General features: G+C 68.5%; 50 protein-coding genes and 2 tRNA genes (1 of these 52 cut by a window edge). 26 read left to right on the top strand and 26 right to left on the bottom strand.

The window, feature by feature from the left end; translation table 11 throughout:
- A protein-coding gene (rpsA, locus tag RT91_RS06535) for a 30S ribosomal protein S1 (protein WP_007423283.1) crosses the window boundary here: on the top strand, positions 1–1,438 show its 3' portion. Its footprint begins 290 nt before the window's first position; 1,438 of the gene's 1,728 nt are visible here — the last part of the coding sequence; its start codon lies beyond the left edge, outside the window; it ends in the stop codon at positions 1,436–1,438.
- 157 nt (positions 1,439–1,595) lie between these two features.
- Here rpsA and RT91_RS06530 read toward each other — a convergent pair whose 3' ends face one another.
- Positions 1,596–1,949: a hypothetical protein gene (locus tag RT91_RS06530; RefSeq protein WP_013639802.1), complete on the bottom strand. Its 354-nt coding sequence runs from the start codon at positions 1,947–1,949 to the stop codon at positions 1,596–1,598.
- 148 nt (positions 1,950–2,097) lie between these two features.
- On the opposite strand from RT91_RS06530, the gene RT91_RS06525 reads away from it, so the two are divergent.
- Genes RT91_RS06525 through der form a run of 3 tightly spaced genes read left to right on the top strand, consistent with a single transcriptional unit; the run spans position 2,098 to position 5,476 of the window.
- Positions 2,098–2,766 carry a tetratricopeptide repeat protein gene (locus tag RT91_RS06525; protein WP_035186307.1) on the top strand — a complete coding sequence of 223 codons (669 nt, stop codon included), beginning with the start codon at positions 2,098–2,100 and terminating at the stop codon, positions 2,764–2,766.
- An 11-nt stretch (positions 2,767–2,777) separates the two neighbouring features.
- Entirely contained in the window at positions 2,778–4,124 is a 1,347-nt protein-coding gene (locus RT91_RS06520) for a PQQ-like beta-propeller repeat protein (RefSeq protein WP_231295361.1), read from the top strand.
- Positions 4,121–5,476: a ribosome biogenesis GTPase Der gene (gene der / locus RT91_RS06515; protein ID WP_035186305.1), complete on the top strand. Its 1,356-nt coding sequence runs from the start codon at positions 4,121–4,123 to the stop codon at positions 5,474–5,476. Before RT91_RS06520 ends, der begins: the two co-directional genes overlap by 4 nt.
- A gap of 105 nt (positions 5,477–5,581) precedes the next feature.
- Here der and RT91_RS21380 read toward each other — a convergent pair whose 3' ends face one another.
- The 4 genes from RT91_RS21380 to RT91_RS06495 form a co-directional block, all read right to left on the bottom strand.
- Positions 5,582–6,109 carry a YMGG-like glycine zipper-containing protein gene (locus RT91_RS21380; protein ID WP_035186316.1) on the bottom strand — a complete coding sequence of 176 codons (528 nt, stop codon included), beginning with the start codon at positions 6,107–6,109 and terminating at the stop codon, positions 5,582–5,584.
- A 74-nt stretch (positions 6,110–6,183) separates the two neighbouring features.
- Positions 6,184–6,573 (bottom strand): energy transducer TonB, encoded by a 390-nt coding sequence (locus tag RT91_RS06505; RefSeq protein WP_007423030.1) that lies wholly within the window; start codon positions 6,571–6,573, stop codon positions 6,184–6,186.
- Positions 6,574–6,585: 12 nt separating this feature from the next.
- The gene (locus RT91_RS06500; RefSeq protein ID WP_007423029.1) at positions 6,586–7,815 is read right to left on the bottom strand and encodes an argininosuccinate synthase; all 1,230 of its coding nucleotides are present in this window, start codon (positions 7,813–7,815) and stop codon (positions 6,586–6,588) included.
- 75 nt (positions 7,816–7,890) lie between these two features.
- Positions 7,891–8,493, bottom strand: a complete 603-nt coding sequence (locus RT91_RS06495) for a TlpA disulfide reductase family protein (RefSeq protein WP_035186303.1) — start codon at positions 8,491–8,493, stop codon at positions 7,891–7,893.
- Between the two features lie 28 nt (positions 8,494–8,521).
- On the opposite strand from RT91_RS06495, the gene argH reads away from it, so the two are divergent.
- From argH to RT91_RS06480, 4 genes are read left to right on the top strand one after another with little or no spacing between them, the layout of a single operon-like run.
- Positions 8,522–9,937, top strand: a complete 1,416-nt coding sequence (gene argH, locus RT91_RS06490) for an argininosuccinate lyase (protein WP_011941745.1) — start codon at positions 8,522–8,524, stop codon at positions 9,935–9,937.
- Positions 9,934–10,062 (top strand): hypothetical protein, encoded by a 129-nt coding sequence (locus RT91_RS22800; RefSeq protein ID WP_256363794.1) that lies wholly within the window; start codon positions 9,934–9,936, stop codon positions 10,060–10,062. Before argH ends, RT91_RS22800 begins: the two co-directional genes overlap by 4 nt.
- The gene (gene lysA / locus RT91_RS06485; protein ID WP_035186300.1) at positions 10,059–11,375 is read left to right on the top strand and encodes a diaminopimelate decarboxylase; all 1,317 of its coding nucleotides are present in this window, start codon (positions 10,059–10,061) and stop codon (positions 11,373–11,375) included. The genes RT91_RS22800 and lysA overlap by 4 nt, the downstream gene beginning before the upstream one ends.
- Entirely contained in the window at positions 11,375–13,678 is a 2,304-nt protein-coding gene (locus RT91_RS06480) for a DUF4175 family protein (protein ID WP_035186298.1), read from the top strand. Before lysA ends, RT91_RS06480 begins: the two co-directional genes overlap by 1 nt.
- 57 nt (positions 13,679–13,735) lie before the next feature.
- Here the strand turns inward: RT91_RS06480 and RT91_RS06475 are convergent, their stop codons facing one another.
- The 3 genes from RT91_RS06475 to RT91_RS06465 form a co-directional block, all read right to left on the bottom strand.
- A complete protein-coding gene (locus tag RT91_RS06475; RefSeq protein WP_007424308.1) occupies positions 13,736–14,545 on the bottom strand; it encodes an ABC transporter ATP-binding protein in 810 nt (269 codons plus the stop codon).
- Positions 14,546–14,548: 3 nt separating this feature from the next.
- Complete coding sequence (locus RT91_RS06470) at positions 14,549–15,430, bottom strand: ABC transporter permease (protein WP_007424309.1); 882 nt, start codon at positions 15,428–15,430, stop codon at positions 14,549–14,551.
- Between the two features lie 181 nt (positions 15,431–15,611).
- Positions 15,612–15,686, bottom strand: a tRNA-Gln gene (locus RT91_RS06465).
- A gap of 141 nt (positions 15,687–15,827) precedes the next feature.
- On the opposite strand from RT91_RS06465, the gene RT91_RS06460 reads away from it, so the two are divergent.
- The 3 genes from RT91_RS06460 to RT91_RS06450 all read left to right on the top strand — a co-directional run bounded on the left by RT91_RS06460 (position 15,828) and on the right by RT91_RS06450 (position 20,254).
- The gene (locus tag RT91_RS06460; RefSeq protein ID WP_013639808.1) at positions 15,828–17,030 is read left to right on the top strand and encodes a pyridoxal phosphate-dependent aminotransferase; all 1,203 of its coding nucleotides are present in this window, start codon (positions 15,828–15,830) and stop codon (positions 17,028–17,030) included.
- 278 nt (positions 17,031–17,308) lie between these two features.
- Positions 17,309–19,195 (top strand): ribonucleoside-diphosphate reductase subunit alpha, encoded by a 1,887-nt coding sequence (locus RT91_RS06455; RefSeq protein ID WP_011941740.1) that lies wholly within the window; start codon positions 17,309–17,311, stop codon positions 19,193–19,195.
- 42 nt (positions 19,196–19,237) lie between these two features.
- On the top strand, positions 19,238–20,254 hold the full coding sequence (locus RT91_RS06450; RefSeq protein ID WP_011941739.1) for a ribonucleotide-diphosphate reductase subunit beta: 1,017 nt from the start codon (positions 19,238–19,240) through the stop codon (positions 20,252–20,254).
- A 271-nt stretch (positions 20,255–20,525) separates the two neighbouring features.
- On the opposite strand, the gene RT91_RS06445 is transcribed toward RT91_RS06450, so the two are convergent.
- A tRNA-Thr gene (locus RT91_RS06445) sits at positions 20,526–20,600 on the bottom strand.
- A 235-nt stretch (positions 20,601–20,835) separates the two neighbouring features.
- Here RT91_RS06445 and RT91_RS06440 point away from each other — a divergent pair.
- On the top strand, positions 20,836–22,044 hold the full coding sequence (locus tag RT91_RS06440; protein ID WP_240314219.1) for a DNA methyltransferase: 1,209 nt from the start codon (positions 20,836–20,838) through the stop codon (positions 22,042–22,044).
- 10 nt (positions 22,045–22,054) lie between these two features.
- On the opposite strand, the gene RT91_RS06435 is transcribed toward RT91_RS06440, so the two are convergent.
- Positions 22,055–22,855 (bottom strand): carbon-nitrogen hydrolase family protein, encoded by an 801-nt coding sequence (locus tag RT91_RS06435; protein ID WP_035186293.1) that lies wholly within the window; start codon positions 22,853–22,855, stop codon positions 22,055–22,057.
- 80 nt (positions 22,856–22,935) lie between these two features.
- A complete protein-coding gene (locus RT91_RS06430; RefSeq protein WP_007424315.1) occupies positions 22,936–23,166 on the bottom strand; it encodes a hypothetical protein in 231 nt (76 codons plus the stop codon).
- A gap of 253 nt (positions 23,167–23,419) precedes the next feature.
- Between RT91_RS06430 and RT91_RS06425 the strand changes: the two genes are divergently transcribed.
- The 6 genes from RT91_RS06425 to topA are packed head-to-tail and all read left to right on the top strand — an operon-like array spanning position 23,420 to position 30,738.
- A complete protein-coding gene (locus RT91_RS06425; protein WP_013639812.1) occupies positions 23,420–24,091 on the top strand; it encodes a helix-turn-helix transcriptional regulator in 672 nt (223 codons plus the stop codon).
- Positions 24,092–24,136: 45 nt separating this feature from the next.
- Entirely contained in the window at positions 24,137–25,072 is a 936-nt protein-coding gene (locus RT91_RS06420) for an aspartate carbamoyltransferase catalytic subunit (protein WP_011941735.1), read from the top strand.
- A complete protein-coding gene (locus RT91_RS06415) occupies positions 25,065–26,351 on the top strand; it encodes a dihydroorotase family protein (protein WP_007424318.1) in 1,287 nt (428 codons plus the stop codon). The genes RT91_RS06420 and RT91_RS06415 overlap by 8 nt, the downstream gene beginning before the upstream one ends.
- Positions 26,348–26,926 (top strand): glycerol-3-phosphate 1-O-acyltransferase PlsY, encoded by a 579-nt coding sequence (plsY, locus tag RT91_RS06410; protein ID WP_007424319.1) that lies wholly within the window; start codon positions 26,348–26,350, stop codon positions 26,924–26,926. The genes RT91_RS06415 and plsY overlap by 4 nt, the downstream gene beginning before the upstream one ends.
- On the top strand, positions 26,923–28,044 hold the full coding sequence (gene dprA, locus RT91_RS06405) for a DNA-processing protein DprA (protein ID WP_035186292.1): 1,122 nt from the start codon (positions 26,923–26,925) through the stop codon (positions 28,042–28,044). Before plsY ends, dprA begins: the two co-directional genes overlap by 4 nt.
- A gap of 18 nt (positions 28,045–28,062) precedes the next feature.
- Positions 28,063–30,738: a type I DNA topoisomerase gene (gene topA / locus RT91_RS06400; protein ID WP_035186290.1), complete on the top strand. Its 2,676-nt coding sequence runs from the start codon at positions 28,063–28,065 to the stop codon at positions 30,736–30,738.
- A 12-nt stretch (positions 30,739–30,750) separates the two neighbouring features.
- Here the strand turns inward: topA and RT91_RS06395 are convergent, their stop codons facing one another.
- Entirely contained in the window at positions 30,751–31,827 is a 1,077-nt protein-coding gene (locus RT91_RS06395; RefSeq protein ID WP_013639816.1) for an anhydro-N-acetylmuramic acid kinase, read from the bottom strand.
- Between the two features lie 98 nt (positions 31,828–31,925).
- Here RT91_RS06395 and RT91_RS06390 point away from each other — a divergent pair, with 98 nt between their 5' ends.
- Genes RT91_RS06390 through RT91_RS06380 form a run of 3 tightly spaced genes read left to right on the top strand, consistent with a single transcriptional unit; the run spans position 31,926 to position 34,898 of the window.
- A complete protein-coding gene (locus tag RT91_RS06390; protein WP_240314218.1) occupies positions 31,926–33,167 on the top strand; it encodes a glycosyltransferase family 87 protein in 1,242 nt (413 codons plus the stop codon).
- Positions 33,168–33,210: 43 nt separating this feature from the next.
- The gene (gene tyrS, locus RT91_RS06385) at positions 33,211–34,464 is read left to right on the top strand and encodes a tyrosine--tRNA ligase (RefSeq protein ID WP_035186287.1); all 1,254 of its coding nucleotides are present in this window, start codon (positions 33,211–33,213) and stop codon (positions 34,462–34,464) included.
- Positions 34,461–34,898, top strand: coding sequence for a SufE family protein (locus RT91_RS06380; RefSeq protein ID WP_007422545.1), 438 nt, complete (start codon positions 34,461–34,463; stop codon positions 34,896–34,898). The genes tyrS and RT91_RS06380 overlap by 4 nt, the downstream gene beginning before the upstream one ends.
- Here RT91_RS06380 and RT91_RS06375 read toward each other — a convergent pair.
- Positions 34,893–35,936, bottom strand: coding sequence for a glycosyltransferase family 2 protein (locus RT91_RS06375; protein WP_013639818.1), 1,044 nt, complete (start codon positions 35,934–35,936; stop codon positions 34,893–34,895). The two genes, RT91_RS06380 and RT91_RS06375, sit on opposite strands and share 6 nt — an antisense overlap.
- A gap of 276 nt (positions 35,937–36,212) precedes the next feature.
- Here RT91_RS06375 and RT91_RS06370 point away from each other — a divergent pair, with 276 nt between their 5' ends.
- From RT91_RS06370 to RT91_RS06360, 3 genes are read left to right on the top strand one after another with little or no spacing between them, the layout of a single operon-like run.
- Positions 36,213–37,061, top strand: coding sequence for an undecaprenyl-diphosphate phosphatase (locus tag RT91_RS06370; protein WP_035186285.1), 849 nt, complete (start codon positions 36,213–36,215; stop codon positions 37,059–37,061).
- On the top strand, positions 37,061–38,236 hold the full coding sequence (locus tag RT91_RS06365) for an MFS transporter (RefSeq protein WP_035186284.1): 1,176 nt from the start codon (positions 37,061–37,063) through the stop codon (positions 38,234–38,236). Before RT91_RS06370 ends, RT91_RS06365 begins: the two co-directional genes overlap by 1 nt.
- The gene (locus tag RT91_RS06360; protein ID WP_007422549.1) at positions 38,233–38,982 is read left to right on the top strand and encodes a platelet-activating factor acetylhydrolase IB subunit; all 750 of its coding nucleotides are present in this window, start codon (positions 38,233–38,235) and stop codon (positions 38,980–38,982) included. Before RT91_RS06365 ends, RT91_RS06360 begins: the two co-directional genes overlap by 4 nt.
- A gap of 9 nt (positions 38,983–38,991) precedes the next feature.
- Here RT91_RS06360 and RT91_RS06355 read toward each other — a convergent pair whose 3' ends face one another.
- From RT91_RS06355 to RT91_RS06335, 5 genes are all read right to left on the bottom strand, one after another.
- Complete coding sequence (locus RT91_RS06355) at positions 38,992–40,812, bottom strand: TRAP transporter large permease subunit (protein WP_240314217.1); 1,821 nt, start codon at positions 40,810–40,812, stop codon at positions 38,992–38,994.
- 142 nt (positions 40,813–40,954) lie between these two features.
- Positions 40,955–41,971 (bottom strand): TRAP transporter substrate-binding protein, encoded by a 1,017-nt coding sequence (locus tag RT91_RS06350; protein ID WP_035186281.1) that lies wholly within the window; start codon positions 41,969–41,971, stop codon positions 40,955–40,957.
- 51 nt (positions 41,972–42,022) lie between these two features.
- Positions 42,023–43,027, bottom strand: a complete 1,005-nt coding sequence (locus RT91_RS06345) for a transketolase family protein (protein ID WP_035186279.1) — start codon at positions 43,025–43,027, stop codon at positions 42,023–42,025.
- Positions 43,027–43,923 carry a transketolase gene (locus tag RT91_RS06340; RefSeq protein WP_035186277.1) on the bottom strand — a complete coding sequence of 299 codons (897 nt, stop codon included), beginning with the start codon at positions 43,921–43,923 and terminating at the stop codon, positions 43,027–43,029. Before RT91_RS06340 ends, RT91_RS06345 begins: the two co-directional genes overlap by 1 nt.
- 29 nt (positions 43,924–43,952) lie before the next feature.
- Positions 43,953–44,702: an SDR family NAD(P)-dependent oxidoreductase gene (locus RT91_RS06335; protein WP_011941720.1), complete on the bottom strand. Its 750-nt coding sequence runs from the start codon at positions 44,700–44,702 to the stop codon at positions 43,953–43,955.
- Positions 44,703–44,778: 76 nt separating this feature from the next.
- On the opposite strand from RT91_RS06335, the gene RT91_RS06330 reads away from it, so the two are divergent.
- On the top strand, positions 44,779–45,711 hold the full coding sequence (locus RT91_RS06330) for a LysR substrate-binding domain-containing protein (protein ID WP_231844492.1): 933 nt from the start codon (positions 44,779–44,781) through the stop codon (positions 45,709–45,711).
- Here RT91_RS06330 and RT91_RS06325 read toward each other — a convergent pair.
- A complete protein-coding gene (locus RT91_RS06325; RefSeq protein WP_013639825.1) occupies positions 45,696–46,391 on the bottom strand; it encodes a response regulator in 696 nt (231 codons plus the stop codon). The two genes, RT91_RS06330 and RT91_RS06325, sit on opposite strands and share 16 nt — an antisense overlap.
- Positions 46,388–48,991 (bottom strand): sensor histidine kinase KdpD, encoded by a 2,604-nt coding sequence (locus RT91_RS06320; RefSeq protein WP_035186272.1) that lies wholly within the window; start codon positions 48,989–48,991, stop codon positions 46,388–46,390. Before RT91_RS06320 ends, RT91_RS06325 begins: the two co-directional genes overlap by 4 nt.
- A gap of 480 nt (positions 48,992–49,471) precedes the next feature.
- Between RT91_RS06320 and RT91_RS22310 the strand changes: the two genes are divergently transcribed.
- Positions 49,472–49,786, top strand: coding sequence for a hypothetical protein (locus RT91_RS22310; protein WP_205408954.1), 315 nt, complete (start codon positions 49,472–49,474; stop codon positions 49,784–49,786).
- A gap of 321 nt (positions 49,787–50,107) precedes the next feature.
- Here RT91_RS22310 and kdpC read toward each other — a convergent pair whose 3' ends face one another.
- The 6 genes from kdpC to RT91_RS06300 form a co-directional block, all read right to left on the bottom strand.
- Positions 50,108–50,707 (bottom strand): potassium-transporting ATPase subunit KdpC, encoded by a 600-nt coding sequence (gene kdpC, locus RT91_RS06315; protein ID WP_007425088.1) that lies wholly within the window; start codon positions 50,705–50,707, stop codon positions 50,108–50,110.
- Between the two features lie 15 nt (positions 50,708–50,722).
- Complete coding sequence (kdpB, locus tag RT91_RS06310; RefSeq protein WP_011930763.1) at positions 50,723–52,759, bottom strand: potassium-transporting ATPase subunit KdpB; 2,037 nt, start codon at positions 52,757–52,759, stop codon at positions 50,723–50,725.
- Positions 52,760–52,770: 11 nt separating this feature from the next.
- A complete protein-coding gene (gene kdpA, locus RT91_RS06305) occupies positions 52,771–54,468 on the bottom strand; it encodes a potassium-transporting ATPase subunit KdpA (RefSeq protein WP_011941712.1) in 1,698 nt (565 codons plus the stop codon).
- A gap of 21 nt (positions 54,469–54,489) precedes the next feature.
- Positions 54,490–54,630 carry a hypothetical protein gene (locus RT91_RS21950; protein WP_154653532.1) on the bottom strand — a complete coding sequence of 47 codons (141 nt, stop codon included), beginning with the start codon at positions 54,628–54,630 and terminating at the stop codon, positions 54,490–54,492.
- A 5-nt stretch (positions 54,631–54,635) separates the two neighbouring features.
- A complete protein-coding gene (locus RT91_RS22305) occupies positions 54,636–54,830 on the bottom strand; it encodes a potassium-transporting ATPase subunit F (RefSeq protein ID WP_013639830.1) in 195 nt (64 codons plus the stop codon).
- 152 nt (positions 54,831–54,982) lie between these two features.
- Entirely contained in the window at positions 54,983–56,542 is a 1,560-nt protein-coding gene (locus RT91_RS06300) for a lysine--tRNA ligase (RefSeq protein ID WP_035186269.1), read from the bottom strand.
- Positions 56,543–56,680: the final 138 nt, after the last annotated feature.

Raw genomic sequence — 56,680 nt, 5'->3', positions numbered from 1 at the left:
GTCGCGCGAGAAGGCGCGGCGCGAAGAGGCCTGGACGGCGCTGGAGCGCGCCTATGAGCAGCAGGCGCGGGTCAACGGCGTGATCCACGGCCGCGTCAAGGGCGGCTTCACCGTCGATCTCGGCGGCGCCACCGCGTTCCTGCCGGGCAGCCAGGTCGATATCCGCCCGGTGCGCGACGTCACCCCGCTGATGGGCGTGCAGCAGCCGTTCCAGATCCTCAAGATGGACCGCGCGCGCGGCAACATCGTGGTCTCGCGCCGCGCGGTGCTCGAGGAAACCCGGGCGGAACAGCGCAGCGAGCTGATCCAGGGCCTCAAGGAAGGCCAGATCCTCGACGGTGTGGTCAAGAACATCACCGATTACGGCGCGTTCGTCGATCTCGGCGGCGTCGATGGCCTGCTGCATGTGACCGACATCGCCTGGCGCCGCATCAACCACCCGGCCGAGGCGCTGACCATCGGCCAGCCGGTGCGCGTGCAGGTGATCCGCTTCAACCCCGACACCCAGCGCATCAGCCTCGGCATGAAGCAGCTCGAGACCGATCCGTGGGAAGGTGTGGATGTCAAGTATCCGCCGGGAATCAAGGTCACCGGCCGGGTCACCAACATCACCGACTACGGCGCCTTCGTGGAGCTGGAGCCGGGCGTCGAGGGTCTCGTGCACGTCTCCGAGATGTCGTGGACCAAGAAGAACGCGCATCCGGGCAAGATCGTGGCGACGAGCCAGGAAGTCGAGGTCATGGTGCTCGACGTGGATGCCGGCAAGCGCCGCATCTCGCTCGGCCTCAAGCAGGTCCAGCGCAACCCGTGGGAGCAGTTCCTCGACGAACACCCCGTCGGCTCGATCGTCGAGGGCGAGATCCGCAACATCACCGAGTTCGGCCTGTTCATCGGCCTCGCGCCGGACATCGACGGCATGGTCCACATGTCCGACCTGTCCTGGGACGAGCCGGGCGAACTCGCCATGGCCAAGTTCAACAAGGGCGAGATGGTCAAGGCGAAGGTTCTCGACGTCGATGTCGAGAAGGAGCGCATCAGCCTCGGCGTGAAGCAGCTCGAGGAAGATCCCGCCGCCGGCGTGCTCGACCGTGTCCACAAGGGCATGATCGTGACCTGCGTGATCACCGCCGTGCAGTCGAACGGGCTCGAGGTGAAGGTGGACGACGTGCTCACCGGCTTCATCCGCCGCGCCGAGCTGGCGCGCGACAAGTCGGACCAGCGGCCGGAGAAGTTCGCCGTCGGCGAGAAGATCGACGCCAAGATCACCGCCGTCGACCGCGCCGCGCGCAAGCTGCAGCTCACGGTCAAGGGCAAGGAGATCGACGAGGAGAAGCAGGCCATGGCCGATTACGGCTCCTCCGACTCGGGCGCCTCGCTCGGCGACATCCTCGGTGCCGCCATCCGCCGCCGCAACCAGCAGGCTCAGAGCGAAAACTGAACCGGCACGACCGGCCAAGACTGGCAAACGCCGCCCTCACGGGCGGCGTTTGTTGTTTCGGCCTGATGGATGCAGCAAGGTCGATCGGGCCTGGACTCCACCCGTTGCGCCGCACCGGCCCCGGGAAGCGGCGGACCCGGAGTCCCGGGTCGCAATGTCAGGGCCAACGGCCCTCGGCGCTGGCGATCTGCGCGGGGGTCGTCAGCTTGTAGGGACCTTCGGCGATCTGCGGCGCGTGATCGGGCAGCTTTTCCGGATCGGCCCAGCACTCGGGATCCCCGAGCGTCTGCGTGCAATAGGGCGGCGGCGGCGGCGGCACGTATTTCGGCACGCAGTAGCTCTTCTGCTCATCGAGCCGGACCATCGAGCAGTTGCGTCCGGATATCAGAGACACTACCGCATCCGGCACCGTCCGATGGATCGTGGTCAGCGTGACCACGTTGGCGGCCACGGTCGCGCCAGTGCCGATACCGCAACCGGCAAGCGGGATCACACAGAACAGGGCAAGCATTCGTCGCATCGGCGGCAGAATGGCATGAAAAAATGAAGACCTGGTTACGTTGCCCAACGCCCCGCGCGCGGCTATGGTCCGCCCGACCGACCCGATCCACTCTGCGCGTGGCGGCCCCGCCCCCTGCGCGAAACGAGCGAGAGCCAGCGTGCCCGATATTTTCGACGAAGTTGCCGAAGACCTGCGTGCCGAGCGCACCCGCGAGTTCCTCATGCGCTATGCCGGCGCGCTGGCCGGGGCGGCCGCCTTCGTGCTGCTCGCGATCGGCGGCTGGAAGGCGTGGCAATGGCATCGCCATCAGCAGGACCTGAAGGCGGCGGACCGCTACGTGACCCTGACCAGCCAGATCGGCCAGCAGGAAGCCGGGCTGACCAAATCGGGCGCCATTGGCGATGCGAAACGGCTGGTCGATTTCGCCGGCACCGCCCCCGCCGGCTATGCCAACCTTGCCCGGCTGCGCGCCGCCGCGCTCTACGCCCAGGCCGGCGACCTCAAGACGGCGGGCCAGCTCTGGGCGGCGGTCGCGGCGCCCAACAGCGGCGCCACGCCGCCGGTCCACGATCTCGCGCTCCTCCTCCTCGCCCAGCACGAGATGGGCGTGAAACCGGATGCCGATGTGCGTGCCCGGCTCGCAACCCTCAACAAGCCGGGCAACCCATGGCAGCCGCTCGCGCAACTCGACCTCGCCCTGCTCGACATGAAGGCCGGCAAGACGAAGTCGGCGCATGGCCTGCTCGAAGAGGTGAGCGCCGATCCCGCCTCGCCGCCCAACCTGCGGAACCTCGCCCAGGGCCTGATCGCGAAACTGAACGGATGACAAGCCGCACCATGACCGACCTTCGCGCCCTTTCCACTCTCGGGCGGCGCGGCGCGCTGCTCTCCTCGATGGCGCTGCTCACCGGATGCAGCCTGTTTTCGAAGGCAGTGAAGCCGCCGGTTCCCGGCCGCAAGATCCCGGTCCTGCCGCCGCACAATCCGCTTTCCGTCTCCAGCGGCGCGCCCGCGGTGACGCTGCCGGCGCCGCGCAGCCACGCGGTCTGGGGACAGGCGGGCGCCAATGCCGCGCATGATGCCGGCGTCAGCGCCCTGCCCGCGCGGCTGACCATGGCATGGCGCCGGGATGTCGGCGCCGGAGCCACCTATCGCCGCACGCTGCACGCCGCCCCGGTCGCCGCCGGCGGGCGCGTGTTCACGATGGATGCGCTTGGCGTGGTCGAAGCCCATTCGATCGCCAGCGGCCAGCGGCTCTGGCGCCACCCCATGCGCCCGAAGCACGACAACAGCTTCGCCTATGGCGGCGGGCTGGCGGCGGACGGCACCACGCTCTACGTCGCGTCCGGCTTCAGCCAGCTCCTGGCCCTCGATCCGGCCAGCGGCAAGCCGCGCTGGACCAAGACGCTCGACCAGCCGTTCCGCTCGGCGCCAGGCCTTGGCGGCGGGCTGATCTTCGTCATCATGCTCGACGACACGCTGCAGGCCTTCGATGCGAAGACCGGCGACTTTGCCTGGCGCTTCCCCACCGGCAACGGCTCGGGCGGCTCGATGTTCGGCGCCGGCACGCCGGCCTATCAGGATGGCATCGTCGTCGCCGGTTTCGGCTCGGGCGTGTTCGCCGGCGTGAACGCGACCGGCGGCTCCGCCGTCTGGGAGCAGAGCCTCGCGGCCGGGTATGACCAGACCAATCCGCTCGACGTGTCCAGCATCGTGGCGAGCCCTGTGATCGCCGGGGGTCTGGCGATCGCCACCGGCCTCGCGGGCACCACCGTCGCGTTCGACTTGCATTCGGGACGGCGCATCTGGGGGATCAGCGCGGGCGGCAGCGAGACCCCGGCCGTCGCCGGCGACTGGCTGTTCCTGCTGACGGAAAACCAGCGCCTCGCCGCGATCCATGTCGCTGACGGCGCCGTCGCGTGGGTGACCGAACTGCCGGCCTATGGCGATCCGAAGCGGCACAAGCAGCCGATTTCGTGGCATGGCCCGCTCGCCGCCGGCGCCGGCCTGGTCCTGACCGGTTCCGACAAGCGGATGATCGTGGTCGATGCCGCGACGGGCCGGCTGACCACTCCGCTCGCCGCCGGCCTCGCGCTCGACGGAGAGGCCGATCTCGCCCCGATCGCCGCCGCGGGAACGCTGTTCGCGCTGACCCGCAACGCGGTGCTGACCGCCTATCGATGACCACCTCCCCTGCCCGCACCCCGCGGGTCGCGATCTGCGGGCGGCCGAATGTCGGCAAATCCACCCTGTTCAACCGGTTGGCGGGCAAGCGTATCGCGCTCGTCGCCGACGAGCCGGGGGTCACGCGCGACCGCAAGGAAGCCTGGGGCGAGCTTGCCGGGGTGAAGGTGCAGCTGATCGACACCGCGGGGCTTGAGGAAGCGCCGCCGGACACGCTGCCGGGCCGGATGCGCGCCTCGACCGGGACGGCGGTGGACGAGGCGGATCTCGTGCTGTTCGTGTTCGACGCCCGCGCCGGCCTGCTGCCGGAGGACCGGCATTTCGCCGCCTGGCTGCGCCGGGCGGGCAAGCCGGTGATTGTCGTCGCCAACAAGGCGGAGGGGCGCGGCGGCAGCAACGCGGCGCTGGAGGCCTATGAACTCGGCCTCGGCGAGCCGGTGCCGGTATCCGCCGAGCATAACGAGGGCGTGTCCGACCTGATCGACCGCATCATCGAGGCGCTGCCCGAGACGGACGAGGCGGAGGATGAGGATGGCGAACGGCCGATGCACCTCGCCATCGTCGGGCGGCCGAATGCCGGAAAGTCGACCCTGATGAACCGGCTGCTGGGCGAGCAGCGGGTGATCACCGGCCCGGAACCCGGCCTGACCCGCGATGCGATCGCCGCCGAACTGACCGATTCGGCCGGGCGGCGCTACCGGCTGTTCGACACCGCCGGGCTGCGCCGGCGCGCGCGGGTCGAGGCGGGGCTGGAGAAACTCTCCACCTCGTCGACGATCGAGGCGCTGAAATTCGCCGATACGGTGGTGCTCGCGGTCGATGCGCATGAGGGGCTGCACGACCAGGATTTCACCATTGCCCGGCTGATCGAGCGCGAGGGCCGCGCCTGCGTCATCGCGCTGACCAAGTGGGACCTGGTGGAAGACCGCGACCGCACCCGCCGCGCCATTCTCGAACGGCTGGAACACTCGCTCTCGCAGATGAAGGGGATCACGCTGGTGCCGCTCTCGGGCGAGACCGGCGAGGGTGTCAAGAAACTGCTGCCGGCGGTGCGCGAGGCGGACCGCATCTGGAACACGCGGGTCACCACCTCCGCACTCAACCGCTGGTTCGAGGGCGCGCTGGAACGCTTCCCGCCGCCGCTGGTCGAGGGGCGCCGGCTCAAGCTGCGCTATATCACCCAGGTCAAGGCGCGGCCGCCCAGCTTCGCGGTGTTCGGCACCAGGGCGGAACTCACGCCCGACAGCTACCAGCGCTACCTCGTCAATTCGCTGCGCGAGCGGTTCGGCCTCGAAGGCACGCCGATCCGCCTCGCGTTGCGCGGCACCAAGAACCCCTACGCCGACGAGTAACCGGGCCGGCGCATGCCGCTAGTGTCCGAAATCTGAAATTCACCCACGAATTTCAGGCGCAGGACACCAGTGCATCATCCGATCCAACAGGATCGGAAAATTGCCCTAATACTGGCCGTTCGGGTAGCCATTGCCCTGATCATACGGGGTTCCCTGATAGGGGCCGCCCTGGTTGCCGTTCTGATACTGGTATTGGCCGCCCTGCTGATACGATCCGCCGGGATAGCCGTTGCCGTAATAGCCGCCTTGCTGCTGGTCGGGGTACCGGTTCATGTCGCGCCGGTCCTCGGGGCGACGGCCGGAATTGTAGTACTGGCGATCGTATCCGCCCTGGCCATATCCCGGTTGGCCGTTGCGGTAATAGCCGGGCGGCGGCGGCGGCGGCGGGGACGGGGTTGTCAGCGCGCCGCCCGCGGCCCCCACGGCACCACCGATCAGCGCGCCGGTCGCCGGGCTGCCGCCGGTCGCGGCACCGATCGCGGCACCGGCGCCGGCGCCGATCGCGGCGCCGCCGAGAGCGCGCTGGCCCGGATCATAGGGATTGGTGCAACCGGCGAGCGCCAGCGCCGAGGCGATCACCGCCACGCCAAGGCCGGCACGCCGGAGCGCGCGGGTCGAAAGGATCTGTTGCATGCTGTGGTCCTCCATTCGTACGCACCATCCGGATAGCCGGGCAACATGGCCCGGCCATGGTCGAAATATGGCGATTATGGAGCAGACGGCGCGACCGGCGCGCCGTGGCGGCGGAATTCGATCGGGATGACGAACTGCATCCGGGCCGGCGCGCCCGCTGGCCGGCGCTTCAGGATCGCCTTGCGGATCATGGCCAGCGCGGCCTCGTCCAGCCGGGGATTGCCGGCGGATCGCACGACCCAGGCGCTCGTCACATGCCCGGCCGGATCGATGGTGAACCCGTAGAAACCGACATGGGTGACGCCCTTCTGCCGCAGCAGGGCATGCGCCTCGCGGTCGAGCGCGGCGCGGGTCCTGGCGTCGATAGGGTGCTGCGCCGGCGCGGCAAACGCCCCGGCCGCGAGCAGCAGGGCAAGGCCGCCGGCGGCGGCAAGACGGGCGAAGGGCCGGAACCGCCGATCCATCGCCCGGATGCCTTACAGCGCGCCGCCGCGCCGGCCGATGGCGCCGCCGAGGCGCAGGCGCAGGGCGTTCAGCTTGATGAACCCCGCCGCGTCCTGCTGGTTGTAGGCGCCCTCGTCATCCTCGAAGGTGACCATCCGCGCCGAGTAGAGCGAGTTGGGGCTTTCGCGGCCTGCGACGATCACGTTGCCCTTGTAGAGCTTCAGGCGCACCCGGCCGGTGACGGAGTTCTGGCTGGCGTCGATCAGCGCCTGCAGCATCCGCCGCTCCGGGCTGAACCAGAAGCCGTTGTAGATCAGCTCGGCATAGCGCGGCATAAGGCTGTCCTTCAGATGCGCCGCCTCGCGGTCGAGCGTGATGCTCTCGATGGCGCGATGCGCCGCGAGCAGGATCGTGCCGCCCGGCGTTTCGTAGACGCCGCGCGACTTCATGCCGACGAAACGGTTCTCGACGAGGTCGAGCCGGCCGATGCCATTGTCGCGGCCAAGCTCGTTGAGCCTGGTCAGCAGCGTGGCCGGCGAAAGCGCCACGCCGTTCAGGGCCACCGCGTCGCCCTGCGCGAAATCGATGCTGATTTCCGTCACCACGTCCGGCGCCGCCTCGGGGCTGATGGTGCGCTGGTAGACGATCTCGTCCGGCGCCTGCGCGGGGTCTTCGAGGATCTTGCCCTCGGAGGAGGAGTGCAGCAGGTTGGCATCGACCGAGAAGGGCGCCTCGCCGCGCTTGTCCTTGGCGATGGGGATCTGGTGCGCCTCGGCGAATTCGAGCAGCTTGGTGCGGCTCGTCAGGTTCCACTCGCGCCAGGGGGCGACGACCTTCACATCCGGCTTCAGCGCGTAATAGGCCAGTTCGAAGCGGACCTGGTCGTTGCCCTTGCCGGTCGCGCCATGCGCCACGGCGTCCGCGCCAACCGCCTCGGCGATCTCGATCTGCCGCTGCGCGATCAGCGGCCGGGCGATCGAGGTGCCCAGCAGGTACTGGCCCTCGTAGAGCGCATTGGCGCGGAACATCGGGAAGACGAAATCCTTCACGAAGGTTTCGCGCAGGTCCTCGACGAAGATTTCCTTGACGCCGAACATCTCGGCCTTGCGCCGCGCCGGCTCAAGTTCCTCGCCCTGGCCGAGATCGGCGGTGAAGGTGACGACCTCCGCCCCGCGCTCGGTCTGCAGCCAGCGTAGAATGACACTCGTATCGAGCCCGCCCGAATAGGCCAGCACAACTTTCTTCACGCTGTTTTCAGCCATCGTTCTCTGTCCCGGTTCTGCCTCACGCGCGGCCTATCAGCCGGATCGCGGCGGGGCAAGAGCCGGCGCGGCGGATCAGGTCGCCGTGGTGCCTGAGGCCGCCGCCGGCTTCGGCCCGATCAGCTTGCGCAGCTGCGCGATCGTCGCCGGCGTGTTCCAGTCACCCGCCCCCTGGAGGGAGGCGACCATCTGCCCCTTGCGGTCGACGATCACGGTGAAGGGAATCCCGTTCACGTCGAACGCATCGAGCGCGCTCGAACTCGGGTCGAGCAGGATCGGCACGCCGGTGATGTGGTGCTTCGCGTAATAGGGGCGCACCGCCTTGATCCCCTGGCTGTCCACGGAGATCGGCAGCACGCGGATGCCATCGCCCCGGATCCGCGGATTGAGGGCGACCAGCGTGGGCAGTTCGGCGCGGCAGGGCGGGCACCAGGTCGCCCATAAATTCACCACCAGCCCCTCGCCGCGGAAATGGGCCAGCGTCAGCCGCCGGCCGAACGCATCGAGGAAGTGGAAGTCCGGCAGCGGCTGCGGCACGGTCACGTCGAGATTGGGGGCGACATCCGGCAGCTCCATCGCCTCGGCGGATTTGCCGATCCCGGCGAGCGAAGTTAAGTCAGGCAGCACAAGACCCGCACCCAGAGCCGCGAACTGCCGCCGAGAAAGCCCGAAACGCATGACCGCCGATACCTCTTCCAAACCGAATATGACGAATTCTGGTGCCGATCAGGCCGGAACGCAACCATCCCGCCTGCAATGGGGCGGACGATTTGCCGCCGGTCCCGCATCCGTGATGCAGGCGATCAATGCCTCGATCGGGTTCGATCAGCGGCTCTGGCGGGAGGATATCGAAGGCAGCCTCGCCCATGCCGGCATGCTCGCCGCGATGGGAATCATCTCCGCCGAGGACGAGGCGGCGATCCGCGCCGGACTCGCCGAGATCGCCGAGGCGATCGCCGAGGGGTCGTTCACCTTCGATCCCGCGCTCGAGGACATCCACACCAATATCGAGGCCTGGCTGGTCGCGCGCATCGGCGAGGCCGGGCGCCGGCTGCACACCGCGCGCAGCCGCAACGACCAGGTGGCGACCGATTTCCGCCTCTGGGTGCGCAACGCGATCGACAGTCTCGACGGCCAGGTGCGCGAGCTGATGCGCGCGCTCGCCGACCGCGCGGCCGAACACGCGGCCACCATCATGCCTGGCTTCACCCATCTGCAGACCGCCCAGCCGGTGACGCTCGGGCATCACCTGCTCGCCTATGTCGAGATGCTGTCGCGCGACCGCGGCCGCCTCGCCGATGCGCGCCGGCGGCTGAACGAATGCCCGCTCGGCGCGGCCGCCCTCGCCGGCACCACCTTCCCGATCGACCGCAGCATGACCGCCGCCGCCCTCGGCTTCGACCGGCCGACCGCGAATTCGCTCGATTCGGTCTCGGACCGCGACTTCGCGCTTGAATTCCTCTCCGCCCTCTCCATCCTCGCGATGCATCTTTCGCGTTTCGCCGAGGAGATCATCATCTGGACCAGCGCGCCCTATCGCTTCATCCGGCTGTCCGACGCCTATACCACCGGCTCGTCGATCATGCCGCAGAAGCGCAACCCGGACGCCGCCGAACTCGCCCGCGCCAAGGCCGGGCGAATCTTCGGGGCGCTCACCGGCCTGCTCGCGGTGATGAAGGGACTGCCGCTCGCCTATGCGAAGGACATGCAGGAGGACAAGGAGCCGGTGTTCGACGCCGCCGATGCCGCCGAACTCTGCCTCGCCGCGATGACCGGCATGGTGCGCGACATGATGCCGGACGTGCTGCGGATGCGATCCGTGGCCGGCGCCGATTTCTCGACCGCGACCGATCTTGCAGACTACCTCGTGCGCGATCTCGGCCTGCCCTTCCGCACCGCCCATCACGTCACCGGCCGGATCGTGAGCGAGGCCGAGTCGCGCGGGCTCGAGCTCGTCGCCCTGCCGCTCTCGGTCATGCAGGAGGTCGAGCCGCGGATCACCGAGGCGGTGTATGATGTGCTGACCATCGAGGCCTCGGTCGCCGCCCGCCGCACCCTCGGCGGCACCGCGCCCGACAATGTCGCCCGCGCCGCCGCGCGCTGGCAGGAGACGCTGGCATGACCCGCTCGCTGCTGCTCGTCCTGCTCGCCTGCGCCGCTCTCGCCGCCTGCGGCCGGGCCGGCGCGCCCTCGCCGCCCGGCCCGGCGAGCCAGGTGATCTACCCGCATCAATATCCCTCCGAATGATGAACGCCCTCACCCGCGACCAGGCCTGGCACCGTCTCGTCGCCGCCCGGCCGAACCTTTCGTTCCACGCGATGGACGGGCTGTGCCTCGATGACGTGCCGCTCGCGTCCATCGCCGCCGCCCACGGCACGCCCACCTGGGTCTACAGCGCCGCGACGATCGAGGGGCGGCTCGCCGCCCTGCGCGCGGCCTTCGCCGGCGAGGGGCTGGCGCCGGCGATCCGCTACGCCGTGAAGGCGAACGACCACCTCGCGATCCTCGGCCTGGTGCGGGCCGGCGGCGCCGGGGCGGACGTGACCAGTGCCGGCGAATTCGCCCGCGCCGAGGCCGCCGGGATCGCGCCGGGGGCGATGGTGTTTTCCGGTGTGGGCAAGCGGGAGGACGAGCTGCGCCGCGCGCTCGCCGCCGGCATCGGCCAGCTCAATGTCGAAAGCGCCGAGGAGCTGGAGATGATCTCCGGCATCGCCGTGGCGATGGGGGTTGCCGCACCGGTCGCGCTGCGGGTGAACCCGGATGTCGCCGCCGGCGGGCACGACAAGATCAGCACCGGCCGCAAGGGCGACAAGTTCGGCATCGGCTTCGATGACGCGGGCGCGCTGTATCGCCATGCCGCGGCGCTGCCGGGCATCGAGGCGGTCGGGTTTTCCACCCATATCGGCAGCCAGATCTTCGCGCCCGCCGCCTTCGAGGCGGCTTACCGGCGGGTGCTCGGCCTGATCGGGGCGCTGCGCGGCGAGGGGCTCGCGGTGCGCCGCCTCGACCTCGGCGGCGGCTTCGGCATTCCCTATGACGATGGCACCGCCTTCCCCTTCGCGGCGCAGGCGGCGATGGTCCGCCGCGTGCTCGGCGGCCACGATCTGGAGCTGATCGTCGAACCCGGCCGCTGGCTCGTCGGCCCGGCCGGCGTGCTGCTCGCCCGCGTGACGCTCGTCAAGCGCGCCGGAGCGGAACGGTTCGTCGTGCTCGATGCCGGGATGAACGACCTGATTCGCCCGGCGCTCTATGGCGCGCGGCACGGCATCGTCCCGGTCGGCGCCGCCGATGCCGCGGGCGCCCCGGCGCCGGCCGAGGTGGTCGGTCCGGTCTGCGAGAGCAGCGACCGTTTCGGCACCCACGACCTGCCAGAACTTGCCCCCGGCGCGCTGGTCGCGCTGCTCGATGCCGGGGCCTATGGCGCGACGATGAGCAGCACCTATAACGGCCGCCCCTTCGCCGCCCAGGTGATGATCGCCGACGGCGCGCCGCAGCTGATCCGCCGGCGCCAGACGCTGGATGAACTCTGGCGCGACGAGATCGTGCCGCCGCGCCGGTAATGCCGGCGGCGCGCCTCGCCCGGCTGCGGCGGCGGGCGCGCCGCGTGCTGGCGATCGAGGCCGTCGCCATTGCCGCGATGCTGCCCGCTTGCGTGATCGCGGTGTTCCTCATCGTCGGCCTCGCCGGATTCGGCGGCTGGAAGGCGGATCTCGCCGGCCTGATCGCCCTTGCCTTCGCGCTCCGCCACGCGATCCGGCGCTATCGCCCGCCCGCGCCCGAGGCCGCCGACCGCCGCATCGAGCGCGATTCCCGCTTGCCGCACCGCCCGCTCGCCGCCCTTGGCGACGAACCGGCGCTGGCCGGCGCGATGCCGCTCTGGGATGCGCACCGCGCCCGGCTCGACCGTTCGCTCGCCACCGCAAGGGTCGGCCTGCCGCGGCCGGATTTCGCGGCGCATGATCCGTTCGCGCTGCGCTTCCTGCTCCTGCTCGGCCTGATCGCCGCGTGGATCGCCGCCGGATCGCAGGCCGGGCCACGGCTTGCGGCCAGTGTCGATTTCACCTCGCCCTTCGCCCGCCCCGGCCTTGGCGTGCAGGCCTGGATCACCCCGCCGCGCTGGGCCGGAACCACGCCGCGCCTGATCGGCGCCGGAACCGGCAAGGTCCGCGCGCTCGCGGGCTCGACCCTGTCGGTCGTCGTCACCGGCGCGGGCAGCGCCGCGCCAGCCGCGCGGATCGCCGGCAAGGCGCTCGATTTCACGAATATCGCGACCGGCAGCTTCCGCGCCCGCCTCCGGCTCGACCATACGGCGACGCTGACGATCGGGCCGTTCTGGAACCGCATCGCGCGGTACCGGATCACGGTGATCGAGCCGACCCCGCCGCGGATCGGCTTCGCCGCCCCACCCGGGCCGGCCGGTGATGGGCAGCATGTGGCCCTCGCCTGGCGCGGCACCAGCCGCTACGGCCTCACCGCCCTCGGCCTCGACATGGCGCCCGTGGATGCGCCGGGCGCGGTGCCCGACCATGCCGCCCTGCCAGCGCCCCCCGCGCACGCGGCCTCATTCGCCGGCAGCGCCCGGCTTGATCTGCTCGCCAGCCCACTCGCCGGCATGATGGTGGACGGCACGCTGGCCGCCGTGAACCGCGACGGCCAGACCGGCACCTCCTCGCCCGCGCGGTTCCAACTCCCCGCCCCCGCCCTGCACAATCAGGTCGCGCGGGCGATCGAGGTCCTCCGGCACGACCTCGCGCTCGGCACGCCGGGGCGCACGGTGCTCGCGGCGCGACTCCGCGCGCTCGCCGCGGCGCCGCCGGGTCCGCTTACGCCCGGCACGCGGAAGGCACTCGCGCGCTTCGCCGCCGGCTTCGGGCCGGCAACGCCGGATTACGCCCAGGCCCAGGCCAGCCTCTGGATGCTCGTCCAGCGCGCCGAACTCGGCGCGACCTACAAGGCGGTGCAGAAATTTGATGAAGCCGCCCAGGCACTGCGCCAGGCGCTGAAGCGCGGCCTCGCCGGCCATCCGGCCGACCGGCAGACAATCGAACGGCTGATATCGGGCCTCGACCGCGCCATGCAGGCAAGGCAGGGCGCGCACGGCACGCCGGACGCCCGCGCCGCCGCGCGGAGGAGCGCCATCGACCGTCTGGCCCACCGGATCGAGAACGAACTGGCGGCGGGCGAAACGGCCCGGGCCCGCCAGGACCTGGCGAAACTCCGGCAGATGCTCGACCGGATGCAGAACCCGAGCGCCCGTTCGGAGTCGCAGGCGGCGCAGCGGCAGCAGGAGGCGGCGCGTCATCTCGCCTCCATCATGCGCCAGGAGGCGCGGCTGATGGACCAGACGGCGCAGCGGGCAACGATGCCCAGGTTCGGCAACCAGGCGGCAATTCCAGAGTCGAGTCCGTCGGCGGGGCTGGCCGGGCGGCAGGATGCGCTGCGCCGCCAGCTTTCATCCGCCGCCAGAGCCATGGCGGGCGCGGGACTGCCGGGGCAGGCGCAACTCGGTCATGGCCAGCAGGCGATGGCGAGCGCCGGGAACGCGCTCCGCGCGGGCGACATGCGGGCCGGGCTGTCCGGCGAGCGGGCAGCGATCGCGGCGCTGCAACAGGCACAGAACGCCCTCGCGACGATGCCCGGCAAGGCGGCGATGCCGGGCGGCGGGCCTTCGGGCCTCGGCCAGCATGCCGCCGGCGGCGCGGGCGAGTTCGGCAACCAGAACGACAGCACGGTCAGCATCGGCAAGGCCGGCGCGCATTCCGACGCCAGGCGGATTCAGGGCGAACTGATCCGGCGCGACGCCGCGCCCGGCCTGCCGCCCGAAGCGCATCGCTATTACGGCAGGCTGCTCGGCGGCGAATGACGCCCTGCCCCGACCGGAGGCGGGAGGGGCGGAGCGCCAAAGGCCGCTTCCGGCCGGTCAGTCCTTTCGGGGCAGGCGGCGGGAACTCCCGGTCTCGCCATGCGCGGCGACCAGTTCCTCGTATTGCTGCGGCGGCAGGTAGTCGGCGAGGATCTTCATTGGCGGCCCGTCGGCGCGGATCTGCCCGCCATCGAGCCAGAGCAGCCGGTTGCACCACTCCACGAGGATCGAGGCGCTGTGACTGGCGAGGACAAGCACCTCCGCATGGCGCACCATGCCCTCGACGCGGTCCTTCGCCTTTTCCATGAAGGCGGCGTCGCCGGCGAGGATCCATTCGTCCATCAGCAGGATCTCGGGGGGAAACGCCGTCGCCATCGCGAAGGCGAGGCGCACCACCATGCCCGAGGAATAGTTGCGCACCGGCAGGTCGAGGAACTGGGCGAGTTCGGAGAAATCCTCGACATCCGCCTCGAGCCGGTCGATTTCGGGACGCGCGAGGCCGAGATACTGGCCGCGCAGGCGGATGTTCTCGCGCCCGGTGAGGTCGGGGTTCATCCCCTGGCCGGGATCGAGCAGCGAGGTCAGCCGCCCTTCCATCGAAAGCGACCCGACCGTCGGCTGGTAGATGCCGGAAAGCGCGCGCAGCAGCGTGGTCTTGCCCGAGCCGTTCGAGCCGATCAGGCCGAGCCGGTCTCCCGACCTCAGCGAGAAGGAGATGTTGCGCAGCGCCTGCACGACCGGCCGGCTGCGCTGGTCCCGCGCGAAACGCGACGAGGCATGGCCGATCAGGGTCTTCTTCAGCGACCGGCTTTCCGCGTGATAGAGCGGAAAGTCGACGGAAATGTTGAACGCGGTCAGATGGGTCATGGCTTACACCCAGTATGCCACGCGGCCGCGCATGCGGGCGAAGCCGACCGCGGCGAGCAGGACCAGCAGGGCGGACACGAACACGGCCTCGAGGCCGATCTGCAGGCTGATCGGCGTGCCAAGCAGCGGCGCCCTGAGAATTTCGAGGATCGGGTAGAAGGGGTTGAACTCGATGAGCAGCTTGCCGAGCGGATGGCTGTTCAGCACCTTCGCATACCAGATCACCGGCGTGATGAAGAAGGCGATCTGCATGACCGACAGGATGATCTGCGGCAGGTCGCGGAAGCGGGCGCAGAGCGCGCCCATCAGCAGCGAGATCGCGACGGCGTCGATCATCCACAAGGCGAGCGCCGGGATGGCGAGCAGCGAATACAGGCTCTGATGCACGTCCATGATCGCGAAGACGACGACGATGACGATCAGGTTATGGGCGAGCACGATCGTGTTGCGCACCACGTTGCGCGCCGCATGCACGACGAAGGGCATCCGCGTGCCCTTGATCAGCGTGTCGCTCTGGGAGAAGCAGGTGCTGCCCTCGGAGATCAGGGTGTTGAGATACGTCCAGAGCACCATCGAGATGGCGAGATACGGCAGGTAGGTGTGGATGTCGGTGCGGAAGAGCACGCCGTAGAGAAAGGCCATTGCCGCCACCTGGACGCCGGTGGAGATGGTCAGCCAGAACGGCCCCAGCGCCGAGCCGCGATAGCGGAGCTTGATGTCGTAGAAGGCGAGCGTCCAGATCAGGCGCCAGAGCTTTGCTCCCTCGACCAGATCGGTCGAAGCCAGTCGCACGCGCTGGCCCCAGCCGCGATCGGCCGACAGGGTGAAATGCGATTGTTTGCGAAACGTGCTCAGCGCCGGCGCGGCCGGTGTCGTGTCGTTCATGTCGAAATCACTGCTCCTGCCGACAGGGGGCGCGATGGCCCGGGCCGGCCGTGAATATCCGAATCAGCGGATGCCTGATAGCCCGCCAGAAAGCATATAGTGTCAAATCCGATTAAGAATCAGATACATATCATTCATCTCCCTGAGGTTTGATCCCCGGAGCCCAGGCCGCGTCGTGGCCTGGCTGGGGTGGGAGGATTCGAACCTCCGCATGGCGGAATCAAAATCCGCTGCCTTACCGCTTGGCTACACCCCATTCGACCCGGTTGATATGGCGTCGGCGCCCGCTCGGCAAGCCCCGTCATGAGCGGAGTTCGTGCCGGCCCGCGCATCAGGGCCATGTTCATCGCGCGGCAGTTCGGTTACATCGGGGCCGTTGTCACGGGGAGCATCGCACATGAACCTGATCGCCGCACGCCTGAACCGCATCAGCCCGAGCCAGACGATCGCCATTTCGACCAAGGCGCGCCAGCTCAAGGCCGAGGGCCGCGACATCATCAGCCTCTCCGCCGGCGAGCCTGATTTCGACACGCCGGACCACATCAAGCGCGCCGCCATCGCCGCGATAGAGGCGGGCGAGACCAAGTATACCGACGTCGCCGGCACCATGGCGCTGCGCAAGGCCGTTGCCGCGAAATTCAAGCGCGACAACGGGATCGACTACACGCCGCAGGAGATCATCGTCTCGACCGGCGGCAAGCAGGTCATCTTCAACGCCATGCTCGCCACCGTCGAGGCCGGCGACGAGGTGATCATCCCGACGCCGTGCTGGGTCAGCTATCCGGACATCGTCCAGCTCGCCGAGGGCAAGCCGGTCTTCGTCCCCTGCAGCCAGAACAACGGCTTCAAGCTGCGCGCAGAGGATCTCGAGGCGGCGATCACGCCGAAGACCAAGTGGCTGATGCTGAACTCGCCCTCGAACCCGACCGGGGCGGCCTATTCGGCGGAAGACCTCCGCCCGATCTGCGACGTGCTGCTGCGCCACCCCGACATCTGGGTGTTCACCGACGACATCTACGAGAAGCTCGTCTATGACGGCTTTGCTCCGGCCACCATCGTCGGCGTCGAGCCGAAGCTGCGCGAGCGCACGGTGACGATGAACGGCTGCTCCAAGGCCTATGCGATGACCGGCTGGCGAATCGGCTTCTGCGGCGCGCCGGTCCAGCTCATCAAGGCGATGGACAAGCTGCAGAGCCAGTCGACCTCGAACACCTCCTCGGTCAGCCAGGCCGCGGCCCTCGCCGCGCTGGAAGGCCCGGAGGACGCGATCGACGTGATGCGCGCCGCCTATCGCGAGCGGCGGGATCTCGTGGTCGCGATGCTCAACGAGGCGCCGGGCATCACCTGCTCGAAGCCCGAGGGCGCGTTCTACGTCTTCCCCTCGATCGCCGGCTGCCTCGGCAAGACCTCGGCGGGCGGAACAAAAATCGTCGATGACGAGGCCTTCGTCACGGCGCTGCTGGAAGAGCAGGGAGTCGCGGCCGTGCATGGCAGCGCCTTCATCTATCCCGGCTATTTCCGGGTCAGCTACGCGACCTCGACCGAGGCGCTGCGCGACGCCTGCACCCGCATCCAGACCTTCTGCCAGGGGCTGCGCTGAACCGCGGCTTCCGCCTCTCCCGACCGCCCCACGGTTTTTCAGGCCCGCGCGATGCAGATCGCGCGGGCCTTTGCGTCGATTCGGCATTGTGCGGCCACCCGCTTGCCGGGCCGGCGCCATAAGTCTAGCATAAGAACAAACAACGAACACATAAGACCGTCCGGGCCCGACTCGGCGCAAGAGATTTTTTTGGATTAACTTGATCTAGTGGCGATTGCGCGATGCCTACCCAATATGTTGTTATGTGCTTCGCCGAAACGACGGGAGCCCCCACTGCAATGAACGCGATCAACCGACCCGAACCCGCATTGCTCGACACCGATGTGCAGATCCGTGGGGGTTATCAGATCAGGATCGACCGCTCGCGCGATTCGCTGCTCACCGAATTCGGCCGCGCGACGCTGAACGACCGCTATCTGATGCCGGGCGAAAGCTATCAGGACCTGTTCGCCCGCGTCGCCTCCTATTATGGCGACGACGCCGAGCACGCCCAGCGGCTCTACGACTACATCAGCAAGCTCTGGTTCATGCCGGCGACCCCGGTGCTGTCGAACGGCGGCACCAAGCGCGGCCTGCCGATCTCCTGCTTCCTCAACGAGGCGTCGGACAGCCTGGAAGGCATCGTCGATCTCTGGAACGAGAATGTCTGGCTCGCCTCCAAGGGCGGCGGCATCGGCTCCTATTGGGGCAACCTGCGCTCGATCGGCGAGAAGGTCGGCCAGAACGGCAAGACCTCGGGCGTCGTTCCCTTCATCCGGGTGATGGACAGCCTGACGCTGGCGATCAGCCAGGGCTCGCTGCGCCGTGGTTCGGCCGCCGTCTACCTGCCGATTTCCCATCCGGAGGTCGAGGAATTCATCGAGATCCGCCGCCCCACCGGCGGCGATCCGAACCGCAAGGCGCTCAACCTGCATCACGGCATCCTGGTCTCCGACGCGTTCATGCGCGCCGTGGAGGCGGACGAGATGTGGGCCCTCACCTCGCCCAAGGACGGCGCGCATGTCCGCTCCGTCTCCGCCCGCTCGCTCTGGATCCGCATCCTGACCGCCAGGATCGAGACCGGCGAGCCCTACATCATCTTCGCCGACCACGTGAACAACGCGCGGCCCGAGCACCACAAGCTCGCCGGCCTCGAGGTAAAGACCTCCAATCTCTGCGCCGAGATCACCCTGCCCACCGGCCTTGATCATCACGGCCAACAGCGCACCGCCGTCTGCTGCCTGTCATCGATCAATCTCGAGACATGGCTCGAATGGCACGACAATCCGCAGTTCATCGAGGACGTCATGCGCTTCCTCGACAATGTCTTGCAGGATTTCATCGATAACGCGCCGGACTCGATGGCCCGCGCCAAATACGCCGCGATGCGCGAGCGCTCGGTCGGCCTCGGCGTGATGGGGTTCCACTCGCTGCTGCAGTCGCTCAACATTCCGTTCGAGAGCGCGATGGCGAAGGCGTGGAACATCCGCATCTTCCGGCATATCCGCGCCGGCGCCGATGCCGCCTCGCGCAAGCTCGCCGAGGAACGCGGCCCCTGCCCCGACGCCGCCGAATACGGCGTGATGGAGCGCTTCTCGCACAAGATGGCGATCGCGCCGACCGCCTCGATCTCGATCATCGCCGGCAATTCGAGCCCCGGCATCGAGCCGATCGCCGCCAATGTCTTCCTGCAGAAAACCCTGTCCGGCAGTTTCTCGGTGCGCAACCGCCACCTGCAGCAGCTCCTCGCCGCCAAGGGCCGCGACGATGAGGAAACCTGGTCGAACATCACCGTCAGCAAGGGCTCGGTACAGCATCTCGATTTTCTCACCGACGACGAGAAGGCCGTCTTCAAGACCGCCTTCGAACTCGACCAGCGCTGGGTGATCGAACACGCCGCCGACCGCACGCCGTATATCTGCCAGAGCCAGTCGATCAACGTTTTCCTGCCGGCAAATGTCCACAAGCGGGATCTGCACCAGATCCATTTCCAGGCATGGAAGAAGGGCGTGAAGTCGCTCTATTACTGCCGCTCTCTCTCGATCCAGCGCGCTGACACGGTGAGCGAGAAGGTGCAGCGCCACGAGCACGGCGACGCCGCCAACCGCACCGCGCCGGCCCCGGCACCGCTGGTTGCCGCCGCCGCAAGCACGACCAATTACGAGGAATGCCTGGCCTGCCAGTAGTCCGGCCGCCGCATTCCCACGTCTTTCCGAGGATCTGCCTGAATGTCCGTCACCACCGCCGATACCGCCGCGCCCATCCCGGTCGAAACCCCCGCGCATTTCGACCTGCTCACGGAAAACCCGGTCTACAAGCCGTTCCGCTACCCCTGGGCCTACGAGGCATGGCTGACCCAGCAGCGCGTCCACTGGCTGCCGGAGGAAGTTCCCCTCGCGGACGACGTGAAGGACTGGCACCGCAACCTCACCCCCGGCGAGCGCAACCTGCTCACCCAGATCTTCCGCTTCTTCACCCAGGCGGATGTCGAGGTGAACAACTGCTACATGAAGCACTACAGCCAGGTGTTCAAACCGACGGAAGTGCTGATGATGCTGTCGGCCTTCTCGAACATCGAGACGATCCACATCGCCGCCTATTCGCACCTGCTCGACACGATCGGCATGCCGGAAGTCGAATACTCGGCCTTCCTCAAATACAAGGAGATGAAGGACAAGTATGACTACATGCAGGAATTCAGCGTCGACTCGAAGCACGAGATCGCCAAGACGCTGGCCGCTTTCGGCGCCTTCACCGAAGGGCTGCAGCTCTTCGCCTCCTTCGCGATCCTGCTGAACTTCCCGCGCTTCAACAAGATGAAGGGGATGGGCCAGATCGTCTCCTGGTCGGTGCGCGACGAGAGCCTGCACTGCAACTCGGTGATCAAGCTGTTCCGTACCTTCGTCGCCGAGAACCCGGAAATCTGGACCGAGGAACTGCGGCGCGAGATCTATCTCTGCTGCGCCACCATCGTCGATCACGAGGATGCCTTCATCGACCTCGCCTTCGAGTTCGGCGCCGTCGAGGGGCTGACCGCCGAAGAGGTGAAGCGCTACATCCGCTATATCGCGGATCGCCGTCTGCTCCAGCTCGGACTCAACCCGCTCTTCCATGTCGACAAGAATCCGCTTCCCTGGCTCGACGAGATGCTCAACGCCGTCGAGCACACGAACTTCTTCGAGAACCGCGCGACCGAATACAGCAAGGCCTCGACGGCCGGCTCCTGGGACGAGGCATGGTCATGATGAAATCGTGTTCGGGACATTCGGGCAGACAGACGGGCCGAACCGGAACACTCTCCCCCTGACATGAAAAAATCTCCCGGTGAGGCATGTCCTCACCCGGTTTCTATCGACCGCCCCGTCGGATGGTCCGATCTCAAGGCCAATTCGATGTTGTCTCATGCATCACGACCGTCCGCCGAAGGGGCGAAACCGAGCGCCGGCCACGGCCATGGGCGCAGCGCCGATTCAGGCGCAGCCTACCTTGTCGAGACGCCCACGCTGTCCGAAAGGCTGGTGCCGGGTGAGGGATTTGAACCCCCGACCTTCGGTTTACAAAACCGCTGCACTACCGCTGTGCTAACCCGGCGTTCTGTCTGAATAGCCGTGTTTTGCCGGGTTCAGGCTTCCGGTCAAGTGCCCTTCTGTGGCCAGCCGGCGGGCTTCGGAGGCTGAAGATTATTGCTTCAGTATTGCATGCGGCACGAAAAGCGACCACGGACAGAAGCCCTCGCCAAATGCCAGATCATGAACACCTGAAATCCGGAAGACGCAGATTTTCACCACGTCTGAAGTGATCCGTGGGCTTCATGGACATCTTGAACATGACATTGCCGAAGCCTTTTCCCGACCGGACGCTCATCGACGGAATTCTCGACTTCCGTGATTTCGACGGCATAACACGCCACGAACGCGCGGACGGGATCGATTATTTCATCAACGCGTTCTGGACGTCCGGCCAGCGCCAGGCCCACGCGATCCACGAGATTTCCTACCGGGCCTGCTTCAAGCCACAGCTTCCGGCCTTCTTCATTTCCCGCCTCACCGCCCCGGGCGATCTCGTGTTCGACCCCTTCATGGGCCGTGGCACAACGCTGGTGCAGGCGGCGCTGATGCAGCGCCGGGCCGCCGGCAACGACATCAATCCGCTTGCCGCGCTGATGTGCCGCCCCCGGCTGCGGCCGATCGATCTGCATAATATCGCCGATTCGCTGCGCAGCGTGGACTGGGCGCTCGGGAAAATCCGTCGCGACGACCTGCTGGCCTTCTACCATCCCGTGACCCTCGCCCGCCTCGAGGCGCTGCGGGACTGGCTCGCCGAACGCGCCCCGCTGGGCGCCGCGCGGCCCGATCCGGTCGCCGACTGGATTCGCATGGTCGCGATCAACCGGCTCACCGGCCACTCCCCCGGCTTCTTCTCCGGCCGCTCGATGCCGCCCAACCAGGCCGTGTCCGTCACGGCGCAGCGTCGGATCAACGAAAGGCTCGGCCTCGCCCCACCCGAGCGCGACATCGCCGCCCTCATCCTCCGGAAATCGAAATCCCTGCTGCGCGACGGCACCGTTCCCGCCTGTGGCGCGCCTCGCCTGCACACCGGTCCGGCCTGGCATGTTCCGGGCCTGGCCGCGCGCTCGGTCGCCCTGGTCGTCACCTCGCCGCCGTTTCTCGATGTCGTGGACTATGCGGCCGACAACTGGCTGCGCTGCTGGTTCGCCGGGATCGATCCCGGCGCGGTCGCAATCGACCTGCACCGGAGCGAAGCCGCCTGGACGGAAATGGTGCGCCGCGTGCTTGCCGAACTGGCCCGGCTCGTGCGGCCGGGCGGCCATGTCGCCTTCGAGGTGGGCGAGGTGCGGCGCGGCCGGGTGCTGCTCGAAAAGCGCGTCTGGCAAGCGGCGGATGGCCTGCCCTTTCAACGGCTTGGCGTGCTGGTCAACCTTCAGACCTTCACCAAGACCTCGAATTGCTGGGGCGTCAGCAACGGCACGCGGGGAACCAATTCCAACCGGATCGTCATGCTCCGCCGGCTCTGAACGGCCCGCCTCAGCCCGCGATCGTCCCGTAGAGCGCCGGCCGCCGGTCGGCCAGCAACGGATCGCGGCGGCGCACTTCGGCGAGGTGTCCGGGATCGATCCGCGCCATCAGTCGCGTCGGGCCGGCGCCCGCTTTGGCCAGCACCGCGCCGTCCGGCCCGCAGATCGAGGAATGGCCGATATAGTCGATCCCCGGCTCGCCGCCGCAATGATTGGCATAGGCGATGTAGACCTGGTTTTCATAGGCCCGGGCGGGGATCAGCGAATCCGCCACAACGTAATAGGGCGGCATCAGCGCCGTGGGCACCAGGATCAGGTCGGCTCCCGCCAGCGCCATCATCCGCGCCGTCTCGGGGAATTCGATGTCATAGCAGATCGCGAGGCCCAGGCTCAGCCCCCGCCAGGCGACAACCGGAAATCCATCCCCCCGTAGCGCGAACATCCCGCGGTCGAGATCCCCGAACAGGTGCACCTTTCGATAGATCAGCCGCGCGCCGCCGGCCTCGTCGATCAGGATCGCGCTGTTCGCGACCCCGTCGCCCACACGCTCGGGGAAGCCGAAACAGAGCGCGATGCCGACCTCGGCCGCGAGTGCCCTCGCCCGGCCGATTTGCTCCCCTTCCGGATCCAGCGCCAGCTCCCGCGCACGCGCCGCGCCGAGATTGTATCCGGTCAGGAACAGTTCCGGGAGCACCAGAAGATCCGCGCCGCCGGCGGCGGCGGCCCGCGCCTCCTCGTCGAGCAGGGTGTGCCCCGCTTCGGGATCGGCGAAACGGCCCTCGGTCTGGCAGATGGCAATGTTCACGGTCATGCAACAGGGATAGGCCCGCCGCGCCGCCGAGGCAATTGTCCATCGTTCGGGCGGCGCGGGCAGGCCCTTTGGGCCGCGGCCTATATCGGCGCCAGCACGAGGTGGTCGCCACGGCGGGCGATCGCACCCATCCGCGCGCCCTGGGAACCGGAGGCCATCACGATGTCCCCCGGCGCGATCAGGTCGGCGGCCGGGCCGAAGAACCCGTCATCCTCAAGGACGGAAAGCGCCTCGTTGCCTGCGCGATAGTGCCAGAGGGTGAAGCCGTTGGCGTAGGCGAGGACGGAAAGGTTGCGCAGGGTCAAAGTCATTTCATGTCTCCTTCTGAAAGCGGGCTCGGATCTTTCCGGCGGTTCCGGAATTTTTTTCCTGTTCGCCGGTCATTCTCCAATTCTGTTTCGCATCTGGACTCAGCGGTTCTGACGGGGCGAAGATCATCGCGGCAGCTCCATGAGAACGAAACAAGAACATACTAACCAGAGGTTGTATCCACCGCAAGCGTTAACTCATGGTTTTCCTTAATTTTTTCTTTCAAAGACCCATAAATCCGTTAAGAACAAGACAATGCAGCACGAAGATATCTGGCGGGCGATTGACGCGCTGGCGGCGCAACGGGGGCTGTCGGCTTCCGCCCTTGCCCGCAGCGCCGGGCTCGACCCCACCAGCTTCAATCCCTCGAAGCGCCGCACGCCGGATGGCCGGCTGCGCTGGCCCTCGACCGAGAGCATCGCCAAGATTCTCTCGGCCAGCAGCATCGGCATCGAGGCCTTCGCCGCCCTGGTCGGCGGCAGAAGCACGACGCCGGCCGGCACCAGCCGCCCGCGCCGGCCGGCGGTGCGCACCGTGCCGCTGGCCAGCCTCGCGCAGGCCGGCCAGGGCGGGTTCTTCGACGAGGGCGGCAACCCGACCGGCGGCGGCTGGGACCGCATCGCCCTGCCCGTCGGCGATGCCGGGATCGCCGGCGATCCGCACGCCTTCGCGCTCACCATCCAGGGCGATTCGATGGACCCCGTCTATCGCGATGGCGACATCATCGTGGTCTCGCCCGCGTCCCCCGTGCGCACCGGCGACCGTGTCGTCATCCGTACCGCCGGCGGCGAGGTGATGGCCCGGCAGTTGCTGCGCCGCACCGTCTCCCGGGTCGATCTCGGCTGCTTCAATCCCGCCTACCCGCCCCGCGGCTTCATGACCGAGGAGATCGGCGCCCTTCACCGCATCGTCTGGGCCAGCCAGTAGGAACCGCTCTTCCCGCCGGCGCGGCGGGGCTGTAAGGAGACCGTCATGCGGTTGCCGACGCGCCATCTCCTGGGAATCGAAGGTCTCCACCCGCGCGACATTTCCGCCCTGCTCGACCTCGCCGAGAGCTACGTGCTGCTCAACCGGTCGGGCAAGACGCGGCGGGACGTGCTGCGCGGCCGGACCCTGATCAACCTGTTCTTCGAGGATTCCACCCGCACCCGCACGAGCTTCGAGCTCGCCGGCAAGCGGCTCGGCGCCGATGTGATCAACATGTCGGTCTCGACCTCCTCGGTCTCCAAGGGCGAGACCCTGCTCGACACCGCGGCGACGCTGAACGCGATGAACTGCGACCTGCTGGTGGTCCGCCACAAGGCCTCCGGCGCGCCCGCCCTGCTCGCCCAGAAGGTGGATGCGGCGGTGATCAACGCCGGCGACGGCATGCACGAGCACCCGACCCAGGCGCTGCTCGACGCGCTGACGATCCGCCGCAACAAGGGCACGCTCGCGGGCCTCACCGTCGCCATCTGCGGCGACATCGCGCATTCCCGCGTCGCCCGCTCGAACCTGCTGCTGCTCACCGCGATGGGCAGCCGGGTGCGCGTGGTCGGCCCGCCGACGCTGATCCCCTCCGGCATCGACCAGTTCGGCGCCACCGTCTTCCATGACATGCGCGAGGGCCTGCGCGACGCCGATATCGTGATGGCGCTGCGGTTGCAGACCGAGCGGATGAGCGCCGGGCTGATCCCCAGCGCCCGTGAGTTTTTCACCTTCTACGGGCTCGACGCCGCCAAGCTCGCGATGGCGAAGCCGGACGCGCTGGTGATGCATCCCGGCCCGATGAATCGCGGCGTCGAGATCGACAGCCAGGTCGCCGACGACGCCACCCGCTCGGTGATCCGCGAGCAGGTGGAGATGGGCGTCGCCATCCGCATGGCGGTGCTCGACGTGCTGGCCCGGACGGCGCTCGCCCATGCATGACACGCCCCCCGACACGCTGATCCGCGGCGCGCGGATCGTCGATCCCGCCACCGGCCACGACGCGGTGGGCGACCTGCTGGTCCGCGACGGCGTCATCGCCGATTTCGGCGCCGGTCTCGGCCGGCCGGACGGCGCGGTGATGATCGATGCCGCCGAGCAGATCCTCTGCCCCGGCCTGGTCGATGCCCGCGCCTCGCTCGGCGAGCCCGGCTACGAATACCGCGAGACCATCGCCACCGCCGCCGAGGCGGCCAATGCCGCCGGCATCACCACCATCGCCGTGCTGCCGGACAATATCCCCGCGACCGACGACCCGGCGCTGGTCCGCGCCCTGGCCGGCGCCGGGGCTGCGACCGGGCGGCTCACCATCGCCCCCTACGGCGCGGCGACGCGCGGCTGCAAGGGCGAGATGATCGCCGAATACGGCCTGCTGCGCGCGGCCGGCGCGGTCGCCTTCTCCGATGGCGCGCGGGCGATCGGCCCGGCCGGGCTGATGCGCCGCGCCCTGTCCTATGCGCGCGGCTTCGGCGCCATGATCGTCCAGCATCCCGAGGAGCCGAGCCTCGCCGCCGGCGGTGCGGCGACCGCCGGGGCGCGGGCGACGCTGATGGGCCTGCCCGGAATCCCGGCCTGCGCCGAGGCGATGATGGTCGCCCGCGACATCCGTCTCGCCGAACTCACCGGCGGCGCGGTGCATTTCGCCCATGTCTCGACCGGCGAGGCGCTCGACCTGATCCGTGGCGCGAAACGCCGGGGCCTCGCGATCACCTGCGACACCGCGCCGCCCTATTTCGACCTCAACGAGAACGCGATCGGCGATTTCCGCACCTATGCGAAGCTCTCGCCGCCGCTGCGCAGCGAGGCCGACCGCCTCGCCGTCTGCGCCGCTTTGGCCGATGGCACGATCGACGCCGTGGTCTCCGACCACCAGCCGCGCGACGCCGACGACAAGCGCCTGCCCTTCGCCGAGGCCGCGCCCGGCGGCGCCGGCCTCGCCACGCTGCTCGCGATCACGCTGGCGCAGGTGCAGTCCGGCGGGCTCGGGCTGATCGCCGCCCTCTCCCTGCTGACCGACCGTCCGGCCCGGCTGTTCGGGCTGGATGCCGGGCGCATCGCCCGTGGTGCGCCGGCCGATCTCTGCCTCTTCGCCCCCGAGCGCCCCTGGCGGATCGAGGCCGGCGCCCTGCCCGGCAAGGCGCAGAACACGCCCTTCGACGGACGGCCGGTCGAGGGTGTGGTCACCGGCACGTGGAAGGCCGGGCGGCGGGTGCACGGATGATCGCGCCCTACGCCCTGCTCGGCTACCTGCTCGGCTCCATCCCGTTCGGCCTGCTGCTCACCCGTGCGGCCGGGCTCGGCGATGTGCGGCGGATCGGCTCGGGCAATATCGGTGCGACCAACGTGCTGCGCACCGGGCGCAAGAGCCTCGCCGCGCTGACCCTGCTGCTCGATGGCGGCAAGGGCGCCGTCGCCGTGCTGCTCGCCCGCCATGCCGGCAGCGCCGCCGCCGATCTCGCCGCGCTGTTCGCGGTGATCGGCCATCTCTACCCGGTCTGGCTCGGCTTTCGCGGCGGCAAGGGGGTGGCGACCGGCCTCGGCGTGCTGCTCGCCCTCGCCTTTCCGGTCGGCGCCGCCTGCTGCCTGATCTGGCTTGCCATGGCGTTCTGGCGGAAGATTTCCTCCCTCGCCGCGCTGACCGCCTTTGCCGCCGCCCCGCTGCTCGCCCTGCTCGCCGGGCGCGGCCATGCGGCGCTCGTCGCCCTCGCCATCGCCGCCCTCGTCGTCTTCAAGCACCGGGCCAACATCGCGCGGCTGCGCGCCGGCACCGAGCCGAGGATCAGGCTCTCGGCGTGAGCGACAAGGCCACCCTTCTGCGCCTGATCCGCACGGAGGGAGTGGGGCCCCGGACCTTCCGCCGCCTGCGCGAGCGCTTCGCCAGCCCCGGGGAGGCTCTGGACGCGCTGCCCGCCCTCGCCCGCCAGGTCGGACGGCGGGGCAACCTGCGGATTCCCCCGCCGGCCGAAATCCGTCGCGAGCTCGACCGGCACGAGGCGCTCGGCGCCCGCCTGATCTTCCTCGGCGATGCCGACTATCCGCCGCTGCTCGCCCTGCTGCCGGACGCGCCGCCGGTCATCGCGGTGAAGGGCGATGTCGCCCTGCTCCATCGGCCGGTGGTCGCCGTGGTCGGCGCGCGCAACGCCTCCGCCAACGGACGGCGGATCGCCGCGGACATCGCCGGCGAGCTCGCCGCCGCCGGCCATCCGGTGGTTTCCGGCCTCGCCCGCGGGATCGACGCGGCGGCGCACGAGGCGGCGCTGCGCGAGGGCACCACCATCGCCGCCATCCCCGGCGGGCTCGACGTGGTCTATCCGCCCGAGCACCGCGACCTGCAGGCCCGCATCGCCGAGGCCGGCGCGGTGGTGGCCGAGGCGCCGCCCGGCACCGCCCCGCTCGCCCGGCATTTCCCCAAGCGCAACCGCATCATCGCCGGGCTTGCCCTCGGCGTCGTCGTCATCGAGGCGGCGCTGCGCTCCGGCAGCCTGCTGACCGCCCGCTACGCGCTGGACTATGGCCGCGAGCTCTTTGCCGTGCCCGGCTCGCCGCTCGACCCACGCGCCCGCGGCGGCAATGACCTGATCCGCCAGGGCGCCTGGCTCGCCGAATCCGCCGCCGACATCCTCGCCAACCTGCCCGACCGGCCCGGCGCGCTGTTCCCCGACGCGCGAATCGCCGCCCCGCCACCCGGCCTCGGCGAGCCGCCCGACGCGGCGCCGGAGACCGGCGACGAACTCGACCGCGCCCGAAGCGAAATCCCCCGGCTGCTTTCCGCCAGCCCGGTCAGTGTTGACGAACTGGCAAGGCACTGCCAGTTCTCCACATCGGCCTTGACCGCCGTGCTGACCGAGCTCGAACTTGCCGGCCGGATCGAAACCCTGCCGGGCAACCGGGTCTGTCTGCTCTCCGAGTGCTGAACGGGATACCGCGCTTACATGAATGCCATCGTCGTCGTTGAATCCCCCGCCAAGGCCAAGACGATCAACAAGTATCTCGGCGACGGATTCACCGTTCTCGCCTCCTTCGGCCATGTCCGCGACCTGCCGCCGAAGGACGGCTCGGTCCGCCCGGACGAGGATTTCGCGATGTCCTGGGAGGAGGACGCCCGCGGCGACCGCCAGGTCGCGGCCATCGCCAAGGCGCTGAAAGGGGCGGACACGCTCTACCTCGCCACCGACCCCGACCGCGAGGGCGAGGCGATCTCCTGGCATGTCCGCGCCATGCTCGAGGCGCGCAACGTGCTCAAGGGCAAGCAGGTCCGCCGCATCACCTTCAACGAGATCACCAAATCGGCGGTGCAGGCCGCCCTCCGCGCCCCGCGCGACCTCGACACCCCGCTGATCGAGGCCTATCTCGCCCGCCGCGCGCTCGACTATCTGGTCGGCTTCACCCTCTCGCCGGTGCTCTGGCGCAAGCTGCCCGGCAGCAAGAGCGCCGGACGCGTGCAGTCGGTCGCGCTGCGGCTGATCTGCGAGCGCGAGGCCGAAATCGAGCTGTTCCGCCCGCGCGAATACTGGACGATCGAGGCCGAGTTCCGCACCCCCGCCGGCGCGCCGTTCCGCGCCCGCCTCACCCATCTCGACGGCCGCAAGCTCGACCAGTTCGACCTCGCGGACAAGGCGGCGGCCGATGCGGCGAAGGCGGCGGTCGAGCGTGGCGCCTTCAGCGTCGTCTCGATCGAGAAGAAGCGCGTCCGCCGCAACCCGCCGCCGCCCTTCACCACCTCGACCCTGCAGCAGGACGCCTCGCGCAAGCTGCACATGACGGCGCAGGCCATCATGCGCACCGCCCAGCAGCTCTACGAGGGTGTGGAGATCGGCGGCGAGACGGTCGGCCTGATCACCTACATGCGTACCGACGGCGTGCAGATGGCGCGCGAGGCGATCACCGCCGCCCGCCAGCAGGTGAAGGACGCGTTCGGCGCGAACTACCTGCCCGCCGCCCCGCGCGAATACCAGTCGAAGGCGAAGAACGCGCAGGAGGCCCACGAGGCGATCCGCCCGACCGATTTCACCCTCACCCCCGAGCGCGCCGCCCGCCACCTCTCTCCCGAGCAGGCGCGGCTCTACGAGCTGATCTACAAGCGCGCTTTGGCCTCGCAGATGCAGTCGGCCGAGCTTGACCAGACCACGGTCGAGCTTGCCGATGCCGCCGGCAGCACCCTGCGCGCCACCGGCTCGATCCTCGCCTTCGACGGCTTCCTCAAGCTCTACCGCGAGGGGATGGACGAGGACCCGGAGGACGAAACCGCGAGGCTGCTGCCGCCGATGGCGAAATCCGACCCGCTCGCCAGCGGGCCGGTCACCGCCGAGCAGCATTTCACCCAGCCGCCGCCGCGCTATTCCGAGGCCACCCTGGTCAAGCGCATGGAAGAGCTCGGCATCGGCCGCCCCTCGACCTACGCCTCGATTCTCACCGTGCTGCGCGAGCGCAACTATGTGCGGATGGAAAACCGCCGCTTCATCCCCGAGGATCGCGGCCGGCTGGTCACCGCCTTCCTGGTCAGCTTCTTCGGCCGCTATGTCGAGACCGGCTTCACCGCCGATCTCGAGGAAAAGCTCGACGAGGTCTCCGACGGACGGCTCGACTGGCGGTCGGTGATGCGGGATTTCTGGGCCGATTTCTCCGGCGCCGTCGAGCAGATCAAGGATCTCAAGATCTCCGACGTGATCGATGCGCTGGACGAGGAGCTCGGCCCGCATTTCTTCCCCGCCCGCGAGGACGGGTCCGATCCACGCGTCTGCCAGGCCTGCGGCACCGGCCGGCTCGGCCTGCGGCTCGGCCGCTTCGGCGCCTTCATCGGCTGCTCGAACTATCCCGAATGCCAGTATACCCGCCGCCTCGCCGTCGAGGGCGGCGAGGACGAGGGCGACCAGCTGCGCGACGGCATGAAGCTGCTCGGCGAGAACGCCGAGGGCATCCCCGTCACGCTGCGGCGCGGCCCCTATGGCCTCTATGTCCAGCTCGGCGAACCGGACCCGGAGGACAAGAAGGCGAAGCCCCGCCGCGCCGCCCTGCCACGCGGCATGAGCGGCGAGACGATCACGCTGGAGCAGGCGATCGGCCTGCTCTCGCTGCCGCGCGTGATCGGCGTGCATCCGGAAACGAAACAGGAAATCCAGGCCGGCATCGGCCGGTTCGGTCCCTATGTGAAGATGGGCCCCATCTTCGCCTCGCTCGACAAGGATGACGACGTGCTCGCCGTCGGCCTCAACCGCGCGGTGATGGTGCTGGCGAAGAAGCAGGAAGGCATCCGCGATCTCGGCCCGCACCCGAAGGACGGCGAGAGCGTGACCGCGCGAAAGGGCCGCTTCGGCCCCTATGTCCAGCACGGCAAGACGGTCGCGACCCTGCCGCGCGGCAGCGAACTCGGCGCGGTGACACTGGACGAGGCGGTCGCCCTGCTCGCCGAGAAGGGCAAGACGCTGGCGCCGCGCGGCCGCAAGGGCGCAAAACCCGCAGCAAAGCCGAAGGACGCGGCGGCGCCGAAAGCCGCCAGACCGGCGAAGGCGAAAGCTGCCGCCAAGCCGAAAGCCGCCGCCGCGAAGCCGAAGGCGGCCGCCGCCAAGGCAAAACCCGCCGCCCGGAAGACCGCCCGCTCCGGCGGCTGAGCCGCCCGCTTCCTATTCCGCAGCCGGGCCGGGCCGGACGATCCGCCCGCCCGCGAGCGGCGCGGGCACGCCGGTCGTCTCCGGCAACGAGAGCGGCAGCCCGCGTAGCGCGCGCACCGCGAGAAACCCGAAACACTGCGCCTCCAGCGCATCGCCATCCCAGCCCACCGCCTCGACCGGCTCGACCGGGGCGGCGAAATGCCGACGCAGCGCGTCCATGATCGCCGCGTTGTGCCGCCCACCGCCTGCGACCAGCACGCGACGCGGCGGCGCCGGCAGCGGGGCCGCCGCAATCGCCGCCGCGGTGAAGGCGACGAGCAGCGCCGCCCCGTCCGCGGCGGACAAGCCCTCCGTCGCCGCGGCGACGCGCGCCGAGAACTGCAGCCGGTCGAGCGATTTCGGCGCCGGCCGGGCGAACCAGGGATCGTCCATCAATCGCGTCAGCCGCGCCTGATCGACCCGCCCGGCGGCAGCCAGCGCGCCGTCGGCGTCGAAGGCGGCGCCGGTATGCAGCCGCACCCAGTCATCCAGCGGGCCGTTGCCGGGGCCGGTGTCGCAGGCGAGCACCTCGCCCGTCGGGCCGAGCCAGGTGATGTTGGCGACCCCGCCGATATTGACCACCAGCAGCGGCTTCTCCAGCGCCTCGGCGAGGGCGGCGTGGAACAGCGGCGCCAGCGGCGCGCCCTGTCCGCCGGCGGCGACATCGGCGCTGCGGAAGTCATGCACCACGGGCAGCCGCGTCTTGTGCGCGAGATGCGCCGCATCGCCGATCTGCCAGGTCCGCCGCCGATCCGGGTCGTGCAGGATGGTCTGGCCGTGAAACCCCACCACATCGGCCCGGCTTGCCACCATCGCCACCGCCTCGGCATGCCGGTCCGCCAGCAGCCAGTCGAGGCTGCGCAGTTCAGGATCGTCGGGCGCGAGCCCGGGTGCTGCATCGAGTAGGGCGCGCAGCCGGGCGCGCAGTCCGTCCTCGTAGAACAGCGTGGCGGATCGCCCGGTGCCGAACACCCGCTCGCCGTCGGTCTCGATCACCGCCGCATCGACCCCATCGAGCGAGGTGCCGCTCATCAGGCCGATGGCGTGCATTCCCGCTCCCTCTTAGCGTTATGGAAACCAGTTTCGGGCATGTCTCGCTTATCCGCCCCGCGCGCGGGGTTGACAAGCAGCGGAGCAAGGAACCGGGCGTGGAACCAGACAGGACTCATGGCAGCTTCCGGCCGGTGATCGACCGGTGGACGGTCGTGCCCTGGTTCGTGCTCGGCCTCGCGGCGGTGACCTGGCTCAACCTGTTCCGCCCCGTCTTCCATCTCGCGGCGGTCATCGCCGATAGCCTCGCCCATGGCGCGCCCGTCACCGCGCGGCATCTGCACAGCGATTTCTTCGCCTTCTGGCCGGCCGGGCACATTGCCGCCACCGCCGAGGCGGCGCGGATCTACGACTCCGCGTGGTTCGCCGCCTGGTCCACCGCGCAATTCGGCCCGGGCCTGCCATCCTACATGCAGTATTTCTACCCGCCTCCGTCCCTGCTGACGACGCTGCCGCTCCTGCCCTTCGGCCCCGCCGCCGGGCTCCTGGCGTGGACATTGCTGATCTCGCTGCCCTGCATTCCCCTGCTGCGCCGCGCCGGCGCGCCGTGGCCGGTGATCGCCGCCGGGCTGCTGAGCGCCGCCTCGCTCACCGGCATTTCGATCGGCGAGTTCGGCCCGATCGCCGGCAGCGCCTTCATCGCGGCGCTGATGGCGGTCTCCCGCCGGCCGGACGTGGCAGGCGGGCTGTTCGGCCTGATCTCGCTGAAGCCCCAGGCCGGCCTGCTCGGGCCGGTCGTGCTCGTGGCGCGGGGGGAATGGCGCGGCCTTGCCGTCGGCATCGCGGTCACCGCGGCCCTCGCCGCCGCGGTCACCCTCGTCGCCGGCCCGGCGATCTGGCCGGCCTTCCTCCGGCAGGGAATGGCGGTCGCCCATGCCCATCTGATCGCGCCCTTCCCCTCGGTCTACGAAACCAGCGGCGTCTCGGTGTTCTGGATGGCCCGCAGCCTCGGTGCCCCGGTCGGCCTTGCCGGCCTCTGCCAGGGCGTCTCGGCGCTGGCGGCCTCGATCTGGTGCTGGCATGCCTGGCGCCGCAAGGAGGCCGACCCGGTGGCGCGCGCCGCGCTCACCGTCTGCCTCACGCTGCTCGTGACCCCCTATGCCTATGCCAACGACATGACGGGGCTTTCCGTCATGGTCGCCTGGCTCGCCTGGCGGCGCGGCGGCCCCGGCGTCGCCGACGCGCTGCTCTGGCTCTGGCCCGCGCTCGGCCCGGTGATCGCGCGGGTGCTGCATGTCGAGATCGCGCCGCTCGTCATCCTGCTCGGCGCCCTGCGGGCCGCCCGCGCGCCCGGCGGAATTGGCACGCCGGCCCCCGCGTGCTACCCCGCGCCGATCTGAAGACCAACGGGCCGATTGCGGCCACCCCGATCACGGCGGAACCATGCTCATGACCGATCCCGGCGATTTCCTGCACGAGGCAGAAGCGCGCGGCTACATCTTCCAGTGCACCGACACCGAGGGGCTGCGCGAGGCGATGCGCGCCGGCCCCATCGCCGGCTATATCGGCTTCGACTGCACGGCCGACAGCCTGCATGTCGGCCACATGATCCAGATCATGATGCTCCGCCTGCTGCAGAAGCACGGGCACAAGCCGGTCGCCATCCTCGGCGGCGGCACCACCCGCATCGGCGACCCCTCCTTCCGCGAGGAAGCCCGCCAGCTCCTCACCGAGGAGCAGATCGCGCTCAACATGGCCGGCATCCGCGACAACATCGCCGCCTATCTGCGCTTCGGCGAGGGCCCGTCCGACGCCATCATGGTCAACAATGCCGACTGGCTGGACACGCTCGGCTATATCGACCTGCTGCGCGAGGTCGGCGTGCATTTCAGCGTCAACCGCATGCTGTCCTTCGACTCGGTCCGCTCGCGGCTGGAACGCGAGCAGGGCCTCACCTTCCTCGAATTCAACTACTCGATCCTGCAGGCCTACGATTTCCGCGAGCTGAACCGCCGCTACGGCGTGGTGCTGCAAATGGGCGGGTCGGACCAGTGGGGCAACATCGTCCAGGGCATCGACCTCGTCCGCCGCACCGACGGCAAGCAGGTCTATGGCCTGACCGCGCCGCTGATCACCACCGCCTCGGGCGCGAAGATGGGCAAGACCGCCGCCGGCGCCGTCTGGCTCTCGGCCGCGAGGCGCAGCCCGTTCGACTACTGGCAGTTCTGGCGCAACACCGAGGATGCCGATGTCGGCCGCTTCCTCCGCCTGTTCACCGACCTGCCGCTCGACGAGATCGCCCGGCTCGAGGCGCTGCAAGGCGCCGAGATCAACGAGGCGAAGAAGATCCTCGCCACCGAGGCGACCGCGCTCTGCCACGGGCGCGCGGTGGCCGAGGAAGCCGCGGAGACCGCGCGCCGCACCTTCGAGGGCGGCGAGGCGGCGGAAACCCTGCCGGGGATCGACATTCCCACGGCCGAGCTTGAAGCCGGCATTCCCGCCTTCGCCCTGCTGGTGAAAGCCGGGCTCGCCGCCAGCAATGGCGAGGCGCGCCGGCTGATCCGCGGCGGCGGCGCGCGGCTGAACGACGCCCCGATCGCCGACGAGGCGCACACGATCACCCTCGCCGACGTGATCGACGGCGCGGCCAAGCTCTCGGCCGGCAAGAAGCACCACCGCCTGGTGCGCCCGGCATGAGCGCGCCGCCCTTCGTCACCCCCGCGCAGGAGAGCGCCGCCGCGGCGATCGCCGCCCTGCACGACGAGCTGTTCCTGTTCGATGACTGGATGGACCGCTACCAGTTCATCATCGAACTCGGCCAGTCGCTGCCCGCCTTCCCCGAGGCGCTGAAGACCGACGACCGGCTGGTGCCCGGCTGCCAGAGCCGGGTCTGGCTGGAGCCGAAGCTCGAGGGCGGCAAGCTCTATTTCGCCGGCGCGTCGGACGCCGCCATCGTCAGCGGCCTCGTCGCCATGCTGCTACAGGTCTATTCCGGCCGCACGCCCGCGGAAATCCGCGAAACACCACCGGTCTTCCTCAAGGAATGGGGGCTGATCGGCGCCCTGTCCGGCAATCGGGGCAACGGTGTCGCGGCGATGGCCGAACGCATCCAGCGCTTCGCCGCCTCATAAGTCCGGCGCGCTGCCGCCGCTGATCTCGCGCACGATATAGAGCGGCCGCTGCTTGCTCTCCTCGTAGAGCCGACCGAGATATTCGCCGATCATCCCGAGGGCGATGAGCTGCACCCCGCCGAGGAACAGGATGGCGACCAGCAGCGAGGGATAGCCCTGCACCGGGTTGCCGTAGGCCAGCTTGCGAAAGATCGTCACCGCCGCATAGACGAACGCGAAGACCGAGACGGCGAAGCCGAGATAGGACGCCAGCCGCAGCGGCGCGCTGGAAAACGAGGTCACCCCCTCCAGCGCGAAATTCCACAATTTCCAGTAATTCCACGTCGTCCGCCCGGCATGGCGCGGGGCGCGGTGATAGGTGATGGTCGCCGTGCGGAAGCCGATCCAGGCGAACAGCCCCTTCATGAACCGCCGCCGCTCCGGCAGCCGCTTCAGCGCCTCCAGCGCCGGCCGGGCGATCAGCCGGAAATCCCCGGTATCGCGCGGGATCGGCACATCGCTCAACCGGTTCATCACCCGGTAGAACATATGGGCGGTGAAGCGCTTCACCGCGCCGTCGCCCTCGCGCGAGGCGCGTGTGGCGTTCACCACATCGTAGCCCTCGCGCCATTTCGCGAGCAGCGCCGGAATCACCTCGGGCGGATCCTGCAGGTCGGCGTCGAGCGGAATCGCCACCGCGCCGCGCGCATGGTCGAGTCCCGCGGTCAACGCCGCCTCCTTGCCAAAATTGCGCGACAGGTCGATCACCCGCACCCGCCCGTCGCGCGCGGCGATGCGCTGCAGCGCCGCAAGCGTGGCATCGCGGCTGCCATCGTTCACGCAGACCAGTTCCCAGTCCTCGCCGAGACCATCGAGCACGGCGGCGAGCCGGTCGAACAGCGGGACGACATTCTCGGCCTCGTTGTGAAACGGCACCACGACGGAAACCGTCACCGGCCATCCCGTCGCTGACATGCCGCGCCTTTTTTCTGACGCAGCCCGAGTCCCGCGCCGTCTCAAATCCTGTAAAATCTGGGGAATATCCGAAAATTCAGACATTGTCCGCACGGCCCTCGTCGCTACCGGATGCTAACGGCAAAATCGGGCAGCGGCAAACTGTTTCCGCGCGGCGCCCGCTCGGTTCCATCGCCCGGCCCGCAAGGACGGGATGGCCGATCGAGGAAGCGAGCCTGCCATGAAATCATGAGCAACGCGTTAACGCGCGGAACGGTGGGTCATTATCCTGTCGCCGTCCGGCGGGGCCGCGCCGCGATGCGTTGCCTTCGCCGCGCTTGTTTGCCAAGTGAAGCGGCACCCACAACCGCCGGAGCCGCCATGACCCCGCTGATCGCCGTCCTCTTCGCCATCCTGCAAGGGGCGACCGAGTTGTTCCCCGTCTCCAGCCTCGGCCATGTGGTGATCGTCCCCGCCCTGCTGCACTGGCCCATCGACCAGGCCTCGCCCTCGTTCCTGCCCTTCGTCGTCATGCTCCATGTCGGCACCGCGACGGCGCTGCTGCTCTATTTCTGGCGCGAATGGTGGGCGATGCTCGCCGGCCTGCTCGGCCGCGGCGAACCCGGCGAGGTCGATGCCCAGCGCGGCCTGCTGCTGCGCCTCGTCGTCGCCACCCTGCCGGCCGTGGTCATCGGCTTCGCGCTGAAAAAGCCGATCCAGCATCTCTTCGCCAGCCCCGAGATTGCCGCCGCCTTCCTCATCGCCAACGGCGCGGTGCTGATCATCGGCGAACGGCTGCGCCGCCGCCGCGCCGGCAACGGCTTCGGCATCGGCCAGCTTACCCTCCGCGACTCGCTGGTGATCGGCCTGTTCCAGTGCCTCGCCTTCCTGCCCGGCCTGTCGCGCTCGGGCTCGGCGATCGTCGGCGGCCTGACCCGCGGCCTCGACCACGAGGCCGCCGCCCGCTTCGCCTTCCTGATGGCCACCCCGGTGATCGCCGGCGCCGCGGTGATCGAGGTGCCGCATCTCCTGCATCACGCCGCCGCCGCGCGCGGCATGTTCGGCACCGCCCTGCTCGCCGCCGTCGTCGCCGGCGTCGTCGCCTATCTCTCGACCGCCTTCCTGATGCGCTATTTCCGCAATCACGACCGCTGGGCGCTCGGCCCCTTCGCCGCCTATTGCGCCCTGTTCGGCGCGCTGAGCCTGATCCTGATCCCGTTCGGCGCCTGATGGCAACCGCGCGCCCCGACATCGTGCGGCTGATGGGCGCGCGCGGGGCGCGCAGCATCGCCCAGGGCGCGCTGGTGGTCGATTTCGCGCTCTACGTCACCAAACTCGGCTGGAGTGCCGCGCTTCTCGGCGTCGTCTTCGCCCTGTCGATCCTGTTCGCCGTCGCGGTGACGACGCTGGTCGGCCCGGCGAGCGACCGCTTCGGCCGCAAGCGCTTCGTCCTCGTCTACGAGGCGATCTCGGTCCTCGCCGCCCTGATCGGCCTGCTCACCCAGGCGACGCTGCCGCTCGCCTTCGCCGCGGTGATCGGCGGCTTCGGCCGCGGCGCCAACGGCTCGGCCGGCCCCTTCGCGCCGGCGGAACAGTCCTGGCTGTCCGGCCTGATCGAGAAGCGGGAGTTCGGCACCGTCCTGTCGATCAACACCGCGATCGGGTTTTTCGGCATGGGCATCGGCGCCGTGCTCGCCGGGCTGATCGGCGCGTCGCGGCCGATGTTCGTCCTGCCGCTCGCGGCCTCGCTCATCGCCACAATGCTGCTCGCCCTCACCCCCGATCCGCCGCGCGAGGCCGCAGCCCGGACGGAGGAGCACGAAGCCGTCTCGAAGGCGGAGAACAGCCTGCTCTGGAAGCTCGCCGGTCTCAACATCCTCAACGGCACCGGGATCGGCCTGTCCGGCCCGTTCATCTCCTGGTGGTTCGCCGCCCGCTATCATGCGGGGGCTTCCGCCATCGGCCCGGCGCTCGCCATCGCCTTCGCCGCCGCCGGCATCGCCGCGCTGACCACCGGGCGGCTGACCCGGCGGCTCGGCACGGTGCGCGCGGTGGTGCTGATGCGCGGCATCGGGCTGGTCAGCCTGTTCGCCCTGCCCTTCTCGCCGAGTTTCGGCGTGGCACTGGTCGTCTATGCCCTGCGCTCGGCCTTCAACCGCGGCACCGCCGGGGCGCGCCAGGCGGTCGCCCTCGGCCTCGTGCGCGGCGAGCGGCGGGGGCTTGCCGCCAGCGTCAACACGATCTCGGTGCTGCTGCCGCGCGGCATCGCCCCGGCGCTGGCCGGCGTGCTGTTCGAGTCCGGCGCCCTCGCAGCCCCGTTCCTGCTCGCCGGCCTGTTCCAGGGCGCGTATCTGGTTATCTATCCCCGCGTCTTCGGACGCCACGATCCTTCGAGGTCCGCATGATCCGTCGCCTCTGCCTGCTGCTGGCACTGCTGGTTCCATTCACCGCCCAGGCCCATGTCAATCTCGCCGCCGTGCCGATCGGGCGGATGGACCTGCCCTGGTGGCGGCACCGCTTCGAGCACACCAAGCAGGAAGCGCGCGAGCATCCGGACGCCAGGCTGGTCTGGCTCGGCGATTCGATCACCGAATACTGGCACCGCGAGGGCCCGCACCCCTACCAGCAGATCCTGCCGATCTGGCGCCACTATTACGGACGCTACGATGCGCTGAATTTCGGCCTGATCGGCGACACCACGGCGAGCGTGATCTGGCGGATCGACCATGGCGAATTCGCCGGCCTGCATCCCAGGCTCGTCGTGCTGCTGATTGGCGCCAACAATCTCGGCCGCACCCATTGGGGCGCGGACCAGACGGTGCCGGGAATCGAGGAGGTGGTGCGCGACCTGCACCGCCACGTCCCCGGCGCGCATGTGCTGCTGCTCGGCATCCTGCCCTCGATCCGCTCGGCGTGGATCAGCGCGCAGACGCGGATCATCAATGCCGATCTCGCCCGCCGCTATGCCGGTAGCCGCCTGGTGACGTTCCGCAATGTCGGCCACGTGCTGGAGGTCGATGGCCGCGCCGACCCCGCGCTCTATGTCGACCCGCGCATGCACCCGCCCGAGCCCGCCCTGCACCCCGATGCCGAGGGCATGCGCCGGATCGCCGCCGCGTTGCAGCCGACGATCACCCGCCTGATGCGCTGACCGCCCGGCTCAGAGCGCGCCCCAGGGCACGAAGGCGATCGCCAGCAGGCCCAAGACCAGCGCGGCGAGATAGCCCCAGATGGTCTTCAGGGCCCGGTTCGGGTCGATGTCGGTCATGATCCCGGCGGCGTAATAGCCAAGCCCGAACGGCGGCGCGAACAGGCCGATACCCATGGCAAGGATGACGATGATGCCATAGCGCACATCGCCGATATGCAGCGTGCGGGCGATCGGAAACAGGATCGGCCCGAACAGCACCAGGATCGGGATGCCCTCGAGAATGCTGCCGAGCACGATCATCAGGAAAATCGAGCCCAGCAGGAAACCGTAGCGCCCGCCCGGCAGGGCCAGCATCAGCCGGGTGATGTCGTCCGCGAAGCCGGACTGCGTCAGCGTCCAGCTCATCGCGGTCGCCACCGCGATGATGAACATGATCGCCCCCGACAGCCCGACCGCCTTCGCCGCGCAGTCATACAGCGCCGCCGGCCGGAATCCGCCATAGAACACGACCCCGAGCACGATCGCATAGACGGTGCCGATGGTGGCGACCTCGGTCGCGGTGGCGATGCCGTCGATCACGGCGAAGCGGATCACGAAGGGCAGCGCCAGCGCGGGCAGGCCGTGGAGGAAGCTCCGCAGGACCCGCCGCGCCGGCACACGCGGCGCCGCGGCCGCCGCATCAGCCCCCGCCCAGATGCGCGAGAGCAGCGCCAGGATGACCGCCAGCAGGATGGCCGGCATCAGCCCCGCGGCGAACAGCGCGGAAATCGAGGTTCCGGTGACCGCGCCGATGATGATCAGCACGATCGAGGGCGGTATCGTCTCCGCCATCGCGCCGCAGCACGAGACGACGGAGAGTATGTGCCCCTCGTCGATCTTCTGCCGCTTCATCTCGGGCACCACGATCGGCGCGACGGCGGCGAGATCGGCCGTCTTCGCCCCGGAGATGCCGGAGACGAGCAGGATGCCGCCGATCAGCACATAGAACAGCCCGCCCTTCACCGGGCCGATCAGCTCGGTGAGGAACCGCATCATCGCCGGCGCGAGCCGGGTGACGGTCAGCAGCCCGCCAAGCAGCACGAACAGCGGCACCGCGAGCAGGATGATCGAGGAGGTGCCCTGCTCCACCTGGCTCGCCATCACGGCGAGCGGCGCGCCCTGCGTGACCATCAGGTAGAAGGTGGTGCAGAAGCCGAAGGCGAAGGCGATCGGCACGCCGGCCAGCACGGTCGCGAACAGCATCGCGATGAAAACGAAGATCACCTCCGCCAGCGTGTCGGCGGCCAGGGCCCGGCCGGCCAGCCACGCCGCCCCGACGATGACCGCCGCACCCACTGCGCCGCGCCAGAAATCCCCGCCCCGATGCGCGAACAGGTCGCGCAGCAGATAGAGCGCGATCAGCGCGAAGCCGGCCACCAGCCCCGCCGCTTCCCAGGCGCTGGAAATACCGAGCTGCGACAGCGACGACAGTTGCTCGACCTGAAGGAAGACGAGGCTCGGCCCGATCATCGCCAGCACGGAAGCGAGCTGGATCACATCCGCCCCGGCGCGGAACCGGGCCTGCAAGCGCGCCGGCAGACTGTGCACCAGCGCCGTCATCCGCATGTGCCGGTCGTCGCGCACCGCGATCGCGGCGCCGATCATGGTGAGCCAGACGAACACCAGCCTCGCGAATTCCGTCGACCAGATGAGCGGATGGATGAACACCGTGCGCGCGATGATGCCGGCGAACAGCACCAGCACCTCCACCGCCAGCAGCACGACACCAGCGCCATCCAGTGCTGCATCGGCGATCCTCGCAACCGGGCGGCGCATCCTGCCGGACGCCATGGTTGCAGAACATGCCTGCATCGTTTCTCTCCCCCGGTCGTTCCGCACGCGCGGCGCCGTCTGTTCTTGTCGTCGCGTTTCAGCTGCCCGCATGGCGGACGGTTCGGGAGCCTCACCCAACCGTCCGCCGGCGGGTGCGGCCTTATTCCAGCGGGCCGGCCGTCTTTTCAAGCAGGCCCCACGCCTCGGCGCCGAATTTCTGCTTCCAGTGCGGATAGTATTTCTTCTTGCCGAGCACGCTGCGGAACGCCGCCTTGTCGACATCGAGAACGGTCATTCCCTTCGCCGCGAGCTTCGATTTCAGCGAGTTGCCGAGATCGGCGATATCCTGCCGCTCCGCATGCCCCGCCTTGCCGAATTCCTCGGTCACGATGTCCTGCCATTTCGCCGGCAGCCGCGCGAAGGCCGGCTTGTTGCCGATGATCAGGTAGCCGTCCCAGGCGTGCCGGGTCATGCTGAGATATTTCTGCACGTCATAGAGCTTCGCCGTGTAGATGATCGGCAGCGGATTTTCCTGGCCATCCACCACGTGATTTTCGAGCGAGGTATAGACCTCGCTGAAATCGATCGCGGTCGGCGCAGCACCAAACGCGGCGAACATGGACGAGAGGATTGGCGCCGGCGGCACGCGGATCTTGAAATTGTGCAGATCCGCCGGCGTCCTCACCGGCTTCGTGCCGGAGGTGACGTTGCGGAATCCGTTTTCCCAACTCGGCCCGATCTGGTGCATGCCGTGCGCGTCGATCTTCTTCGCGATATAGGCGCCGAGCGGACCGTCGACCGCCGCCCACACATCCTTCGGCGTGAGGAACGCATAACCGATATTGACGATGCCGGCCGCCGGAATCGTCGTTGCCAGAATGGAACTGGCCATGTTCATGATCTGGATCCCGCCGAGCCTGGTCTGCGCGATCAGCTGCTTGTCGGTGCCGAGCTGCGCCGCGGGGTAGAGCTTGATCTCGAGCCCGCCATGGGTCGCCTCGCGGATCGCCTTGATCGCCTGCGCCGCGCGGATGTTCACCGGATGGGTCGGCTCCTGGCCGGTGGCCATCTTCCAGCGAAACTGCGCCGCATCGCCCCTGCGGGTCAGGATCGCGAAGGCCGGCACGGATGCCGCCCCCGCCAGCAGCGTGCGCCGCCGGATCGTGTTATTGCTCATCGTTGTTTCCTCCTTTTGAAATGATGCAGCCATTACCTCGATGTTTTCATCTCAGAGCCACGCCCTGATCTGCCGCGCCATCGCTTCGGCCGAGATGCCGTAGCGGTCGTGCAGCGTCGGCAGCGCGCCGGCCGCGAGAAACTCGTCCGGCAGGCCGATCTGCCGGAACCGGGGCGCGATGCCGGCGCGCAGCATCCCGGCCGCCACCGCCTCGCCGAGCCCGCCGACCACCGTGTGGTTCTCGGCGACGACGACGAGACGCCCGCCCTTGCCGGCGGCGGCGAGGATCGTCTCAAGATCGAGCGGCTTGATCGTCGCCGCGTGCAGCACCTCGACGCCGATGCGGTCCGCCTCCAGCGTCTCGGCCGCCTGCAACGCGCGCATCGTGGCAAGCCCGGTCGAGATCACCAGAACATCGTTGCCTGTCCGGATCGTCTTGGCCTTCCCCAGCTCGAACGTGTAGCCATATTCGTCGAGGATCAGCGGTACGTTGCCGCGCAGCAGCCGCATGTAGACCGGCCCGTCATGCGCCGCGATCGCCGGTGTCGCCTGCGCGATCTCGTGCGCATCGGCCGGATCGACGATGGTGAGATTCGGCATGCCGCGGAAGATCGCGATGTCCTCGGTCGCCTGATGGCTCGGCCCGTAGCCGGAGGTCAGGCCCGGCAGGGCGCAGACGATCTTCACGTTGAGCCGTTCTTCGGCGATCGCCATGCAGATGAAGTCATAGGCACGGCGGGCGGCGAACACGGCATAGGTCGTCACGAAGGGCAGCGCCCCCTCGCGCGCGAGGCCGGCGGCGGCCGACATCAGCAGCTGCTCGGCCATGCCCATCTGGTAGAAACGCTCCGGATAGGCCTTCGCGAAAATGTGCAGGTCGGTATATTTCGCGAGATCTGCGGTCAGCCCGACGATCTCGGGGCGCATCTTCGCCAGCTCGACGAGCGCGTTGCCGAACGGCGCCGGCGCGGTGCGCTGGCCGGGTGCGGCGATCGAGGCGATCATCGCCGATGTGGTCAGGCGCGTCTTCGGCGCCCTGGTCTGTACGGTGCTCATCACGGGGCCTTTGCGCTGAAATTGGCGTCGAGCAGGTCGATCGCCTGCTGCCATTCCTCGGCCTCGACGCGGAGGAAGTGGTTGCGCTCGCGGGTTTCGAGGAAGGGCACGCCCTTCGCCATCTGGGTGTCGCAGATCACGATGCGCGGCGCGGCGACTTTCGCGGCGCGCGCGGCGTCGAAAGCGGCGACCACGGCGTCGATGTCGTTGCCGTCCACGCGCTGGGTATGCCAGCCGAAGGCGCGGAAGCGTTCGTGCAGCGGCTCGCGCGACGACATCGCCGAGGACGGTCCGTCCGCCTGCTGGTCATTGACATCGACGATGCCGATGAGGTTGTCGAGCTGCCAGTGCGCCGCCCCCATCACGCCTTCCCAGATCGAGCCCTCGTTCAGCTCGCCGTCGGAGAACAGCGTGTAGACGAAGGCGTCCGATTTTTTCCGCTTCAGGCCGAGCGCCATGCCGACCGCGATGCCGACGCCGTGGCCGAGCGAGCCGCCGGTGATCTCCATGCCCGGCGTGTAGGCGGCCATGCCCGACATCGGCAGGCGGCTCTCGTCGGCGCCATAGGACTCGATCTCGCTCTCGGGCAGAATCCCCGCCTCGATCAGCGCCGCGTAAAGCGCGATCGCATAATGGCCGATCGACAGCAGGAAGCGGTCGCGCCCCTCCCAGTGCACGTCGTCCGGCCGGTAGCGCAGCGCATGGAAATAGGACACCGCGAGCACATCGGCGATGCCGAGCGCCTGCGCGATATAGCCCTGCCCCTGCACTTCGCCCATCCGCAGCGCGTGCCGGCGGATGCGATAGGCCCGCTCGCGCAGCGAAACGTTCGAGCCGGCATGGGGGAAGCCGCCATTGCGGGCTTCCGGGGACAAGACCTGTTTGGTGGAAGACATGGGGCAGAATTCCCGGCGCTGTTTCTGGATCAGTGGATCAGCATGCCGCCATTGACGTCGATCACCGCGCCCGTGACATAGGCGGAGAGATCGGAGGCGAGGAACAGGAAGATCCGCGCCACGTCCTCGGCGGTTCCGAGCCGGCCGATCGGAATCCCCTTCAGGATCTCGGCGCGCATCTCGTCGGTCAGCTTGCCGCCGGTGATCTCGGTCTGGATCAGCCCGGGCGTCACCGAATTCACGCGGATGCCGGCGGGGCCGAACTCGCGCGCCATCGCCTTGGCGAGGCCGAGCACGCCGGCCTTAGCCGCCGAATAGTGCGGCCCGCCGAAAATCCCGCCGCCGCGCTGCGCCGAAACCGACGACATGCACGCGATCGAGCCGCTGCCACGCGCGCTCATATGCGGCAGAAACGCCTGGCTGAGATGGAACACGCCGGTGAGGTTGACGTCGATCACCCGCTCCCAGTTCCGCGCCTCGATCTCCAGCAGCCGCAACGGTTCGGTGATGCCGGCATTGTTGATCAGGATGTCGGCCTGGCCGAACGCGCCGATCACCCGGCGCGCCGCCTCATCGCAGGCCGCGCGGTCGGTGACGTCGCAGGCCACGCCGAGATGCCCGGCGCCGAGCGACGCCGCCGCCTCGTCGGAAGCCTCCTGATCGAGATCGAGAATGGCGACCCGCGCGCCATGTTCGGCGAACAGCCGTGCGGTCGCGAGGCCGATCCCCTTCTTGCTCGCGCCACCAGATATGACTGCGGTCTTGCCCTTGAGCAGCATGCGTTTCCTCCGTGTATCCGGAACGGAGAAAAGCGCCTGACGAATGAAATTTCAAAGGGATAATTTGCATGAATCGGTGAATCTGGTTCATCTGTGTTTCGCCATGCTGAACACCATTCCGCTGTCCATGCTGCGCGCCTTCGAGGCCGCCGGGCGAACCGGCTCCTTCCGCGCCGCCGCCGCCGAACTCAACCTGACGCCGAGCGCGGTGAGCCACGCGATCCGCAAGCTCGAAGACCTGCTCGGCGTCCGGCTGTTCCTGCGCCAGGCCAGGACGATCGAGATGACCACCGAGGGACAGACGCTGATGCGCCATGTCGCGGAGGCGTTCGACACGCTGCGGCGGGGCATGCAGGCCGTCTCCACCCGCGCGCCGCGCCTGTTGCGCCTGCATGTCGCGCCGAGCTTCGCGACCCAGTGGCTCGCGCCGCGGCTGCAACGCTTTCTCGCGGCGAACCCGCAGGTCGAGGTGCGCATCGCCGCGAGCACCGACTATGCCCGCTTCAGCGACGGCGCCTTCGACGCCGACATCGTCTACGCGGCGGCGCCGACCGCGCGGGTCATGCCCGGCATGGTGCGGATTTCCCTCGGCGAGGAAACCGTGACACCGCTCTGCGCGCCCGCGCTTGCGGCGCGGATCACGAGCCCGGCCGATCTGGTGCAGGAAACCCTGATCCACAGCGACAACAAGATGCTGCGCTGGCCCGACTGGTTCGCCGCCAACGGGCTGAGCACGCCGGCGCCGCACGGCCTGCGCTTCGACCGCAGCTTCCTCGCCATCAGCATGGCGGCCGACGGACTCGGCGTCGCCCTCGAATCAACCAGGCTGGCCGAACGCGAGATCGCCGGCGGCCGGCTGGTGGCCCCGCTGCGGGGACGCTCGGTCGACCTGCATTATCTCGCGCATTTCCTCGTCTATCCGCAGCCCAGCCAGGCCAATCCGCTGATCTCGCGATTTTCCGCCTGGCTGCAGCAGGAACTCGCCGCATCGCCTCACTCGAAGATATAACCGAGCCCCGGCCGCGTCCTGATGTGCCGGTCCGCGAACGTCCCGAGTTTCTGGCGGATGTTGCGGATATAGATGCGGATGTAGGTGCGGTCGGAGTCATGCACCCCGCCCCAGCCGGCACGCAGGATGTCGTCATGCGTCACCAGCTTGCCGCGATGCCGCGCCAGCGCCGCCAGGATCCGGAATTCGGTCTTGGTGAAATGGATCTCGGCGCCGTCGAGGCTGACGCTGCGGGCCGCCTCGTCGATCCGCAGCCCGTCGATCTCGATCGCCTCGGTCGGCACCCCCTGCCCGGTCGCGATCAGGCGGAAGGCGTTGCGGATGCGCGCGAGCAGCTCGCCGAGGCCGAAGGGTTTCTCGACATAGTCGTTCGCTCCGGCATCGAACGCCGCGATCTTCTGCGCCTCCTGGTCCCGCGCCGAAAGCACGATCACCGGCACATCCGAGAATTCCCGCAGCTTCACGATCACGTCCTGGCCGTCGAGATCGGGCAGGCCGAGATCGAGCAGGATCACGTCCGGCACCATCGTCGCCGCCAGCCGCAACGCCTCCGCCCCCCGCTCCGCCCGCAGCACGACATATCCCGCCGCCTCCAGCGCCGGCTTGAGGAAGCGGTGGATCTGCGGCTCGTCATCCACCACCAGCACGCGGCCGGTCTCGATCCGCTTCGCCTCGGTCATGGCACCGGCAGCTCCACGCGGATGATCGTTCCCGGCAGTCCGTCCGCCGGCAGGTCGCGCCGCGGGCTCTCGGCGGCGATCGTCCCGCCCATCGCCTCGACGAAGGCCCGCGCGATCGCCAGCCCCAGCCCCGTGCCGGGCGCCACACGGTCACCCCGCACCACCCGGAAGAAGCTGTCGAACACATGCGGCAGATCCTCGGGCGGAATTCCCACCCCCTCATCGGCGACCGACAGCACGACGCTGTCCCCCGCGCGCCGCGCGAACACCGAGATCGCCCCGCCCTCGGGCCCGTATTTCACCGCGTTCTCCAGCAGATTGACCAGCACCTGTTCCAGCAGCGCCGGATCGGCGCGCACCGTGGCCGCGTCTTCGGGAATGTTGACCGCGGTGTGGAACGCCTCCTTCACCCGCGCCACCGCGTGTTCCACCACCGGCGCAAGATCCACCTTCTCGTGCCGGGCAACGATCTCGCCCGTCTCGATCCGCGCCATCCCGGTGATGTTGGCGAGAAACCGCGTCATCCGCCCGACATCCTCGACGATGCTGGCCAGCAGGTCGCGCCGCGTCGCTTCCGGCAGCTCGCCATCCGCTTCCGCCAGCGTCTCGGCCGCGCCGCGGATCGCGGTCAGCGGCGTGCGCAGGTCGTGCGAGAGCGAGGAGAGCAGCGCCGTGCGCAGGCGCTGCGTCGACTCATGCGCCCGCGCCTCCGCCGCGCTGGTGGCCAGCCGCAGCCGTTCGGCGGCCAGCGCGGCCTGGTCGGCGAGCGCGCTGAGCGTCTGGATCACCGGCTCGGCCGGGGGGGTCTCGGGCCGCACGCCGAGCACGCCGATCGCCCCTGCCTCGGTCGCCAGCGGCTGGAACCGCCAGGCCGATGCGGGTAGCGTCGTCGTGCCCATGCCGGTGGCCACGCGATTGCGCCAGGCGAATTCCGCCGCCGCCACCGCCGCCTCGTCGAACCCGCCGGCGCGGGGCAGCCCGTCGCCCCGTGCGAGGAGCAGCACCGCCTCGCCGGCCAGCGCCCGCGCCTCCGCTTCCACCACCGCGGCCAGCCCCGCCTCGTCCGAAACCTGCGCCAGCGCGCGGCCGAACAGCGTGATCCGCCGCAGCGCCTCGATCCGCGTGCGCGCGGTCTCCGCCTCCGCCCGCACCCGCCCTGCCAGCGAGCCGGTCAGCACGCCGACGACGAGAAACGCGAACAGCGCGGTCACGTCCCGCGGGTTGGTCACCGAAAGCGTATAGATCGGCGGGAGAAAGAAGAAATTCCACAGCACGAAGCCGGTCAGCGCCGCGAAGATGCCGACGCTGCGGCCATACAGGCTCGCCATGCCGACGACGATCGCGGTGAAAACATACCCCATCGCCTCGGCCGGCAGCACGCCGCGCAAGGCGAACCCGCCGATCGTCGTCAGGATCATGATGCCGAGGCTGATACCGAAAGGCATGAGCTTCGGCGGCGGCGCGCGATGCGGCGGCGCCGGCCGGCTCGCCGCGGGATCGGGAACCACATGCAGCGCATAGGCCCGCGCGCCCCGCGCAAGCCGCGAGGCGAGGCTACGCCGCCACCGCCACCGACCACGGCCGCGCGCGATCACGATATGCGCGACGTTCTGCCGCGCCGCCGCATCGAGCAGGGCGGCGAACACATCCGCGTTCGTCGTCGTCTCCACGGTGCCGCCAAGCTGGATCGCGAGATCGAGCGCCGGTTGCACGGCCATGCCGGTCGCCGCCCGCTCGGCATGGAAGGCGAAGAACGGCGCGCGCAGCGCCTCGGCCAGCCGGGAGGCGTGCCGCACCACCTGCTCCGCCGCCTCGCCGGCCTCGACCACCGCCATCACCCGCTCCGCCGCAGGCCAGGGCCCTGCGATCGCCTGCGCGCGCATATAGGCGGCGATGTCGCGATCGACATGCTGCGCCACCCGCCGCAGCGCCATCTCGCGCAGCGCGGCGAGATTCCCCGGCCGGAAGAAGCCGCCCAGCGCCCGCCGCGCGACATCCGGCCGATAGACCAGCCCCTGCTTCAGCCGCGTCCGCAATTCCTCCGGCGGCAGGTCGATCAGCTCGATGTCGTCGGCAAGGCCGAGCACCGTGTCGGGCAGCGTTTCCGCCACCCGGATGCCGGTAATCCGCGCCACCTGGTCGTTCAGGCTTTCGAGATGCTGGACGTTCAGCGTGGTCCAGACATTGATCCCCGCCTCCAGCAGCGCCGCGACGTCCTGCCAGCGCTTGGCATGGCGCAGGCCCGGCGCGTTGGCATGCGCAAGCTCGTCGACCAGCAGCAGCGCCGGCCGCCGCTTCAGCGCGGCATCGAGATCGAATTCCTCCAGCAGCCGGCCGCGATAGGGCACGATCCGCCGCGGCAGCACCGGCAGGTCGGCGAGCTGTTCCGCCGTTTCGGCGCGCCCGTGCGTCTCGACCAGGCCGACGACGACATCCGTTCCCGTCTCGAAGCGCCGCCGCGCCGCGGCCAGCATTTCCCACGTCTTGCCGACCCCTGGGGCCGCGCCGAGGAAAATCTTGAGCTGCCCGCGCCCGTCACTGTTCGCGCGGGCGAGCAGCGCGTCCGGGTCGGGCCGGTTCTCTGGCGATGCGGATCCCATGCGGGATGATCACGCCATCTCCGGCAGGCGCGCAAGCCCCGGCGCCGGTCCCCGCCGCCTGACGCCTTCCGGCGCCCCGCCAGGGTGAGGTTCAACCTGAGTATCGATACTCACAAAAATGCTCAAACGTCCTGTTTCCACGCGCCGCGGGTAAATATACGCAGCTCGGTTAAAGCGGATGGCGCGATTCTCTCCAAGCCGCAATAATGATGTTCCAGAGCCTGGATAATAGCCGCCGGACACGTGATTTGCTGATCACCATTTTTCCGCGATTGTGCCGAGGGCGGAATCGGAACAACACACCGGCCTCGACCACGCGGGTGACCTGGTTGCGCCCGGAGCCGTTCGAACTGAAATACTCGACCCATCCGCCCGGCGAGCAGGGCCTTTGCCGAATGCGTAATCGGTGAAGAGCCCCGCGCCGGACGAGGCGGCGATCAGCCGGTTGAGGTTGCGCCGGCGGGGCGCTGCTGCGGAATGGTGGCGAATCATGATGCCTCCTTCAGGCTCTTGCTTCGCGGCTGCCTTGCAAGCTTTACCAAGGAACAAAATTCAGCCCTTGATCGACAACCAGAACGATACGATTTGATCTCGATTTATCACTCCCATGGATTGGGAAGCTCGGCGCCGTATAATTTGAAAGAAAAAAATGATAACAGTATTAAAGAAACAAGACTTATTATGATTGTCAGGATGGACACCGTCGAACAAATAAATATTTCAACAAAAATCGGCTTATATTTTGTCAAAAATAAAATTGAATATTCGATAACCATAATGGAAATAAATGGCTGAACGATCCTGAAAAGATAATCAGTAAAAAATTTTGTGTTGATATGCCTTTTCAACGAAAGCAATCTCATCAATATCGACGATGAAACAACAATCCATGGCAAAATGCTTGACTCCAGTAAATTTTTTTCTCCTATGCCAATTTTCCTATTCATCAAATAAAATATGACTATCGAAAATACCATCAACCACATGATGGCCCAGACCGTGAAAAGCCGCATCGTTATACGTGGCACAACTTCCAGCGAATGAACGTGCGGCATCTGATGTCTTTTCTTGCCCACGGCGGCTTTCCGTTTATCCGGCATCGCAGCATGAAATCCGTCATTTCTGGCTGTTTCTGGCCAAAGCGAGGTTCAGCCGCAGCACGTCGACATGCGCGGTGCCGATCACGCCGAACGCCGGCCGCACCGCGAGGCGGCGCACCAGGCGCTCGACCGTCGCCGCCGGCATTCCCCGCGCCCGCGCCACCGCGGGCGCCTGCCGCAGCGCGTTCGCCAGCGAAATGTCCGGATCGAGCCCCGACCCCGACGAGGTCGCCGCATCATCCGGCACCGGCCCCGGACCATAGGCCTTGCGATAGGCGGCGATCCGCGCGGTGACATGGGCGACGAGCGCCTTGCTGGTCGGCCCGAGATTGGACGCGCCGGATTCCGAGGCGTCATAGGGCGTGGGTATGGTCTGGCCTTTCGCATTCGTCCCCGTCAGCGCCGAGGGACGGGAATGGAACCATTGCGCCCCCCGGAAATCCTGCCCGATCAGCGCCGAGCCGACCGCCTGTCCATGAACCCGGATCAGGCTGCCATTCGCCTCGAAGGGAAAGACGAGCTGCGCCAGCCCGGTCACGGCCAGCGGTGCTGCCAGTCCGAGCAGCAGGGTGAAGAGGACGACAAGGGAAAACGCGGGGCGGAGTTCGCGCAACATGACGGTCTCGCTCGATCAGCTGAAGATGTGGAAACTGTTCAGGATCAGGTCGATCACCTTGATCCCGACGAACGGCGTGACGATGCCGCCAAGCCCGTAGATCAGCAGGTTGCGCCGCAGCAGCGCCGCCGCCCCCATCGGCCGGAAGGCAACGCCGCGCAACGCCAGCGGCACCAGCACGACGATGACCAGCGCATTGAAGATCACCGCCGAGAGAATGGCGCTTTCCGGCGAGGCCAGGGCCATGATGTTGAGGGCGCCGAGCTGCGGGTAGCTCGCTGCGAAGATCGCCGGCAGGATCGCGAAGTATTTCGCGATGTCGTTGGCGATCGAGAAGGTCGTCAGCGCGCCACGGGTGATCAGCAGTTGCTTGCCGATCTGCACGATCTCGATCAGCTTGGTCGGATCGCTGTCGAGATCAACCATGTTGCCCGCCTCGCGCGCCGCCTGCGTGCCGGTCTGCATCGCGACACCGACATCAGCCTGCGCCAGCGCCGGCGCGTCGTTGGTGCCGTCGCCGCACATCGCGACCAGCCGTCCCTCGGCCTGCGCCTTGCGGATATAGCCGAGCTTGTCCTCCGGCGTCGCCTGCGCGATCACGTCGTCCACACCGGCCTCGGCGGCGATCACGCTCGCTGTCACCCTGTTATCGCCGGTGACCATGACGGTGCGGATGCCGATCCGCCGCAGCGCCTCGAACCGCTCCCGGATCCCCGGCTTGACGATGTCCTTCAACTCGATGACGCCAAGCAGCGCGCCCTCCGCCATCAGGCCGAGCGGCGTGCCGCCGGCGCGCGCGATGCGGTCCACCGCCGCGCCGAAGGCGTCCGGCGCGGCGCCGCCCACGAGGTCGAGGATCGAGTCCACGGCCCCCTTGCGCCAGTGCCGCTCGCCGGCATCGATGCCAGAAAGCCTTGTGTTCGCGCTGAACTTCACGATTTCCGCCCCGTCCGGCAGCACCGGATCGACGCCGAATTCCTCCCGCGCCAGCCGCACGATCGACCGCCCCTCCGGCGTCTCGTCGCCGAGCGAGGCGCAGGCGGCGGCCTCGGCCATGCGCCGCACATCCACACCCGGCACCGGATGGAACGCAGAGGCCATGCGGTTGCCGAAGGTGACGGTCCCGGTCTTGTCGAGCAGCAGCGTGTCGACATCGCCTGCCGCCTCGACGGCGCGGCCCGAGGTCGCGATCACGTTGAAGCGCACCAGCCGGTCCATCCCGGCGATGCCGATCGCCGAGAGCAGACCGCCGATCGTGGTCGGGATCAGGCAGACGAACAGCGCCGCGAGTTCGGCGATGCCGAGCCGCGTGTGCGAATAGGCTGCGAAGCCGGGCAGCGTGACGACCACGATCACGAACACGATGGTCAGGCCGGCGAGCAGGATGTCGAGCGCGATCTCGTTGGGCGTCTTCCGCCGCGCCGCCCCCTCGACCAGGGCGATCATCCGGTCGAGAAAGCTCGAGCCCGGCTCGGACGTGACGCGGACGACCAGCCAGTCCGACACGAGCTCGGTGCCGCCCGTCACCGCCGAGCGGTCGCCGCCCGCCTCGCGGATGACGGGAGCGGACTCGCCGGTCACCGCACTTTCGTTGACGCTCGCGATACCCTCGACGATTTCCCCATCGGCGGGAACCAGGTCCCCGGCCTCGACGAGCACGAGATCCTCCCGCCGCAACTGCGGCGCCGGCACCAGGGTGAACGCGGCGCGATCCGCCGGATCATCCAGCCGCTTCGCCATCGTGTCGCTGCGCGCCCGCCGCAGGCTCTCGGCCCGCACCCGTCCGCGCCCTTCCGCGACCGCCTCGGCGAAGGTCGCGAACAGCACCGTGATCCACAGCCAGATCGCGATGACGATCGAGAAAGCCCAGGCTTGGCCTGAAACCATTTCGCGAATGCCGACGAACGTCGTCAGCAGGGCGATGATCTCGGTCACGAAGATCACCGGATTGCGGATCAGCGTCCGCGGGTTCATCTTGGCGAAGGCATCGCGTATCGCGCGGATCAGGATATCGCGATCGAACAGCCCGATCGTCTCGGCTTTGCGGGACATGTCAGCGCTCCTCAGAAGGTCTTGCCGGCGAGCAGCAGGTAATGTTCGACGATCGGGCCAAGCAGGTCGGCCGGCATGAACTGCAGCCCGACCAGGATGACGATGACACCGATCAGCAGGCCGATGAACAGAGGCCCATCGGTCGGAAACGTGCCCTCCGAATGCGGCAGCCTCGGCTTGGCGCCAAGCGATCCGGCGATCGCGAGCACTGGGATCATCACCGCGAACCGGCCGAACAGCATGGCCAGGCCCAGCCCGTAATCGAGCAGCATCGTGTTGGCCGAAAGGCCCGCAAAGGCGCTGCCGTTATTTTCGGTGGCCGAAGTCCAGCCATAGAGCATTTCGGAGAGACCGTGCGGCCCCGCATTGGCAAGCGATGCCAGCCCCGATTTGGTCAGCAGCGAGAAACCCGCTCCGGCCAGGATGAACAGGGTCTGCACCAGAATTGCTAGCATCGCGAGCTTCATCTCCCGCGCCTCGATCTTCTTGCCGAGATATTCCGGCGTCCGGCCGACCATCAGCCCCGCGACGAACACCGCGAGCAGCGCGAAGAGAACGATGCCGTAAAGCCCCGAGCCGACGCCGCCGGGTGCGATCTCACCCAGTTGCATCATGAACAGGGCCGTCAGCCCGCCGAGCGGGAGATAGCTATCGGTGAACGAATTGACCGCGCCGGTCGAGGTCCCGGTCGCCGCGATGTTGAACGTGGTCGACTGCGCCACGCCGAAGCGCACCTCCTTGCCCACCATGTTGCCGGGATGCGCCGCGAGGCCGGCATGGACGAGGATCGGATTGTTCGCCGCCTCCGCCGCATAGGCGCCCACCATGCCGCACGCGAGGATCACCGCCATCACGGCGAACAGCGCCCGCCCGTCGCGCCGCCGCCCCGCCACATGGCCGAAGGCGATCGGCAGCGCGAAACCTATGACCAGGATGAGCCAGATTTCCAGAAGGTTCGTCCAGGCCGTCGGATTTTCGAACGGATGCGCCGAGTTGGCGTTGAAGAACCCGCCGCCGTTGGTGCCCAGTTCCTTGATCGCCTCCTGCAACGCCACCGGCCCGCGGGCGATGGTCTGCATCCCGCCCGCGAGGGCATGCACATGGGCATAGGGAGCAAGCGTCATCGGCACGCCGGAGCCGATCAGGAACAGTGCGGCGACTACGGCGATCGGCAGCAGGAGATACAGGGTGATCCGGACGAGATCGACGTAGAAATTGCCGAGCGTGCGAATGCCGCCGCCCGCGAAGGCGCGCATGAGCGCCGCCGCCGCGGCAAGCCCGGCTGCCGCGGAGAGAAAATTATGCACCGCGAGGCCGAACATCTGCGCGCCATAGGAAATCTGGCTCTCGGGCGCGTAGGCCTGCCAGTTGGTATTGGTGGTGAAGGAGACTGCCGTGTTGAAGGCGAGCTTCGGACTCATGCCCCTGATGTGTTCGGGGTTGAAGGGCAGGAAATACTGGAGCCGGAGAATCGCGTAGAGCAGCAGGAAGTGGATCAGGCTGAGCAACAGCAGGCCCACCGCATAGGCGCCCCAGGCCATCTGGCGCTGGGGATCGATGCCGCAAAGGCGATAGATCGGCGCTTCGATCGCCGCGAGGAATCGCAGCTCGCCGCGATAAAGTCGGGCGAGATAGGCGCCCAGCGGAAAGGCCGCGCCGAAGACGAGGGCGAGCGCGAGGGCGATGAACCCTATTCCGTGCAAGGTCATGGGGGTTTCCGTTCGGAGACGCTATTGTTCGGGGGGATGCCGGTGAAGAACCTGGCGTGCCACCTGCCACATCCACAGGATGACGAGGACGATGGCGAGGGCACTGCCGATGCAGATCAGGGCATCGGCGATCAGGCCGGAGATGTTTGCCGCCACATGCATGGCGTTCAGAAATCCTCGGGCCGCAGGAGGGCCCAGACGAGATAGACGAGGATCAGCAGGGCGGCGATGCCGGAGAGAATGAGGTCGATCATCGATCCGGCTTTCGTCAGATCTTCTCGCAGGCGTTCACGTAGAGCAGGAAGAGGCCGAAGATCGCGAAGGCAAGAACGAGCGTAAGAAGGTCCGCCATGATGGGTCATCCCGAATGCGCCTGACGATCAGGCGACTGACTGTGTTCGGGATAATGGCTGGCAGGATCGTAAAGATTCCAGACCGAATTCCGGCTGGAATGTATAGAAAATGTATAGATCCGGGCCGCGCGGGTGGTTTTGGCCGCCCGCGCGGCGAAGGGTCAGCGGGCGAGGCCCTGTTCGATCAGGGCGATGGTGGGGGCGATGCCGTAAAGCGCGATGAAGCCGCCGAAGCGGGGGCCCTCGGTCTGGCCGAGCAGGACCTGGTAGAGGCAGCCGAACCACTCCCGCAGGCTGGCGAAGGGGTGGCGCTTGCCGACATCGTAGAGCAGGTTCTGCAGGGCCTCGGCATCGGCGTTGTCGGGGATGGATTTCAGACCGTCGGCGAGGTCGAGCAGGGCCGTGCGTTCCAGCTCGGTGGGGCTGCGATACTGTTTCGCGGGCTTGATGAAGTCCTGATAGTACCGCACCGCGAAATCGACCAGGAGGGCGAGGAAGGGGGCCGATTCCGGGGACGCTTCCGGCCGGTAGGCGCGGATGAAGCCCCAGAGCAGGTCGGGGGTTTCGGCGTTGACCACCGAGGCGAGGTTGAGAAGCATGGCGAAGGGGATCGGACTGCTGGAGGCCGTGGGGATCTCGCCGCCATGGATGAACCAGGCGGGATTGTCCTCCGCCCTGCCCTTGCCCTCGCGGAGATTGTCCTGGTTGGCGAGGTATTCGTCGGTGGCACGGGGAATCACGTCGAAATACAGGCGCTTGGCCCGCTGGGGCGAGGCGAACATGAACTGCCCGAGGCTTTCGGCCGGGGCGTAGGTCAGCCATTCCTCGACCGAGAGGCCGTTGCCCTTCGACTTGCTGATCTTCTGGCCGTGCTCGTCGAGGAAGAGTTCGTAGGTGAAGCTCTCGGGCGGCTCGCCGCCCAGGGCGCGGACGATGGCGCTGGAGAGGCGGACGGAATCGATCAGGTCCTTGCCGGACATTTCGTAGTCCACGCCGAGGGCGAACCAGCGCATCGCCCAGTCGGCCTTCCATTGCAGCTTGGCGCCGCCATCGAGGATCGAGGTTTCGTGGAGGATGCCGGTTTCGGGATCGCGCCAGGTGACGCTCGCCGCATCGACATCGACCTCGTCGATGGCGACCTGCATGACCTGGCCGGTGCGCGGGTGCAGCGGGAGGATGGGCGAGTAGGTGGCCCGGCGCTCGGGGCCGAGGGTGGGGCGGATGATGTCGCGGATGACATCGTGCTTGGCCGCCACGGCGCGGAGGGCGTCGTTGAAGCGGCCGGAGGTGTAGTATTCGGTGGAGGAGGCGAATTCGTATTCGAAGCCGAAGGAATCGAGGAAGGCTTGCAGGCGGGCGTTGTTGTGGGCGCCGAAGCTCGGGTGGGTGCCGAAGGGGTCGGGCACGCGGGTGAGCGGCTGGCCGATGAACTCGCGGAGCATGTCCTGCCGCGGGACGTTGCCGGGGACTTTGCGCAGGGCGTCCATGTCGTCGGAGAAGGCGAGGAGCTTCGAGGGCAGGCCGGTGAGCCTGGTGAAGGCGAGCCTGATCCAGGAGGTGCGGGCGACCTCCATGAAGGTGCCGATATGCGGCAGGCCGGAGGGGCCGTAGCCGGTTTCGAACAGGGCCGTGGATTTCCCCGATTTCTGCAGGCGATGGACGACGCGTTCGGCTTCGCGGAAGGGCCAGCTCGTGGGGGTATCGGCTTCGGACTTTGTCATGATTTGCGTTTAGGGTCGGCGGGCGACCGGGTCAAACGCACGGGTCGGGGGCCGGGCGCGCGGGCGCGCCGGCTTGTCAGGACCGGGGAAAGAAGCGGGTTCGGAGCGGGGGATCGGGCGGGCGGAGCCAGACGGCGC

The organism is Acidiphilium sp. JA12-A1, from assembly GCF_000724705.2.
Classification (GTDB): domain Bacteria; phylum Pseudomonadota; class Alphaproteobacteria; order Acetobacterales; family Acetobacteraceae; genus Acidiphilium; species Acidiphilium multivorum.
This window is presented reverse-complemented; position numbering and strand designations above follow the sequence as displayed.

Coding starts and splice junctions, on each gene's coding strand:
- RT91_RS06530 (WP_013639802.1), bottom strand. CDS start 1,949: ATGCTTGCCCTGTTCTGTGTGATCCCGCTTGCCGGTTGCGGTATCGGC.
- RT91_RS06520 (WP_231295361.1), top strand. CDS start 2,778: ATGACCGACCTTCGCGCCCTTTCCACTCTCGGGCGGCGCGGCGCGCTG.
- der (WP_035186305.1), top strand. CDS start 4,121: ATGACCACCTCCCCTGCCCGCACCCCGCGGGTCGCGATCTGCGGGCGG.
- RT91_RS21380 (WP_035186316.1), bottom strand. CDS start 6,109: ATGCAACAGATCCTTTCGACCCGCGCGCTCCGGCGTGCCGGCCTTGGC.
- RT91_RS06505 (WP_007423030.1), bottom strand. CDS start 6,573: ATGGATCGGCGGTTCCGGCCCTTCGCCCGTCTTGCCGCCGCCGGCGGC.
- RT91_RS06500 (WP_007423029.1), bottom strand. CDS start 7,815: ATGGCTGAAAACAGCGTGAAGAAAGTTGTGCTGGCCTATTCGGGCGGG.
- RT91_RS06495 (WP_035186303.1), bottom strand. CDS start 8,493: ATGCGTTTCGGGCTTTCTCGGCGGCAGTTCGCGGCTCTGGGTGCGGGT.
- argH (WP_011941745.1), top strand. CDS start 8,522: ATGACGAATTCTGGTGCCGATCAGGCCGGAACGCAACCATCCCGCCTG.
- RT91_RS22800 (WP_256363794.1), top strand. CDS start 9,934: ATGACCCGCTCGCTGCTGCTCGTCCTGCTCGCCTGCGCCGCTCTCGCC.
- lysA (WP_035186300.1), top strand. CDS start 10,059: ATGATGAACGCCCTCACCCGCGACCAGGCCTGGCACCGTCTCGTCGCC.
- RT91_RS06480 (WP_035186298.1), top strand. CDS start 11,375: ATGCCGGCGGCGCGCCTCGCCCGGCTGCGGCGGCGGGCGCGCCGCGTG.
- RT91_RS06475 (WP_007424308.1), bottom strand. CDS start 14,545: ATGACCCATCTGACCGCGTTCAACATTTCCGTCGACTTTCCGCTCTAT.
- RT91_RS06470 (WP_007424309.1), bottom strand. CDS start 15,430: ATGAACGACACGACACCGGCCGCGCCGGCGCTGAGCACGTTTCGCAAA.
- RT91_RS06460 (WP_013639808.1), top strand. CDS start 15,828: ATGAACCTGATCGCCGCACGCCTGAACCGCATCAGCCCGAGCCAGACG.
- RT91_RS06455 (WP_011941740.1), top strand. CDS start 17,309: ATGAACGCGATCAACCGACCCGAACCCGCATTGCTCGACACCGATGTG.
- RT91_RS06450 (WP_011941739.1), top strand. CDS start 19,238: ATGTCCGTCACCACCGCCGATACCGCCGCGCCCATCCCGGTCGAAACC.
- RT91_RS06440 (WP_240314219.1), top strand. CDS start 20,836: ATGACATTGCCGAAGCCTTTTCCCGACCGGACGCTCATCGACGGAATT.
- RT91_RS06435 (WP_035186293.1), bottom strand. CDS start 22,855: ATGACCGTGAACATTGCCATCTGCCAGACCGAGGGCCGTTTCGCCGAT.
- RT91_RS06430 (WP_007424315.1), bottom strand. CDS start 23,166: ATGACTTTGACCCTGCGCAACCTTTCCGTCCTCGCCTACGCCAACGGC.
- RT91_RS06425 (WP_013639812.1), top strand. CDS start 23,420: ATGCAGCACGAAGATATCTGGCGGGCGATTGACGCGCTGGCGGCGCAA.
- RT91_RS06420 (WP_011941735.1), top strand. CDS start 24,137: ATGCGGTTGCCGACGCGCCATCTCCTGGGAATCGAAGGTCTCCACCCG.
- RT91_RS06415 (WP_007424318.1), top strand. CDS start 25,065: ATGCATGACACGCCCCCCGACACGCTGATCCGCGGCGCGCGGATCGTC.
- plsY (WP_007424319.1), top strand. CDS start 26,348: ATGATCGCGCCCTACGCCCTGCTCGGCTACCTGCTCGGCTCCATCCCG.
- topA (WP_035186290.1), top strand. CDS start 28,063: ATGAATGCCATCGTCGTCGTTGAATCCCCCGCCAAGGCCAAGACGATC.
- RT91_RS06395 (WP_013639816.1), bottom strand. CDS start 31,827: ATGCACGCCATCGGCCTGATGAGCGGCACCTCGCTCGATGGGGTCGAT.
- tyrS (WP_035186287.1), top strand. CDS start 33,211: ATGCTCATGACCGATCCCGGCGATTTCCTGCACGAGGCAGAAGCGCGC.
- RT91_RS06380 (WP_007422545.1), top strand. CDS start 34,461: ATGAGCGCGCCGCCCTTCGTCACCCCCGCGCAGGAGAGCGCCGCCGCG.
- RT91_RS06375 (WP_013639818.1), bottom strand. CDS start 35,936: ATGTCTGAATTTTCGGATATTCCCCAGATTTTACAGGATTTGAGACGG.
- RT91_RS06370 (WP_035186285.1), top strand. CDS start 36,213: ATGACCCCGCTGATCGCCGTCCTCTTCGCCATCCTGCAAGGGGCGACC.
- RT91_RS06365 (WP_035186284.1), top strand. CDS start 37,061: ATGGCAACCGCGCGCCCCGACATCGTGCGGCTGATGGGCGCGCGCGGG.
- RT91_RS06360 (WP_007422549.1), top strand. CDS start 38,233: ATGATCCGTCGCCTCTGCCTGCTGCTGGCACTGCTGGTTCCATTCACC.
- RT91_RS06355 (WP_240314217.1), bottom strand. CDS start 40,812: ATGGCGTCCGGCAGGATGCGCCGCCCGGTTGCGAGGATCGCCGATGCA.
- RT91_RS06350 (WP_035186281.1), bottom strand. CDS start 41,971: ATGAGCAATAACACGATCCGGCGGCGCACGCTGCTGGCGGGGGCGGCA.
- RT91_RS06345 (WP_035186279.1), bottom strand. CDS start 43,027: ATGAGCACCGTACAGACCAGGGCGCCGAAGACGCGCCTGACCACATCG.
- RT91_RS06340 (WP_035186277.1), bottom strand. CDS start 43,923: ATGTCTTCCACCAAACAGGTCTTGTCCCCGGAAGCCCGCAATGGCGGC.
- RT91_RS06335 (WP_011941720.1), bottom strand. CDS start 44,702: ATGCTGCTCAAGGGCAAGACCGCAGTCATATCTGGTGGCGCGAGCAAG.
- RT91_RS06325 (WP_013639825.1), bottom strand. CDS start 46,391: ATGACCGAGGCGAAGCGGATCGAGACCGGCCGCGTGCTGGTGGTGGAT.
- RT91_RS06320 (WP_035186272.1), bottom strand. CDS start 48,991: ATGGGATCCGCATCGCCAGAGAACCGGCCCGACCCGGACGCGCTGCTC.
- kdpC (WP_007425088.1), bottom strand. CDS start 50,707: ATGTTGCGCGAACTCCGCCCCGCGTTTTCCCTTGTCGTCCTCTTCACC.
- kdpB (WP_011930763.1), bottom strand. CDS start 52,759: ATGTCCCGCAAAGCCGAGACGATCGGGCTGTTCGATCGCGATATCCTG.
- kdpA (WP_011941712.1), bottom strand. CDS start 54,468: ATGACCTTGCACGGAATAGGGTTCATCGCCCTCGCGCTCGCCCTCGTC.
- RT91_RS21950 (WP_154653532.1), bottom strand. CDS start 54,630: ATGCATGTGGCGGCAAACATCTCCGGCCTGATCGCCGATGCCCTGATC.
- RT91_RS22305 (WP_013639830.1), bottom strand. CDS start 54,830: ATGACCCATCATGGCGGACCTTCTTACGCTCGTTCTTGCCTTCGCGAT.
- RT91_RS06300 (WP_035186269.1), bottom strand. CDS start 56,542: ATGACAAAGTCCGAAGCCGATACCCCCACGAGCTGGCCCTTCCGCGAA.